The organism is Microbacterium sp., assembly GCF_047607225.1.
Taxonomy (GTDB): domain Bacteria; phylum Actinomycetota; class Actinomycetes; order Actinomycetales; family Microbacteriaceae; genus Microbacterium.
In genome coordinates, this window is the sequence record NZ_JASGDO010000049.1 from 1 (window position 1) to 49,261 (window position 49,261).

Below are 49,261 nucleotides of genomic sequence, written 5' to 3' on the forward strand. Positions count from 1 at the left end.
CGACGTGCCGGCGTGCGAACGGCGGACGTCGCCGACGCCGCCGCCGCCGCGCCGCTCCGGGACGGGGCGGCCTCACCGGCTTGATGAACTCGGTACATGAAGTTGCTGTAACAATGCGACGGCCGGGCAGCCACCCCTCGCGACCACGCGGGATGATGGGATTCGGCACCGACTCGCATCGCGAGGACGGGTGCCCCGTCGACATCGTCACCCGAGCCCGGAGGCACCCCATGCCGCGTCCTGCCCTGCGCACCGTCCTCGTCGCGTCCTTCGCGGCATCGATCCTGCTGGCCACGGGCTGCACCGCCTCCACGACGCCGTCGGACTCACCGAGTGCCACGGACGAAGGGTATGTGACACCGGGCAAGCTCACGATCGCCACCGGCGAGACCGCATACTTCCCCTACGTGATCGACGACGACCCGGCTTCGGGCGAGGGATTCGAGGCCGCCGTCGCCTACGCCGTCGCCGACCGGCTCGGCTTCTCGCACGACGATGTGGAATGGGTGCGCACGAGCTTCGAGTCGGCCATCGCCCCCGGTCCGAAGAGCTTCGACTTCAACATCCAGCAGTACACGATCACCGACGAGCGCAAGCAGGCCGTCGACTTCTCCTCCCCCTACTACGCCGCCAGCCAGGCAGTCGTCGCGATCAAGGGCGGCGCCGCCGACGACGTCACCGACATCGCCTCCCTGAAGGGACTGACCCTGGGGGCGATGAGCGGGTCGACGAGCGCCACGACGATCGCCGAGTCGGTGGCCCCCACGACCGAGCCGCTCCTGTACGCCTCGAACGAAGACGCCGTCGCCGCGCTGAAGGCCGGCCAGATCGACGCGATCGTGCTCGACCTGCCTACCGCGTACTACGCGACCGCGGAGTACATCGAGAACTCCTTCATCGTCGGCGAGCTGCCGGGGGCCGGGGTCCCCGACGAGTGGGGTCTCCTGCTCGCGAAGGACTCCCCGCTGACCGCGCGGGTCACCGAGGCCGTCGACGCGCTCCGCGAGGACGGCACGCTCGAAGAGATCACCGACGAGTGGCTGGGCTCCGGTCAGGGCGTCACGCTGCTGCAGTGACCGGCTCCTCTCCGTCTCGCCGCGACCCGGCGCCCCCGCATCGCCCGAGCCCGCTCGAGCGGGAGCGTCGGGAGTACCGGCGGCGTCGGGAGGTGCGCTCGTTCCTCGTCGCGATCGCCTCGACAGTCGTCTTCGCGCTGGTCATCTGGCTGACCGTCATCAACACGTCGGGCTGGGCCGAGGTCCAGCAGACGTTCTTCGATCCCGAGATCGCGCTGCGCTCGCTGCCGAAGGTGTGGGACGGATTCCTCATCAACCTGCAGGTGCTCGCCTACTCGCTCGTGACGGTGTCGGTGGTCGCCCTCGTGATCGCGACGGCGCGGACGCTCCGCGGTGCGGTGTTCTTCCCGCTGCGCGTCCTGGCCGCCGGCTACACCGACCTCTTCCGCGGGCTGCCCTTCATCATCGTGCTCTACCTGGTCGGCTACGGGCTTCCGACCATCGCCGGCGTGCGGATCCCCGTGGTGGCCCTCGGTGTCCTCGCCGTGACCCTCACCTACTCGTCGTACGTCGCGGAGGTCATCCGGGCCGGTATCGAAGCCGTACATCCCTCTCAGCGGCTGGCCGCACGCGCCCTGGGGCTCGGGCACCTGCAGACGCTCCGCCGGATCGTCCTCCCCCAGGCGCTGCGGAAGATCACGCCGCCGCTCATGAACGACTTCGTCTCGATGCAGAAGGACGTCGGCCTCATCTCGATCCTCGGCGCGATCGATGCGATCGCCGCCGCGCGTTCGGTCACGGCGCAGACGTACAACTTCACGCCGTACGTCGTGGCCGGGATCCTCTTCATCCTTCTGGCGATCCCCACCATCCGTCTGACCGACTGGTACACCGCAAAGCTCCGCGACCGCGAGCAGGCAGGGGCGATCCTGTGACCGCGTCTCCCCTCGTCGGGGCCCCCGTGCTGTCGGCGACCGACCTCTGGAAGGCATTCGGGCCGCGCGAGGTCCTCCGCGGCGTCGATGTGACCCTCGCCCGCCACGAGGTCGTGGCCCTCATCGGGCCGAGTGGCTCCGGCAAATCGACGCTGCTGCGGTGCCTGGGACTCCTGGAGTCGATCGACGACGGGCAGATCTTCCTCGGCGAGGAGGACATCTCGGACCCCCGCGTCGATGCCAACCGCGTGAGGGCACGGTTCGGCGCGGTGTTCCAGAGCTACAACCTCTTCCCGCACCTGTCGGTGATCGACAACGTCACCCTCGCCTCGCGCGTGGTCCACCGGTTGTCACGGCGGGACGCCGAGGCGCGCGCGCTCCCGCTGCTGGAACGCATCGGTCTGGCCGACAAGGCCTCAGAGCACCCCGACCGGTTGTCGGGAGGCCAGCAGCAACGGGCCGCGATCGTCCGGGCCGTCGTCACCGACCCGGAGGTCCTTCTCCTCGACGAGATCACCTCGGCCCTGGACCCGGAGCTCGTGGGCGAGGTCCTGGAGCTCGTCCGCGACCTCGCCGGCGACGGCGCCACGATCCTCATGGCCACCCACGAGATGGCCTTCGCCCGGGAAGTCGCTCACCGGGTGCTGTTCCTCGACGACGGCATGATCGTCGAGGAGGGGCCGCCCGCGCAGATCTTCGCCGCGGCACGACACCCCCGCACGCGGGAGTTCCTCGCGCGCGTGGCTCCCTGAGCCTCTCGCCGACCTTTTCGCTTCCGCTCAGCGCGACGTCGCAGCGGCCCGCGCGGCGCGGATGAGCTCGGTCGAGTGCCGTAGATGTGCGTGCACGCAGGCACTGCCGTCCCGCGGGAGGGCGGCGAGGTAGGCGCGGTGCTCCGCGGCCAGCTCTCCCCGGGAGTAGTGCGGTCGCACGTGCGCGAGGAGCAGCAGCACCTCGGATTCGAGGGAGGCGTGCGCCTCGATGATCCGCGGACTGCCCGACGCCGCCACGATCCGCCGATGCACGTCGGCGTGCGCGCGAATGATCTCCATCCAGTCGTCGGCGGCCTCGGCGATCCCCAGACGCTCGATCGCGTCGAGGATCGGACCCTCGACCGTCGTCGGCCACACCGCGCCGTGCCGCTCGGTGATGAGCCGGACCGCTTCGGACTCCAGCGCCGCACGGAGCTCCTGCAGCCCCGCCACCGCCGCGTCGTCGAAGGTCGCGACCCGCGCCCCGGCGTACGGGACGATCTGCACGAGCCGTTCGGCGTGAAGCGTCGCGAGGGCGGCCCGCACCGTGTGCCGGGACACCTCGTGACTGCCGGCGAGCTCCTCTTCACGCAGAGCGGTGCCGGGCGCGAGAGCGCCGGTCACGATGGCGTCGCGCAGGGCGGCCGCCAGCAGGCTGTCCGCCGTGGGGCGCGGCGTGCCCTCACGACGCCGCGGCGACACGTACCCCTCCTCGGCCCGCCGGAAGGGCCACGAGCACGAGACCGAGCGCGATGACGCCGACGCCGACCGCCGAGGCGGGAGAGAGCTCCTCCCCGAGCACGGCGAGACCGAGGAGGGTGGCACCCAGCGGCTCGGCCAGCGTCAGAGTCGACACGGTCGTGGGGCTGAGGCGACGCAGTCCCCAGCCGAACAGCAGGTAGGCCACCGCAACCGTCACGACGCCGAGCCAGAGCGCCAGTGACGCCCCGGCCGGGGCCCCGAGCCACGACGTGTCGGTGAGAAGGAGGACGGGAAGACTCAGCGCCGCAGCGACGCCGAAGATCCCGCCCATCGCACTACCCGCCGTCCACCCGCGCTCCAGCAGCTCTTTGGCCGCCACCGCATAGAGGGCGTATGACGCCCCGGCGGCAAGCGACGCGAGGATCCCCGCGGGGCGGACCGCGACGTCACCGGCGCCGAACACTCCCGAGACGATCGCCACACCGGCGATCGCGATCCCGGTCGCCACGATCCACCGCGCGTCCGGCAGCCGCCGTCGCAGGGCACTGACGAGCAGCCCGGTCGCGATGGGCGCCGATCCCAGGGCGACCACCGTCCCCACCGCGACGCCGTTCGCCGCGGCGCCCGTGAAGAACGTGGGCTGATAGGCGAGCACTCCTGCCGCCCCCACGAGCACCACGACGGGGGTGGAAACGCGCGGCGCCAGGGGTTCGCGCTCCGGCATCGCGCTCCTGGCTCCCCCGAGGACGCCGGCTCCCGCCGCGTCGCCACGGCGCCCGCGAACCGATCCCGCGACCGCGATGAGGGCGAGGAGCCCGCCTCCGATCAGGACCCGCGCCGCACCGATCGAGACGGCATCGGCGTCGACGTCCGCGAGAGCACGCGAGGTACCGGTCGTGGCGAAGCACAGCGCGGCCGCCAGCACGGCCGCGATGGCCAGGAGTCGATTCACGGGACGATTGTTACACAATCCTCCCCATCGCCACTATGACGTGCCAACCGGGCTTCCGCTCGGTCGGGCCCGATCAGCCGGCCAGACGCTCGGCGGTCTCCACGACGTTGGCCACCAGCATCGCCCGCGTCATCGGTCCGACACCTCCGGGGTTCGGCGACAGCCAGCCGGCGACCTCGGCGACACCCGGGTCGACATCGCCCGCCAGCTTCGCCCGACCCGACTCGGTGGTGCCCACGCGGGTCACTCCGACATCGAGCACGGCGGCGCCCGGCTTGATCCACTCCGGCTGCACGAGGTGGGGCTGGCCGACCGCGGCGACGACGATGTCGGCGCGCGCGACCTCCGCGGCAAGATCCGCGGTGCGCGAATGCGTCAGCGTGACTGTCGCATCCGTGCCCTTGCGGGTCAGGAGCAGCCCCAGGGGGCGCCCGACGGTGATGCCGCGACCGATCACCACCACGTGGGCGCCGGCGATCCGCACGTCGTGCCGCTCCAGCAGCTCGACGATGCCGGCGGGCGTGCACGGAAGGGGCGCGGCGACGGCCGTCGCCAGGTCGACCCCGAGCACGAGGCGCCCGAGGTTCGTGGGATGGAGGCCGTCGGCATCCTTGGCCGGGTCGATGAGCTCGAGCACCGCGTTCTCGTCGATTCCCGCCGGCAGCGGGAGCTGGACGATGAAGCCGGTGACCGCGGGATCGGCGTTGAGCCCGCGCACGGCGGCCGCGATCTCGTCCTGCGTCGCCGTGGCGGGCAGCTCCACCGAGATCGAGGCGACACCCACCTCGGCGCAGTCGCGATGCTTGCCCGTCACGTAGGAGCGGGAGGCGGGGTCATCGCCCACCAGCAGCGTTCCCAAACCGGGAACGATGCCGCGAGCGGCCAGCGCCGCGACCCTCTCCGCTAGCTCGGTCTTGATCGCGGCCGCCGTGGCGACCCCGTCCAGTCGCCGAGCCGTCACTGCTGCAGGCCCGGGTAGAGCGGGAAGGCGGCCGTCAAGGCAGCCACACGCGCGCGCAGCGCCTCGACATCGGCACCCGGCTGGAGAGCGAGAGCGATGACGTCGGCGACCTCGGTGAACTCCGCGTCGCCGAAACCGCGAGTGGCGAGCGCAGGGGTGCCGATCCGCAGGCCCGAGGTCACCATCGGCGGGCGCGGGTCATTGGGGACGGCGTTGCGGTTGACCGTGATGTGGATCTCGTGCAGGAGGTCCTCGGCCTGCTTGCCGTCGATCGCCGCCTCGCGCAGGTCGACGAGCACGAGGTGGACATCGGTGCCGCCCGAGCGCACCGAGATGCCGGCATCCTTCACGTCCTGCTGGGCCAGGCGCTCCGCGAGGATCGCCGCGCCGCGCACGACGCGCTCCTGGCGCTCACGGAACTCCGCCGTGGCCGCGAGCTTGAATGCGGTCGCCTTGGCCGCGATGACGTGCATGAGCGGTCCACCCTGCTGCCCGGGGAAGACGGCGGTGTTGATCTTCTTGGCGATATCGGCGTCGTTGGTCAGGATGAAGCCCGAACGCGGACCACCGATCGTCTTGTGGACGGTCGAGGAGACGACGTGCGCGTGCGGCACGGGCGAGGGGTGGAGCCCTGCGGCGACCAGTCCCGCGAAGTGGGCCATGTCGACCCAGAGGAGAGCCCCGACCTCGTCGGCGATCGCGCGGAACGCGGCGAAGTCGAGCTGACGCGGGTAGGCCGACCAGCCCGCGATGATCACCTTCGGCTGGTGCTCCACCGCGAGGCGCCGCACCTCGTCCATGTCGATGATGCTGGTCTCGGGATCGACGCCGTACGCGACGATGTTGTAGAGGCGGCCGGAGAAGTTGATCTTCATGCCGTGCGTGAGGTGGCCACCCTGATCCAGCGACAGACCCAGCAATGTGTCGCCGGGGCGGGCGATGGCGTGGAGGACGGCGGCGTTCGCCGACGCGCCCGAGTGCGGCTGGACATTGGCGAACTCGGCGCCGAAGAGGTCCTTCGCCCGCTGGATCGCGAGCTCCTCGGCCACGTCGACCTCTTCACAGCCGCCGTAGTAGCGCCGCCCGGGGTAGCCCTCGGCGTACTTGTTGGTCAGCACCGAGCCCTGCGATTGCAGGACCGAGACGGGAACGAAGTTCTCGGAGGCGATCATCTCCAGGTAGCCGCGCTGGCGGTCGAGCTCGCGCTCGAGCACCTGCGCGATCTCCGGGTCGACCTCGGAGAGGGGAGCGTTGAAATAGGCATCGGTCATGACGATCTCCTGACGACGGCTTTCGGGATGGAATCTCGCATCGGCCCAGGCGTGCGGTCGAATGCCGTGTCGGTCGCTCCCCGGTGGTGTCCCACCTCAACGCCAGTCGCGACGATCCCGAGCATACCGGATTCCCTCCCCGCGCGGACCGGCGCTGGTAGGCTGACCTCGGCCTGTTTGTTAGGACTCCTTACATGAAGATCGCGGAGTCCGCGGAGAGAATCGAGCCCTCATGTCCGCACCCTCCGTCGTTCCGCTGCCGTCATCGATGACGGCGACGGGCGGCGCACCGTTCCGCCTCGACGGTGCCGTCCTCACGGGAGACCCGGCCGCCGTCACGGAACTGCGCCGCCTCCTCGGCCTCCGCACCGGACTGCACCTTCCCGTCGAATCGAGTCCCGGTTCCGGCTCCGCTCCGGCGGGACGGCGCATCGATCTTCGTATCGGGACCCTCCGGGACCCGGAGTCCGCCGTCGTCGTCATCGAGGGGGACGCCGTCACGGTCGAGGGCGCGGACGCGGCGGGCCTGTTCTACGCCGTGCAGACGCTCGCGCAGCTGGCGGTGCCCTCCGGCGCCGATTGGGAACTGCCGGCGCTGCGCATCCACGACATCCCCCGCTTCGCCTATCGCGGAGTGATGCTCGACGTGGCCCGCCACTTCCACGACGTGCAGACGGTCGAGGCCGTCATCGAGCGCGCCGCGGGACTGAAGTTCAACCACCTGCACCTCCACCTGTCCGATGACCAGGGCTGGCGGCTCGCGCTGGCGTCGCGACCGCTGCTGACCGAGCACGCCTCGGGAACCTCCATCGGAGGCGACCCGGGCGGCCACTTCACTCGCGACGACTATCAGCGCATCGTGGCGGCCGCCGCGGCGCGGCACATGGTCGTGGTGCCCGAGATCGACCTCCCCGGTCACACCCACGCCGTCGGCCTCGCCTACCCCGAGCTCTGCGAGGATCCGGTGATCTCCGACGAGGTGAAGGCCACGGTGCGCGACTTCGGCGGCGACCTGCCGCGTTCGGGCGAACTGTACACGGGGCTCGCCGTCGGGTTCTCCTCGCTGAGGATCCGCGATGAGCGGACATACGCGTTCGTCTCGGACGTGCTGGGAGAGCTCGCCGAGCTCACCCCTGGCCCCTACCTCCACGTCGGCGGAGACGAAGCGCTGGGAACCCCGGCCGACGACTTCGCCGTGTTCATGGAGCGGGTCACCGCCATGGTGGTCGCGCAGGGCAAGACACCGGTCACGTGGCACGAGGCGGGCGCCGCGCCCGGTCTGGCACCCGGGACCGTGGGACAGTATTGGGGCTTCGTCGAGCCGATCGAGGGAATGGACGACAAGACCCGCGCCTTCGTCGCGCGTGGCGGCCGCGTGATCCTCTCGCCCGCCGACGCCGTCTACCTCGACATGAAGTTCGCCGCCGACTCTCCTCTCGGTCTCACCTGGGCCCGAGGCGTGACGACGCTGGAACGCGCCTACGACTGGGAACCCGCCGAAGTGATCGCCGGCATCGGCGATGAGCAGATCCTCGGCGTCGAGGCAGCGCTGTGGACCGAGACCGTGCGGGATCTCGCCGACATCGACGCCCTCCTCTTCCCGCGGATCGCCGCTGCCGCCGAGGCGGCCTGGTCACCGCCGCGCGGCTCGACCCCGGAACGCTCGTGGGCGTCCTTCCGGGAACGCGTCGAGGCGCTACCGTCACTGTGGGCGGCACTCGGCTTCGGAGGCACGTCGCCAGAGAACGCCCTGGATCCCGAAGGAACGGCATGAGCACGATCATCCACTCGGTCACCCTGGTGGACGATGGCCACCTCGTCGAGGACGGCTGGGTCGCCCTGGACGGCGGCACGGTCTCCGCGCGCGGATCCGGCACGACGTGGCGGGAACGAAGCGCGGCCGAGGCCGTGGACGGAACCGGCGGCCTCCTCACGCCCGGCTTCATCGACATCCACGGTCACGGCGGCGGCGGGGCGTCTTTCGACGACGGCCCCGACGCGATCGCCACCGCCCGCGCCCTCCACCGCGCTCACGGCACGACACGGGCCGTGGTGTCCCTCGTCACGGCTCCGGTGTCCGACCTGGCTCGCCGGGTGGCTATGGTCGCAGACCTGGCAGCCACCGACCCGACGATTCTCGGCAGCCACCTCGAGGGACCTTTCCTCGACGCCGGGCACAAGGGAGCGCACACCGAGGCGCTCCTGCGCGCGCCCGATCCGGCATCGCTCGACCTGCTCGTGGAGGCGGGCCGGGGAACGATCCGACAGATCACCCTGGCGCCGGAGCTCCCGGGCGGCCTCACGGCAGTCGAGCGGCTGGTGGAGTCCGGCGTGCGGGTGGCCGTGGGACACACCGGCGCCACGGAGGAGCAGACGCGCGCAGCGTTCGACGCGGGGGCGACGCTCCTGACGCACGCCTTCAACGCGATGCCGGGGATCCACCACCGGGCGCCGGGGCCGGTGGTCGCGGCGCTGTACGACTCCCGGGTGACGCTGGAGATCATCGCCGACGGCGTGCACGTGCACCCCGACGTCGTTGCCCTCGCCTTCACTGCCGCCCCGGGCCGCGTCGCCCTCATCACCGACGCGATGGCCGCCGCGGGCGCGGCGGATGGCCACTACGAGCTCGGGGGCCTGGCCGTCACCGTGGCCGACGGCACGGCGCGGCTCGACAGCAACGGCGCGATCGCGGGCTCGACCCTGACGCAGGATGCCGCATTGCGCAACGCCGTGACGGGCGGGATCGCGCTTCCGGCCGCGGTAGCCGCGCTGACCGCAGTGCCCGCGCGCGCGCTGGGCTGCGATGACCGCTTCGGGACGCTGCGCCCCGGTACAGCCGCCGATGCGGTGCTGCTGGATTCCGACCTGCGCGTACGCGCGGTGTGGGTCGACGGCGTGCGCGTCTGAGACGACGGCGCTCACGCCGGGCGCAACGGTGGGCGGGGCGGGTGCGCCCCCCAGCACACTCCGCCCCGCCTGCCCCGTTCCGGGGTCCGGAACCCTCCCCCCAGATCGTTCCGGTCTCCCACGGACGGCGTCGATCTCTCGATCCCCCAGATCTCGATCGATCTCTCGATCCCCCAGACCGTCCTTGGTTGCCGTCGCCGCGTCGGAGCAAGCCCCGGTCGCGTCGGGTCGACGGCTTCCACAGAATGAGATGCACCCATCTCGGATCTATTACGCGGTTCGGCGAAAAAGTTCGCTCGATCTTCTGAGCGCCCCCGAGACCCACCCGCCGAGGGGGGGGGGAGGAAGCCGGTCACCGTGGGAACGGAAGCGGATTCACAGATCCGCGTCATAACATGCCTCTCGGTGCGTCTCTTGTGTGAGAACACCATGACTATGAACGACGAATCCCCCGCCACCACATCCGACCTCGCCGACGCCGACCTCGTGCTGCGCACCCGCTCGGGCGACAGCGAGGCCTTTGGCGAGCTCTGGCGACGCCATTACCGCTCGGGCATCACCGTCGCCCAGTCCATCACGTCGAGCCTCGACCCCGACGATCTCGTGCAAGAGGCCTACACGCGGATCTACCGATCGATCCAGAAGGGCGGCGGTCCCACCGGGTCCTTCCGCGCCTACCTCTTCACGAGCATCCGCAACACGGCGGCGGGGTGGGGTCGCTCGCGCAAGGAGACGGCGATCGACGAACTCGACGCCGTCGAGGATCCCGATGCCAGCACCCACGAGACCGACGAGGCACTCGACCGGGGCCTGACGCATCAGGCGTTCCGCAGCCTGCCCACGCGGTGGCAGGAGGTGCTGTGGTACTCCGAGATCGAGCAGATGAAGCCCGCGGAGATCGCTCCGCTCCTGGGTATGAAGCCCACCGCCGTCGCCCAGCTCGCCTTCCGGGCCCGCGAAGGGCTGCGGGAAGCGTGGATCCAGGCGCACCTGCGCTCGGTGAGCGATGACTCCCCCTGCGCATGGACCATCAATCGTCTCGGCGCCTATGCACGGGGCAACCTGGCCAAGCGCGACCAGACCAAGGTCGAGGCGCATCTCACCGAGTGCGCCCGCTGCACGATCGTCGCATCGGAGGCCAAGGAGGTCTCCCACCGGCTCGCCATGATCCTTCTTCCCCTCGCGATCGGCGCGGGTGCGGCCACCACGTACGCCGCCACGGTCCAGGGCGGTTCGGTTCCGCTTGCCGCGCTCGCGGCCGGGGCATCCCACTCCATGCCCGGCGCGGTCGTCGCGGGTGCATCCGCCTCAACGACCGCCGCCGCCGGCGGCTCCGCCGGTTCTGGTGGGGTCGGCGGATCCGCAGGTGCGTTCGCCGCCGCAGGCGCGGGCGGTGGTGGCGTCCTCAGCGGAGCCGGGGGCATCGTCGCGCTCGTGACCCTCGTCGCCGCCGGCGGAGCGGTGGCCGCGGCGATCGTCGTACCTCAGCTCGTCTCCGCGAACCCGCCGTCCGCGGGCGGGCCCGTGCTCCCCGGCGCGCCGATCGACGACGGCTCGAACCCGGTGGTCGATCCCATCGCGCTGCCGACGCCGGGGCCGACGCCGAGTGATCTTCCGACCTTCGCCCCTACGCCCGATCCCACGGCGCCTGCCGCGCCGGAAGACGACCCGCAGGTGGATCCCGCGCCGACGCCGTCGACCGAGCCGACGCCCACGGTTGAGCCGCAGCCGGCCCCGACGCCGTCTCCCGAGCCCACTCCGACGCCCGAGCCGACGCCGACGCCGACACCCACTCCGACACCGACGCCCGAGCCCACTCCGACGCCGACACCCACTCCGACACCGACACCGACACCGACACCGACACCGACGCCGACGCCGACGCCGACGATCCCGGCCTACATGGAGTCCGCTCCGACGTATTCCATGGCGGAGTTCGACGGGCTGCCGACGCTGACGGAGGCGAGGTTCCGCATCAGTCTGGAGGGAGAGCCCGGGGCATCCGTCGAGATTCTCGCCGACGGGGTGTACGTGAAGTCCGCCGTCATCGGAGCAGATGGCACGGTGATCGTCCCGCTCCGCTCGAACCCGGCACCGAACCCGCTGTGGAATCCCGAGATCAGTTTCCGGTATGCCTGGAACGAGATCCGCAGCCCCGCCACGACACGTTCTCTCCTCGAGCTCGCCTACGACGCGGGCGGCCTGGGGATCCCCGGCACGGGCGAGGGAACGGAAGGCGAGGGTGATCCCGGCGAGGCGCCGGTGGTCACGAACCCCTCGGACGACGCGGGAGACGATGCGTACGGGTCGGCGTCATCTCCGGAGCCACCCGTACCCGGCGACGGCGCAGCGCTCGCGGAAGAGAGCACCGACGAGCAGGAACCGTCCCCCGATGCTGCGGACACGTCTGAGTCCACGACGGGAGACCCTGAAGCCTCCCCGGACTCGGCGACTGATGCCGCGCCGAGCGGGGAGTCGACTGACGGCACCACCGCCGCCGGATCATCGGCCGAGGGTGGCCCGTAGACTCGAGGCATGGCCGATCTTCCCGCCGTGCGCCCCGAGGCGCCGGCAGAACCACTCCCCGCCGGAACCCGGCCGCGTCTAAACGCCCTCGATCTCGTTGCCTTCCTGTGCGAGATGTTCGCGATCGTGACACTCGCGCTGTGGGGATTCGCCGGCTTCGATCTGCCCTGGAACATCGTCGCCGGAATCGGCGCGCCGCTCCTGGCCATCCTGATCTGGGCACTGTTCGTGTCGCCGCGCGCCGTCGTTCCGGTGCACCCCTTCGTCCGTGCCCTCGTCGAGCTCCTCGTCTACGCGGCCGCCACCATCGCGTGGTGGAGCATGGGCTATGCCTGGATCGGGCTCGCGTTCGCGGTTGTCGCCATCACCGTTGGTCTCATCACGGGGCGCCGCCGCCTCGCATGACCGGTGGCGACGTCGTCGACCTGCTGCGGTCCCGGCTCGGTGACCGCGTCGACACACGCCCCGACATCCTGAGAGAGGCCCGCGCCGACCGGTCGGGCCACGCCTCGACGGGAGCCCCCCTCGTCGTCGTCCACGCGGAGAGCGTCGAGGACGTCCAGCACACCCTTCGCATCGCCCACGCCCACCGCGTTCCCGTGGTCACTCGCGGTGCCGGCACGGGGCTCGCCGGCGGCGCGAACGCCGGACCGGGGCAGATCGCCCTGTCGACCCTGCGGATGGATCGGATCCTCGAAGTCCGCCCCGACGATCTCCTCGCTGTCGTCGAACCGGGAATCCTCAACGCCGCCCTCAATGAGGCTCTCTCGGTCCACGATCTGTGGTGGGCACCCGACCCCGCCAGCCGGGAGATCTCGACCGTCGGCGGCAACATCGCCACGGGGGCCGGAGGCCTGCTCTGCGCGAAGTACGGCGTCGTGCGCGATGCCGTCCTCGGTATCGACCTGGTGCTCGCCGACGGGCGACTCCTGCGCCTCGGGCGGCGCACGGTGAAAGGCGTCACGGGGCTGGACCTCACCTCCCTCATCATCGGATCCGAGGGCGTGCTCGGCGTGATCGTGGGCGCGACGCTGAAGCTGCGGCGCCGTACCCCCGGCGAGCCACGCACGCTCAGCGCCGAGTTCGCCGACGTCCGCGCCGGGGCCGTCGCCGCCGCCGCCATTACGGCGTCGGGCGTACAGCCTTCGATCATGGAGCTCATGGACGCGCCGTCCCTCGCGGCCGTGCACCGTCTCCTCGGCCTTCCCGCCCCCGCAACGGGCACCGCGCAGCTCACGGTGCAGACCGACGGCACCGGTGCCGAGGCCGACATCGAGGCCATCGCGCGCCTTCTGCGCCCCCTCGGCGCCACCGTCACGATGGCCGCCGATGCGGCCGAGGGTGAACGTCTGTGGACGATCCGACGGAGCATGCACGCCGCGATGGCGAGCCTCGGAACGACGCTGATCGAAGACGTGGCGGTTCCGCGCAGCGCGCTGCCGGCGATGTACGACGAGATCGCGCGTATCGAGGAGACCTACGGGCTGCAGATCCCGACCGTGTGCCACGCGGGAGATGGAAACCTGCACCCCAACTTCGTGTTCGACGGCCCCGAGGTTCCCGATCGCATCTGGGCGGCGGCCGACGACCTCTTCCGCGCCGCCCTGCGCCTGGGCGGAACACTCACGGGCGAACACGGCGTGGGGGTCCTCAAGCGCCGCTGGCTCGCCGAGGAGCTCGGAGAGGATCAGTGGGAGTTGCAGCACCAGATCGCGCGCGTGTTCGACCCCACGGGCACCCTGAATCCGGGGAAGGTGTTCGACCTTCGCGATCAGGCGGCCGGCGGGAATACCTGAACCGTCGGCGGAGGCGTCCGGCGCAGCCCCAGGACGATCGCGGAGACTCCGAGCGCCACCGGCACCACAAACATCGCGAGGCTCGACAACTGCCACAGCGTGATGAGGGTCAGTTGATCGCCGGCGCCGCCGGTGACCAGCGACACCGAGACGACCTGGGTGATCGCGCCGACGCCGACGACGACGAGCAGGCCCCACGCCGGTACGCGGTTCCAGGGGCGTGGCACGACCCCGGCGCGCCAGATCTCCGCGGCGGCGAGCGCTGCAGCGCCGATCCAGACGACCTGATACACGGTCCCCCACCAGGACCGACCATCGTCGGCGGTCGTCTGCGGGCCGAAGGCGAGGTCGGCCAGCCCGGAGGCGAGCCACATCGCGAGCGGGAAGACCGCGAGGACGGCGAGGGCGACCACGCCGGTGCGGCGCCCGGCCACGACCGATCCCCGGCCGCGCCATCCCCACGCGAACAGCGCCATGGACGCGGCGAAGGAGAACTGGCCGAGGATTCCCACGGTGCTCCGCAGCACCGGTGCATCGACACCGACGCCGAGCGCGAGGGGGAGCACGGCGCTCGCGACGAGCAGGGCACCGGCCCAGACCCAGACGTTGAGGGCGGGGGGCTCCGTCGGCGCAGACATGCCCTCAGCCTACGGCCGTCCGTCCCGCGGGTGCCCCCGTCGCCAGGGCGCGCCCGTATCGGTCAGAGCCCCTGCCAGGCCGGCTTGTGCGCGTACGTGTAGCGGTAGTAGTCGGCGTGGCGGAGCCGGGACGCCGCCGCCTCGTCGACGACGACCGTCACGTGCTCGTGCAGCTGGATCGCCGACCCCGGCAGCGACGCGGTCACCGGGCCCTCCACGGCACCGGCGATCGCTTCGGCCTTGGCCTCCCCGAAAGCGAGGAGGAACAGGTGCCGCGCCCGCAGGATCGTGCCGAGCCCCTGCGTGATGCAATGCATCGGCACGTCGTCGATGGAGTCGAAGAAGCGCGCGTTGTCCACGCGGGTCTGCTCGATGAGGGTCTTCACGCGGGTGCGGGAAGCGAAGGACGACCCGGGCTCGTTGAAGCCGATGTGGCCCGAGGTGCCGATGCCGAGGATCTGCAGATCGACACCGCCCGCCTCGGCGATCGCTGCCTCGTAGTCCTCGCCGGCGTGGGCGATCGTCTCCAGCGCGCCGTTGGGGGTGTGGATCAAGCGGGGGTCGAGACCGAGCGGCTCCACGACCTCGCGGGTGATCACGGAGCGGTAGCTCTCGGGGTGCTGCGGATCGATGCCGACGTACTCGTCCAGAGCGAACCCGCGGACCCGCGAGACGTCGACGCCGTCCAGCCGCGGCCGCAGCGCCTCGTAGACGGGCAGCGGTGTGGATCCCGTCGCGAGTCCCAGGACGGCGTCCGGCCGGGCCTGGACGAGGCGCACGATCTCGTCGGCGACGAGGGCGCCGCCGTCGGCGGGAGTGGGGACGATGACGACTTCAGCCACGGGTGAGGGTCTCCTGTTCATGGGTGGACGCGCCGACCAGGGCGGCGCCGAGTGCTGCGGCCGGCGAGCCGGGCGCGAGGACGTCGACACGATCGGGCAAGTGCAACGAGCGGAGGAAGGGGGATGCCACGGCGCGGGTCTCGAGCTCCGAGAGCACCGGTCTCAGCATACGATCCCCGAGCGCGGTGAGCCCGCCGCCGAGGACGACCGTGTCCACGTCGGCAGAAAGCACCAGCACGCGGACGGCAGCCGCCACGCCGAACGCGAGCCCGTCGCGCAGTTCGATGGCTCGCGCATCGCCTCGCTCCGCCGCGTCGAAGACGTCGCGCACCGGCAGGTCGCCCGAGACCCCCCATCGACGCGCGATGGACCCCCCGCCGGCATACGCCTCGATGCACCCCCGCTGTCCGCACGGGCACTCGGGACCGTGCGGATCGATCGAGATGTGTCCGATCTCACCGGCCGCTCCCCGCGCCCCGCGCCAGACATCTCCGTCGATGGCGATGCCCGCCGCCACGCCGGTGCCGAGGTTCAAGTACGCAAGGCTCCCCCGCCCGCTCCCCCGGAGGGCCAACGCCCCCCGGGTCGCCGCCTTCACGTCGTTCTCGACCGTCGTGGGAACACCCAGGGCGGTGCCGACGACCGCTCCGAGATCGAGGTCGTCGATGCCGAGATTGACGGCGTGGGTCACGCGGCCCGTTCCGGGAACGATCTGCCCGGGCACCCCGATGCCGATCGAGGCGAGTGAGGAAGAGGCGATGCCCGACTTGGCGGCCAGTTCCCGGACGGCCGCGATCACCGTCGTGACGACGGCCTCGGCCCCCCATCCGCTCGGCCTGCGGGCGCGAGCGAGGATCTCGCCGGCGGGCGTGACGGCGACGACGTCGGTCTTGGTTCCTCCGACGTCCAGTCCGATGCGCATGTCAGCCCTTCACCGCTCCCGATACGAGACCGCTGGTCATCCGGCCCTGCACGATCAAGAAGAACACGATGACGGGGATCGCCATCAGAGTCGACCCTGCCATGACGACCGCCCAGTCGGTGGCCTTGGTGGCCTGGACGAAGCTGCGGAGCCAGATCGGAAGCGTCTGGGCCTCGGGGCGCGTCATGATGACGAGGGCGAAGACGAACTCGTTCCACGCCTGAATGAACGCGAAGATGCCGGTGGAGACGAGGCCCGGCGCCAACAGCGGGAACGTCACCCGCCAGAAGGCCTGGTTGCGACTGCAGCCGTCGATCATCGCCGCCTCTTCGAGGTCGGCGGGGACGCCGTTGACGAATCCGCGGAGCGTCCAGATCGTGAACGGCAGCACCATCGCGATGTACACCGCGGCGAGTCCGATGACGGTGTTGAGCAGTTGCCAGCCGTCGAGCACACGGAAGGTCGAGATGATCATCGCCTCGGCCGGGATCATCTGGATGACGAGGATCGCGATGATGAACGTCTTGCGCGAGCGGAAGCGGTAGCGGGCCACCGCGATCGACGCGAGGAAGGCGAACAGCAGCGCCGCCACCACCGTCAGGACCGTCACCGCCAGGGAGATCCCGAGGGCGGGAAGGAACCCGCCGTCATTCCACGCGGCCTCGAAGCTGCGGAGCGTGAACTGATCGGGCCAGAGGTGCGGCACGTCGCTCTTGACGGCCGAGCCCGGGAGGAAGGCCGTGTTGACCATCCAGTAGACCGGGAACACCGAGCAGACGAAGACGACGATCGCCGCCGCGTTGAGGGCGACCCGGCCGGTCCGCCGGCGCGTGCGGGCGCTCACAGGTCCTCCTCCGTCTTGAGCATGGTGCGGATGTACGAGGCGGAGATGAGGAGGAGGATGACGACGAGGATCACCGCGATCGCCCCTCCCGCGCCGAGGTCGCCCGTGGCCATCGACACGCTGTAGATGTACACGCCGATCGTGTTGGTGTCGGCGCGGACGCCGCCCACGGTCTGCAGCGCGTAGATCTGGGCGAACACGCGCAGGTCCCAGATGATCTGGAGGATGAGCAGGACGATCAGGATCGAGCGCACGTACGGCACGACGATGAGCCGGAAGCGCTGCCAGGCACTCGCCCCGTCGAGGGAGGCGGCTTCCATGACCTCGTCGGGCACCTGCGTCAGGCCCGCATAGGTCGAGAAGGCCACGAACGGCACGGCGCCCCACGTGATGATGATGGCGGCGACCGAGAAGAAGCTCAGCGGATCGCTCAGCCAGCTGTGACCGGTCCAGTCGGTGCCGGTGACCTGGGTGAGGAAGTAGTTGACGAGCCCGTAGTCGGTGTCGAAGATCCAGCCCCAGACGATCGTGGCCGTCAGCGCAGGCATCGCCCAGGCCAGGAGCAGACCCACCGAGACGACCGTCCGCATGACGCGGCCCAGCGCCCGCATCATGAGGGCGATGGAGATCCCCAGCACCATGGTCGCCACGACGCTCACGACGCACAGCACGATGCTGCGTGCCAGCACGATCCAGAACTCGCTGTCGCCGAGGACGCGCAGGTAGTTGTCGAGCCCGATGAAGGGGGCCGGAGCGCCGAAGATCTGCGCGCGTCCGTACTCCTGGAACGACATGACGACCAGCTGCACGAGCGGCCAGCCGATGAAGACGAGGAGCATCACGAGCGAGGGCAGGAGCAGCGCCAGCGGCATCCCGGTGAAGCGGCGACGCCGTGGCACGGCGCCGGGAGGCGGCGCCGTCGGCGCCTGCGCGGGCGCGAGTGTGGTGGGGACGGTCACCGTCCTCCTCCTTCTGTCGAGGGAGCCGTTCCCCCGGGGTCGGGCACGCCCGGGGGAACGGCGGATCGAGATCAGCCGTTGAGGATCGACTCGATCTGGGTGTCGAGCTCGGCCGCGAGGGAGGCGATGTCGCCTCCGTTCGCGATCTTGACGAAGAAGTCCTGCAGCAGGCCCTTCGCCTCGACGTCTGCCCACTTGGGCGAGGCCGGGGTGAGCTTCGCGTTCGCGGCCGCCTCGGCGATCACCTTGGCGAGCTCGGGGGTCGCGGCGGCGACCTTGTCGCCGAGCGACTTCTTGGCCGGCACCAGGCCGTTCTCGGCGAGGATCGTCTGGTACTCATCGCTCAGGATGATCTCCAGCGCGCTCTTGGCGAGCTCCGGGTGGGCGGAGCGGGCCGCGATGCCGATGTTCGAGCCTCCGGCGAACACCTGGGCGGCGCCGCCGTCCTTGCCGGGGAGCGCGAAGTAGCCGAGGTTGTCGGTGAGGGCGGTGTCCTTCTTGTCCTCGTCCGCGACGATCGACCAGTAGGCCCAGCTCGGCGCCGACAGGGTCGCCGCCTTCTCCGTGCGGAACGGGACCCAGGCCTCGGTCTCGTCGCCGTCCTTCGCGGCGAGCGACGCCTTGGTCATCAGCTCCTGCACTTGGGCGAGACCGGCCAGCGACGCCTCGGAGGACAGCTGCGCCTCCCACGTACCATCGCTGTTCTTCACGGCGACCTCGCCACCGTTCTCCCAGATGAACGGCAGAGCGTTGTACCAGTCCTTGCCGGGGAAGTAGACGCCCGAGACGCCCGAGAGCTTGTCGGCGAGAGTGACGCCGTTCGCCACGTAGTCGGCCAGGGTGCTGGGGGCCGAGACGCCCGCCTCCTCGTACTGCGCCGTGTTGTAGAACACCACGCGGGCGCCGGAGTAGTACGGCGCGGCGTACAGCTTGCCGTCCCACGTGCCCGCCTCGACGAACCCGTCCAGCAGATCGGAGCCGCCCAGCTTGTCAGAGATGTCGCTGAGGTCCAGCAGCGCGCCGGCCGACGTGAAGGCAGCCGCCTGCGTGTTGCCCATCTCGACGATGTCGGGGCTGTCACTGGAGGAGAGGCTCGTGGTGAGCTTGTCCACGAGGCCGGTCCACTGCTGTTCCTCGATCACGATCTTGCTGCCAGGGTTCGCGTCGGCGAACGTCTTGGTCAGGTAGTCGCGCGCCGCTTGGGGCGTGTCGGTCCCGACGAGCCAGACGCGCAGCTCGGCGGGTTCCGGGGTGCCATTGCCGGTGGGCGTCGTCGCACCGCCGGTCGAGCATCCCGCGAGGATGACGGCCGAAGCGCCGACGAGCGCGAGGGCTCCGAGCTTCTTGTTCATGTTGTCTTCCTTCTTGTTTCTCTTGGTGTGTCGGACGGGATCGGGCGATTCCGTCCGGAAGGACGGGTCGTCGACCCATCCGGGGGTGATGGAGCGCGTCAGGACACCCCGAGCCGTCCTGACAGGACCATGACGGCCGCACCGCGAAGGACGATGTCCTCCCCGTGCTCCGTCATCCGCACGCGCACGCCGTCGTGGAACTCGGCCAGGGTGCGCGAACGCAGGGTCTCGACGGTCGCCTCGGCCAGCGGCCCGTCAAGCAGTTCAGCGGGGCCGGACAGCACGATCTCCGAGAGATCGAGCGCGCCCACGATGGGAGCCAGCGCGATACCGAGCCGTTCGCCGGCGTCCTGGAGGATCGCCGTGCGGTCGGCACCCGCCGTGGCGAGCCGCTCCTCGATCGCGGGCACCGACAACCACGCCTCGAGACAGCCGACCTTGCCGCAGACGCACCGGGGGCCTCCGTCGGTGCCGACCGTGACGTGTCCGATCTCGCCGGCCGCGTGTCGGCTTCCGGCCATGGGCTGCCCGCCGGAGAGGAGACCCGAACCCACACCACGACCGACGCGGACGAGCATGACGTCGTCGGCGGCGCCTCCGAAGGTGTACTCGGCGAGGACGGCGGCGTTCGCATCGTTGGCGACGAGCACGGGGAGGGCGAGCGCCGAGGTGAGAGCACCCGCCAGATCCACGTCCCGCCAGCCGAAGTTCGGAGCGGTCAGCACCACGCCCCGCTCGTCGACGACACCGGGGCTTCCGACGCCGATGCCGAGAACCGGAGCGTGCGCGTCCGCGACGAGGGTCCGGGCCAACGAGACGACCGCGTCGACGATGTCGAGCGGGTCGCTGGGCGCGGCGACGCCGTGGCGCGCGACGATGTCGCCGTCGAGCGTGAGGACGGCCCCCAGGAATCGATCCGTTCCCGACAGGTCGAGGCCGACGATGCGGTGCCCTTCGCGATCGAGGTCGACGAGGATGGCCGGCTTGCCCGGTCCCGAGGCCTCGCGCACGCCGCGCTCGGCCACATATCCGTCGGAGATGAGCTCGGCGACGAGGTCGGAGATCGTCACGCGGGTCAGTCCCGTCTCCCGGGAGAGGTCGGCGCGGCTCATGGCGCCGTGGTGGAAGAGGTTCTGCAGAACGAGGGAACGGTTGTGCGCGCGTGCGTGCTCGGGCAGGACCTTCACGGCGTGGCGGAGACTGCGCCCGGCGCCGAAGGCGCGCGCGCCGCCGGCGAGGCCTGCAGGCTGACGCGCGGAGTCCGTTCTCGACATGTTTGTTAGTAGACCTTACGAACTAGGCCTCCGCAAGGGAGATCCGCAATTCGGAAGGATCGTTTACAAAACCGTTACATTGACCCCGGGCCGGCGGGTGCCGCCCCTGCCGGTTCACGAGAGCCCCGTCGCGTACCATGGAGAGGCGCCCGTGCGCCGATTTTCCGGACTCTGGGCCGACCTCCCTGGGAGTGACACCGTGAGCGAACCGACAACCCCCGCCGATGGCGCCTCGGTGCCGACCGTGCAGTGGGCGCCTGCGACGGCGGCTCCGCGCCGGAAGCGGTGGGGCCTGCGCCTCGGGATCCCGGCGGGCGTGGCCGCGGTGGGACTGGTCGCCGCCTCACTGGTCCTCATCGCTCCCGGAACGGCAGTGGCCGGAGTTCCCGTCGGCTTCCTCACCGCAGGAGGGGCCTCCGACGCCATCTCCCAGCGACTGGCCACGACGACGGTGACCCTCGGCGAGGGCGGGCCCCGCCTGACCGCCGCGGAGCTCGGGGCGGAAGTCGACGCCGGCACCCTCGCCGGACGCGCGTTCGACTCCCACCCCATGTGGAACCTCGCCCAGTGGTTCGGAGAGACGACCGAGGCCGAGATCACCCTCGACCCGACGATTGCCGCTTCCGCACTGCAGAAGGCCCTGCCCGACCTGTACACCTCCCCCACCGCGGCGACGGTCACGTTCGACGGGAAGAAATACGTCGCCGAGCCCGCGGTCGTCGGCCAGGGGATCGATCTCGAGCCCCTCCAGACCGCCCTCGACACGGCCTTCGCCGAAGGACGGACCTCCGTGGTGGTCGAGCCGGTCATCGTCCCGGTGGACGCGGCCGCCACGACCGCCAAGGCCGAGGCCGCCGCCGACCGGCTCAACGCGCTCCTGGCCGAGATCGGCTTCTACGTGGGCGATGAGCGCACGGTTCCGGTCTCGGCGAAGACAGCCGCTTCGTGGCTCACCGTCCAGGTCTCCGACGAGGGCGACTTCACCATCAGCGCTGACGCCGGCCGGATCGAGGCCGCCGTGGCGGACCTCCGCGACGCGATCGATCAGGACGTCGCCGACGCGACCGTCGTCACCAACAGCGCGGGAGACATCCTCCGGACCGTCGAGGAGGGCAAGGACGGTCGGGTCCTCGGCGACACCGCTGGTGTCGCCGAGGCCTTCGCCGCACAGCTGGCCGCGGGCGAGGGCGCCTTCGCTCTCCCCGTCGAGGTCACACCGCACAAGACGACCGAGCTCGCGCGCCTGCTCGAAGTCGACCTCGGCGCCCAGCGCCTCTACCTCAAGGAGAACGGGAAGGTCGTCGACACCTGGCTGATCTCCAGCGGCCGTCCGGGGGCGGTGACCTACCCCGGTCACTTCCGCATCGGGTGGAAGACCTCCTCTCAGGACATGAAGGGCACGGCGCGCGACTCCGGCAAGGCGTACACCCAGAAGGACGTGCCGTGGGTCATGTACTTCAACGGGAACCAGGCGTTCCACGGCGCGTACTGGCACAACAACTTCGGCAACGTGATGAGCGCCGGCTGCGTCAACATGCCGCCCGCGAAGGCGAAGAGGATCTACGACTGGTCGCCGGAGGGAACCGACGTCTGGATCCACGGGTGAGTGTCGATCGGACATTGTCCGAGACACGCCGGAGGCTTCGACGGGGCTGAGATCCCCCCGAAGACCGGAACCGCCGCGGCTCGTCGGTCAGCGGGCCTGCGGACAAGCGCGGACATGGCCCGCGACTCCGGTTTGGCGAGGATTCTCACGCGGGTCTAGTGTGGCGCTGACCCGCCACCCGAAGGATCCCTCGTGCCACGATTCGACCTCCGCCTCGCCGAACTGCAGAACTACCGACCGACCGTCCGCGAACCCGCGGATTTCGACTCCTTCTGGGCAGACACACTGGCCGAGTCGCGCGCCGCGGCGCGAGAGCCCCGCCTCTCGGCCGTGACCACGCCGTTCACGACACTGGACGTGTACGACGTCACTTTCACAGGCTACGGCGGCGATGACGTCAAAGCCTGGCTCACGCTCCCCCGCAACTCCGACGCCCCGCTTCCCGCCGTGGTCGAGTACAACGGCTACAACGGCGGCCGCGGCATCCCGGTGGAGCGCATCGGGTGGGCATCCGCGGGATACGCGCATCTCCTCATGGACACCCGGGGACAGGGCTCGACGTGGGGATCCGGTGGCCACACCCCGGACCCGCACCCGACCGGGCCGGCCGCGCCCGGCTTCATGACGCGCGGCATCGAGGACCCCTCCACGTACTACTACCGCCGCGTGTACACCGATGCCGCACTGGCCATCGACGCCGTCCGCTCGCTCCCGCACGTGGACCCTCAGCGCGTCGCAGTCGCGGGCGGGAGCCAGGGCGGCGGCATCGCGATCGCCGCGGCAGGCCTGTCGCGCGGACTCACCGCCGCGATGCCCGACGTCCCGTTCCTGTGCCATTTCGAGCGAGCCGTGGGCATGACCGATACCGATCCCTATCAGGAGATCGTCCGCTACCTGTCGGTGTACCGTCATGCTGAAGAGCGCGTGTTCGACACGCTGTCGTACTTCGACGCCGTCAACCACGCGGCGCGTGCCGATGCGCCGGGACTGTTCTCGGTCGGGCTCCTCGACCCGATCTGTCCGCCGTCGACGGTCTTCGCGGCGTACAACCGCTATGGCGCCGTCGACAAGGCGATCGAGGTGTATGCGCACAACCAGCACGAGGGCGGACAGAGCTACCAATGGGTGGCGCAGACCGAGTTCCTCGCGGGCCGGGTCTGACGCGCCTCACACGCGGGGAGGACGCTCGCCCGTTCCTCGCTCGATGATCCACGTGGGCAGCGTCTCCTGACGGATGAAGCCCGTCGGATCCGCGATCCGCTCCATCGCGAGCTCTGCTGCGCGGCGCCCCAGCTCCTCCGGCTCGTAGCTGATGACGCTCACTCCGAGCACGTCGGCCGTGTCGAAGTCGTCGAAGCCGACCAGCGCAACCGATTCGGCTTCGGGCGTCCCGGCGAGCGCCCTGAGGACTCCCACCGTCATCCGGTTGTTGCCCGCGATGATCGCAGTCGGGGGTTCGTCGCGGTTCATGAGTTTCCTGATGAGGTCGACGGACCGCAGGTGGAGGTCGTCCTCGAGCATCTCCCACCGGCTCGTATCCGACACCCCTGCCGTTCGCATCGCCTCTCGATACCCTTTCAGCCGCTCGGACTGGGTGTAGACCGAGACCGGATTGCAGGCGTAGGCGATGCGCCGATGTCCGCGCGAGAGGAGCCTCTCCGTCGCCTCGCGAACGGTGCCTCGGTTGTCCAGGACGACGGCGTCGGCGGCGAGGTTCCGCGCCGGGCGATCGATCGTGATCACGGGAGTGCCCAACTGCCTCTCGCCCTCGAGATACGACTGGTCATCGCCGACCGGGATCAACAACAGCGCGGCGATGCGCTGTGAGAGAAGTGCATCGGCGACGCGTTCCTCGCCCTCGGCGCTGTCGTCGGTGGTCGCCACCACGAGACTGTAGCCGTGAGTGGCCAGCTGCTTCTCGATGCCGGACGCGACCTTGTAGTAGAACGGGTTGCTCAGCTCACCCATGATGAAGCCGACCGAGTTCGTCCCGCCGCCCCTGCGCAGCCCTCGCGCCAACGTGTTCGGACGGAACCGCAAGCGCTTGGCCGCACTCAACACGCGTTCGACCGTCTCGGCTGCCACCAGCTCCCGTTGGGAGAACACCCGGGAGACGGTCTTGCCGCTCACGCCCGCGAGCCGTGCGACATCTTCGACCGTCGCGCGTTGCTGAATGGCCATCGTCCACCTCTCCTGGCTCAATGACGACGATAGACATTGCGGCGACATCACGCAAGACAGGATGGGAGAGAACCCGGAAAATATTCCTGATCAAAGCGCTTTGGGCCCGCTACATCTGATGTGAGACAGCAATGGACATCGTTGACATTCGGTGCTTGCGAAGCCTGTTGTTGCGCTCTAGCGTGAGCGGTGCAATCCACCCCGCGATGCGGCGGCGACCGTTCAAGGGCGAACACACAGAGAGAGAAGGACCCGATGTCAAAGAAGGCACTCACCGGGATCGCGATGCTCGCGCTCACCGGCGTGGCGCTCGCCGGCTGCTCCGGCGGGGCCACCCCCGCACCCAGCGGCGACTCCGACGCCGTCTCCGGCGAAGTCACGTTCGTCACCTGGCGCACCGACCTCGTGCAGGACGGCACGTTCGACGAGTACGCGAAAGAGTTCACCGCGAAGTATCCCGACGCCAGCGTGAAGTTCGAGGGCATCACCGACTACGAGGGCGAGCTCACCACGCGACTGAGCACCAAGAACTACGGCGACGTCCTCGGCATCCCGAACAGCGTCCTGCCCGACCAGTTCGGCGACTACTTCGAGCCCCTGGGCAAGACCGCCGACTTCGAGGCGGACTACCGCTTCCTGGCACCGAAGAGCTACGACGGCACTCAGTACGGCCTCGCGCTCGGCGGCAACGCCAACGGGATCGTCTACAACACCAAGGTCTTCGAAGAGGCGGGCATCACGGCGCTCCCCAAGACCGAGGCCGAGTGGATCACGGCGCTCACCGCGATCAAGGACAAGACCGACGCCATCCCGATGTACACCAACTACAAGGACGGCTGGCCGCTGAGTCAGTGGTCGGGCAACCTGGGCGCCGTGACCGGCGATGCCGACGCGGTGAACGAGATGGCGGAGAACTCCGCGCCGTGGACCGAAGGCAACGACATCTACGCCATCGACTCGCTGATCTACGAGACCGTCGCCGCCGGCCTGACGGAGACCGACCCGCTGACCACGAACTGGGAGCAGTCGAAGGTCGACTTTGCCACCGGCAAGATCGCCACCATGGCGCTGGGCTCCTGGGCCATCTCCCAGCTCCAGGCGGCCGCGAGCGACAACGGCGTCGACCCGTCCACGGTCGGCTACATGACCTTCCCCGCCACGGCCGCGGACGGCACGCAGTACGCCGTCGTCGGTGGCGACTACAACCTCGGCATCAACGTGAACTCGAACGTCAAGGCTGCTGCGCGCGCGTGGATCGACTTCCTGATCGAGGACTCCGGCTTCACCGACACGCAGGGCATGGTCTCGGCGCTGCTGAGCAAGGACCTCCCCGACAACCTCGCCGGTCTGAGCGACAACGGCGTGGAGCTGCTCGAGCTCAACGCTGCGCCCGCCGGTAAGGAAGCGCTGTTCAACACGATCGCCGAGAAGTCGCAGATCGACATCTGGGCGAACATCTACCGCCAGAAGCTCATCGACATCGCTCGCGGAGCGGCCGACGGCGACAAGCAGTCGTACTTCGACGAACTCAACAAGCGCTGGGCCGACACGATCACCCAGGTCGGCTGATCGGATCACCTGTCTCCTGGGCCGGGGCACCCGCCTCGGCCCAGGAGAACCCGAGGAGTATGACATGACCACACCCACCACCAGCGCGCCAGTCGCGCAGGCCTCCCCCGCGGTGCACCCGACGGCGGGTCGGCGTCGCGCCGCGCGTGCTCGGCGATCCGCCTCGGGTGCGCCGACCGGCCGCGGCTTCCTGCGGAAGCTGACGCCCTACCTGTTCCTGCTCGCCGCGGTCGGTCTACTGCTCCTACTGACCTACCTGCCCGCCGCCAACATGATCTGGTACAGCTTCCACGAGTGGCGCGGCATCGGCCCGATGGACGACTTCGTGGGCGCCGACAACTACGTGCAGGTGTTCACCAACCCGCAGATCTTCGGCGTCTTCTTCGTCAGCATCTACTACTTCGCGGGCGCGTTCGTGCAGATGGCGATCGCCCTGTACTTCGCTGCGCTGCTGTCGACGCGTACCTGGTTCTCCAACTTCTTCCGCGGCGTGCTCTTCTTCCCCTACCTCATCAACGGCGTGGCGATCGGGTTCGTCTTCCTCTACCTGTTCCAGCCCGGAGGAACGCTCGACACCGTTCTGGGATGGTTCGGGGTGGCGGACACGCCGCTGTGGCTGGGAGACCCCGACATCGCCAACTACTCCCTGGCCGCCACGAGTGTGTGGCGCTACACGGGGCTGAACTTCGTACTGTTCCTCGGCGCCATCCAATCCATACCGGGTGAGCTCTACGAAGCAGCCGAGATCGACGGCGCCAGCAAATGGCAGCAGTTCTGGGCGCTCACCTTCCCTGGAATCCGCCGCATCATCGGACTCAGCTTCATCCTCGCCATCTCGGGCAGCCTGTCGGTCTTCGAGATCCCGTTCATCATGACCGGCGGAGCCAACGGCACCTCGACCTTCGTGATTCAGACCCTGCAGACCGCCTTCACCTTCCGGCAGGTGGGACTCGCCTCCGCCATGGCGGTCGTGCTTCTGGTGATCGTGCTGGTGGTCACGTGGGTGCAACGCAAAGTCTTCCCCGACGAGAAGGTCGACCTGACATGACCACCACAGCACCACGCCCGACGGGGCGCGCCACCAAGAGCGACGCTCGTATCCGCCTCGGCCGCGCCGCGGCCGGCACCACCAAGTACGGCTCCTTGCTCCTGGGCGTCGTCGTCGCCGTCATTCCGCTGAGCGTGCTGTTCATCGCCAGCTTCAAGGACTCCGTGGAGTTCGGTCAGTCAGGTCCCTTCGACCTTCCGGCGAACTGGCTCAACCTCGACAACTACGTCGAGGCGTTCGAGAAGGGAGGAATGGTCGAGGGATTCATCAACACGACCATCATCCTCATCATCTCCCTCGCCGGAACGATCCTCGTCGGGACGATGGCCGCCTACGCCATCGACCGATTCCAGTTCCGCGGTCGCACCCTCGTCGTGGGACTGTTCCTGGTCGCGACTCTCGTGCCCGGCGTCACGACTCAGGTCGCGACGTTCCAGATCATCAACGGGCTCGGTCTGTACAACTCGATGGCAGCCTTGATCCTGCTGTTCCTCGGCACCGACATCATCTCGATCTACATCTTCATCCAGTTCATGCAGTCGATCCCGACGTCGCTTGACGAAGCGGCGATGATCGACGGAGCCAATCGCTGGACGATCTACTGGCGCATCATCCTGCCGCTGCTGCGCCCGGCGATCGCCACGGTCGTGATCATCAAGGGCATCGCGATCTACAACGAGTTCTACCTCCCGTTCCTCTACTGGCCGTCGGAGGGCACGATCTCCACCTCGCTGTTCCGCTTCAAGGGGCCCTTCGGCGCCCATTGGGAGATCATCGCGGCGGGAACCATCCTCGTCATCATCCCCACCCTCATCGCGTTCGTTTTCCTGCAGCGGTTCATCTACCGCGGAATGACCTCCGGAGCCGTCAAGTGATCTCCCTCCCCCTCCACGAAGGCTGGACCTTCCACGCCGCCGCGGGCCCCGTCCCCTCCCATCTCGCGAACACGTCCGTCCGTGCGACCGTCCCCGGGACGGTGCACGTCGACCTGATCGAGCAGGGCCTCATCCCCGATCCGTATCGCGGCGAGAACGAAGCGCTCGTGGCTTGGATCGGCCAAGTGGACTGGACCTACCGCACCCGCTTCGACTGGGCCCCCGACGATGAGCAACGCCATGATCTCGTCTTCGATGGGATCGATACCGTCGCCGAGATCGTCCTGAACGGGGCCTCCATCGGCGCCGTCGCGAACCAGCATCGCTCCTACCGATACGCCGTGGACGATCTCCTGCACGAGGGCGCGAACACTCTCGAAGTGCGCTTCCGATCGCCCGTCCGATACGCCAACGCGCAGAGTCTCGCTCTCGGAGTGCGGCCGCGGCCGTATCCGCTGCCCTACGAGGCCATCCGCAAGTCCGCGTGCAACTTCGGGTGGGACTGGGGTGTGGCCACCTTCACCTCGGGCCTGTGGAAAGGCGTGCGGCTGGAGTCGTGGTCGACAGCACGACTCGACGAGGTGCGGATCACCGCGTCCCCCGACGGCGACGGAGGCCAGGTCCGGGTCGACGCCCGGATCGAGCGCGCGCCGGGCGCCGAAGACACCGGACTGCTCGTGCACCTCGCGGTGAACGGGCTCGAGACGGGCGCCGGCACGCCGTCAGAGGTCGTCGCCGCGGTCGACGACGGCCGTGCCGGCGCCCTCCTCTCGCTGCCTCGCGTGGATCGGTGGTGGCCGGTCGGCTACGGCGCACAGCCGCGGTACGACGTGGACGTCTCGCTGTCAGCCGAGGGGGCGACGTTGGATCGCACCGGCCGGCGCATCGGCTTCCGGGACGTGCGTTGGAGCGTCGATCCCGACGATGCGGGCACGCCGTTCACCTTGGTCGTCAACGATCAACCCGTCTATGTGAAGGGCGTCAACTGGATCCCCGATGACGCGCTCCCGGTGCGCGTCGACCGGGAGCGACTCTCCCGCAGACTGCATCAGGCCCTGGACGCGAACCTGAACCTCATCCGCGTCTGGGGAGGGGGCCTGTACGAGTCCGACGACTTCTACGATCTCTGCGACGAGCTCGGCCTGTTGGTCTGGCAGGACTTCCTCTTCGCCTGCGCGGCGTATCCCGAGGAGGAGCCGCTGCGCTCCGAGGTCGAGGCCGAGGCGCGGGAGAATGTGGTCCGTCTCGCATCCCACCCCTCACTCGTCCTCCTCACGGGAAACAACGAGAACCTCTGGGGCTTCGAGGACTGGGCGTGGAAGGAACGCCTCGACGGCAAGACATGGGGGGCCTACTACTACTACGACCTCTTCCCGCGCGTGCTCGCCGAACTCGCACCGCAGGTGCCGTACTCCCCCGGCAGCCCTTTCTCGCCGGGCGGCGACTGGGAGGGCCCTTACGTCACCGGACCCGGTGGTGGTCGCCAGACCGGCCAGCACCCGAACGCCGAAGAGCACGGGACGATGCACCTGTGGGAGCAGTGGAACCGGCAGGACTACCCGACCTACCGCGACCACCGCCCCCGGTTCGTCGCGGAGTTCGGGTGGCAGGCTCCTCCCACCTGGACCACGCTCACACGATGGCTCGACGACGACCCGCTGACCCCCGAGTCGCCGGGCATGGTCGTCCACCAGAAGGCGATGGAGGGCAACGTCAAGCTGACGTCGGGTCTCGTGTCACACTTCCGCGTCCCCGAGGACATGGAGACGTGGCACTGGGCGATGCAGCTCAACCAGGCGCACGCCGTCCGCTTCGCCCTCGACTGGTTCCGCGCCCTGGCACCGCACAACAGCGGCGCCGTCGTGTGGCAGCTCAACGACTGCTGGCCGGTCACCTCGTGGGCGGCGATCGACGGCGACGAACGCGTCAAGCCGCTCTACCATGCACTCGCCGCCGCCTTCGCACCGAGAGTGGTGACGGTGCAGCCCCTCGGCGATGGGGATGCACTGGCCGCCGTCGTGGGCAACGACACCTCGACATCCTGGCAGGGCGTCCTCCAGGCACGTCGCGTGCGGTTCGACGGCACCAGTGAACAGCGCGTGGAGATCCCCTTCACGGTCCCGGCCCGCTCGACGTCCCGCGTGGAGCTTCCCGCCGAGATCCGCACGCCGACAGAGGCGGCCGCCGAGGTACTGGTCGTGGACGCCGACGACGCCCGGGGAACGTGGTACTTCACGGAACCACGCGACAGCACGCTGCCGTCCCATGATCTGGATGTGGCGACGGCCCCCCACCCCGACGGCACCGAAGTGACGATCACCGCACGCGCATTCGCCCGGGACGTCACGGTCTTGGTCGACAAAGTGTCGCCGGATGCCCAGGCAGACAGCGGGCTGCACACGCTGCTGCCGGGAGAGAGCGTCGTGATTCGCGTGCGACACGACGGCGCGACCATCGATGCGGCGGCCTTGGCCGATCCTCGCGTCGTGCGTTCGGCGAACCAGCTGGTGACCGCATGACCGGGCTCGGCGGACCCGTGTGCGGCATGACGTGGGGATGGGTCGGCGTGCGCGGGACATGGGCCACCCCGGCCGCCGCGCAGTCGATGCGGGCGATGGCCGATCACGCCGTCACTTGGACGGCTATCGCGTATGCCTCGGAGCAGGAGCATGTCTTCTCGACGAGCATCGACCGCGACCTGCAGCCCACGGTGACCGACGATGAGATCGTCTGGGCCATCCGCGAAGCCCGCTCTCTCGGCATGAAGGTGTGCCTGAAGCCCGTCGTCAACGTGCACGACGGCACGTGGCGCGCGCACATCGGGTTCTTCGACTGGGACGTTCCGAATGAGCCGAGCTGGAGCGACTGGTTCGCCTCGTACTCGGAGTTCATCCTGGCCGCTGCTCGGCTGGCCGAAGCCGAATCCTGCGAGATGCTGTGCATCGGATGCGAGATGGTCCGCGCGGACGCTCAGGAGACGCACTGGCGGCGCCTCATCGCCGCCGTCCGGGAGGTCTACTCCGGGCTCGTGACCTACAACTGCGACAAATACCAGGAGGACCACGTCACCTGGTGGGACGCGGTCGATGTGATCTCGTCCAGCGGCTACTACCCGATCGACCAGTGGGAGGCGCAGCTGGACCGCATCGAACCGGTCGTCGCCACGGCGGGAAAGCCGTTCTTCTTCATGGAGGCGGGGTGTCCGTCTCGGACGGGATCGTCTCGTCTGCCCAACGACTGGGCGCTCCCTGGTGAGCCCTCGGGACAGGAGCAGCTCGACTACTATCGGGCGATGTTCGAGGCCAGCCGGAGACGCGAGTGGGTCGGGGGGCACATGCTGTGGGACTGGCCCGCCGAACTCTACTCGGAAGCCGACGCGGCCTCCAACGACGACTACTGCCCGTTCGGCAAGCCCGCGGGAGCATGGCTTCGCGAGCACTACCGCGCCGTGAGCACGGAGTCGGCCCGATGAGCGGGATCCTGGCCATCGATGCCGGACAGACCAGCATGAAAGTACGGCTCACGGCCGGCGGGTCGCTCTTCGAAGAGGACCTGCCGGGCATCCGCACCAGCGAGCCGTTACTGCCCCAGGTCGCCGATGTCGCTCGCACGGCACTCGCGCTGTCCGGCATCGACGCCGACGTCCTGTCTGCCGGGGTGTCGGGGCTGACCGAGCGCGACGCGGACGCTCACGCCCTCGCGCTCCTCCTCGATGACACCCCGATCCGCCGGGTGCTGCTCGCCCACGACTCGACCACCGCCTTCCTGGGGGCCCTCGGCGACAGTCGCGGGGCCGTGGTCGCAGCGGGCACGGGGGTCGTCACTCTCGCGGTCGGACGCACCGAGGTGGCGCGCGTGGATGGATGGGGGCACACGATGGGCGATGCCGGCAGCGGGTTCTGGATCGGTCGCGAGGTGCTCGGCGCCGTCATGCGCGCCTACGACGGGCGGGGTCCCCACACCTCCCTCAGCGAGGCAGTCCTCGCGGTCTGGCCCACACTGCCCGACGCGTACATCGCACTGCAGGCCGAGCGGGACTGGGTGCGGCGCGTGGCTTCCTTCGCGCGCGCCGCCGGCGAGCACGCAGAGGCCGGCGATGCGGTCGCAGGGTCGATCATCGAACGCGCCGCGCACGAGCTGGCTCTGAGCGTGGTGACGGGGTTGCGCCGTGTGGAGGTAGACGACGACACGACCGCGCGCGTCTGCGCCGTCGGCGGGGTCTTCCGCTCTCCGCTGTTGCGCGCGGCCTTCGCGAGCGAGCTCCTTCGCTCCGGCGTCGAGGCCACGCTCGAACCCTCGCACGGCGACGGCGTGGACGGCGCGCAGACACTCGCTTCGCTCAGCGCCGGCCATCCGTTCGCGCGACAGATCGCGACCAGTGGCTAGGGACGACCCCCGGCGCGGCGACCCCGAGTCGCAGGTGATCGAGAGCGTCCGGCGGGCGCAGCCGCTGCGATCGCTCCTGCGACTGCTCCGGCCACACCGTGCCGGGATGATCGGCGCCGTCTTCGCGTTCGTCGTGAAGGACAGTCCCGTCTGGGTGCTGCCTCCGGTGACCGCGGCGATCATCGACATCGTGGTGCTCGGTGGGCCGATCGAGCGGGTGTGGATCTGGGGAGGCGTCGCGGCTATCCTCGTCGCCCTCAACTATCCCTTCCAGATGCTCGTCGTTCGACTGACGAGCACGGCGACTCGCACACTCGCGTACACCGTCCGCACCGGCTTGGCCGCACGCCTGCAGCGGCTGTCGATCGGTTTCCACAACCGTCAGAGCGCGTCGCTGGTCCAGACCAAGATCGTGCGGGACGTGGAGAACATCGAGCTCATGCTCGCCCAGCTGTTCCCGACGATCGTGTCCGCGTGCGCCACCCTGGTGGGCGCGTTCGTCATCACCGCCCTGAACGTTCCCCCGTTCGTCGCCGTGTTCGCGGTGACGATCCCCGTCGCCGCCGCCCTCATCGTCTACATCCGACGGCGCGCGACGTCGCGCAACGAAGCGTTTCGACGCGAAGTGGAGCTTCTGTCCGCCCAGGTCTCGGAGATGGCCGCGCTCCTGCCCATCACTCGCGGTCACGGCCTCGAAGAGATCGCCACCGCCCGTGTGGCAGAGCGCGCGGACTCGGTGCGCCGGGCGGGGCGGGATCTCGACGTCCTCAACGGCAGGTTCGGCGCGCTGTCCTGGATCTCGTACCAGGCACTGGGATTGATGTGCCTGGTCGGGTCGGCATCATTGGCGATCAGCGGCCTGCTGCCGATCACTCCGGGACAGGTCGTGCTTCTCAGCACGTACTTCGGCATGCTCACCAACTCGATCGTCATGCTGATGAACGCCGCTCCGATACTGAGCCGCGGGCTCGATGCCCTGCGTTCGATCGCGGAGGTCGCCGAGGAGCTCGATGTCGAGGACAACGACGGCAAGCGGATCGTGCAGACCGTTGCGGGCGACATCGCTCTGGAGGGCGTGGTCGTGAAGTACGACGGCGGACCGAACGCTCTCGACGGCGTCGACCTCACCATCGCGGCCGGGGACACCGTGGCCTTCGTGGGCCGCTCGGGCTCGGGAAAGTCGACGATTCTCAACACCATCCTGGGTTTCGTCCGCCCGATCGAGGGTCGTGTGCTGATCGATGGGGCCGACATCGCTGACCTCGATCTCCGATCGCTGCGACGCTTCGTGTCGATCGTGCCTCAGGAGACGGTGCTGCTGGCAGGAACGATACGCGACAACGTGGCGTATGGCGCATCGGGGGTGACGGATCTCGATGTGGTCGCCGCCCTGACCGAGGCACAGGCACTCGACCTCCTCCAGCCCCACGATGTCGGGCTGGACGCCCGTGTCGGCGAGCGCGGCTCGGGGCTCTCCGGCGGGCAGCGACAGCGACTCGCCATCGCACGCGCGCTCTTGCGCGATCCGCGGATCCTCGTGCTCGATGAGGCGACCAGCGCACTGGACGCCGAGTCCGAGGCGCGCGTCACGGAAGCGCTCGATCGGGCCAGGCGTGGCCGGACGACGCTGATCGTCGCCCACCGCCTGTCGACCGTACAGCGAGCCGACCTCATCGTGGTCGTGGACGAGGGCCGCGTCGTGGAGTCGGGCCGCCACGCTCAACTCATCGCGGCAGGCGGTCCGTACTCCCGACTGGCCTTCGCGCAGGCGTGAGCCGCGGGAGGCGACCTGCCGAGGTCACATCCCGTCGACGATGGCGTTGAGCGTCGCTGACGGACGCATCACCGCGTCGACCTTCGCGGTGTCGGGGTGGTAGTAGCCGCCGATGTCGGCGGGCTTGCCCTGCACCGCGATGAGCTCGTCGACGATCGTCTTCTCCTGGGCGGCCAGCTCCTGGGCCACCGGAGCGAAGGCAGCGGCGAGCTCGGCGTCCTCGGTCTGAGCCGCCAGCTCCTGCGCCCAGTAGAGCGCGAGGTAGAAGTGGCTCCCCCGGTTGTCGATCGTGCCGAGAGCGCGACCGGGCGACTTGTCCTCCTCGAGGAAGGTGCCGGTGGCCGCGTCGAGGGTGTCGGCCAGCACCTTCGCGCGGGCGTTGCCGGTGTAGTCGGCCAGGTGCTCGAACGACGCGGCGAGCGCGAAGAACTCGCCGAGCGAGTCCCACCGCAGGTAGTCCTCCTCCACGAGCTGCTGGACGTGCTTGGGCGCGGAGCCTCCGGCACCGGTCTCGAACAACCCGCCCCCGGCCAGGAGCGGCACGATCGAGAGCATCTTGGCGCTGGTGCCGACCTCCAGGATCGGGAACAGGTCGGTGAGGTAGTCGCGCAGCACGTTGCCGGTGACCGAGATCGTGTCGAGGCCATGCCGCATGCGGGCCAGGGTGTATCGCGTGGCCTCGGCGGGGGCGAGGATCGAGATCTGGACGTCGTGGGTGTCCATCGTCGCCAGCGCCTGGTAGACCTTGGCGATCAGCTGCGCATCGTGCGACCGGTTGACGTCGAGCCAGAACACCGCCGGCGCACCCGTCGCACGCGCGCGGCTGACGGCGAGGCGCACCCAGTCGACGACCGGGAGGTACTTGGTCTGGGTGGCACGCCAGATGTCCCCGGCCTGCACCTCGTGCTCGATGACGACCTCGCCCTGGCCGTCAAGGATCTGTACGACTCCGGCCGCGGCGATCTCGAACGTCTTGTCGTGGCTGCCGTACTCCTCGGCCGCCTGCGCCATGAGCCCGACGTTGGGAACCGTGCCGATCGTCGCAGGATCGAGCGGGCCGTTCGCGATGACGTCGTCGATGACCGCCTGATAGACGCCGGCGTAGGAGGAGTCGGGGATCACGGCGAGGGTGTCGTCCTCACTGCCGTCCGCACCCCAGAGCTTGCCGCCGTTGCGAACGAGCGCCGGCATCGAGGCGTCGACGATCACGTCGGAGGGGACGTGGAGGTTGGTGATGCCCTTGTCGCTGTTGACGTAGGACAGACGGGCTCCCTGCTCGAGCGCGTCCGTGAAGGCGGCGATGATCTCGTCCCCGCCGTCGACGTCGGCGAGGCCCGCGAGGATCGAGCCGAGGCCGTTGTTGGGCGTGAGGCCCGCCGCAGCGATGCGGTCGCCGTAGCGCGCGAAGACGTCGGCGAAGTAGGCCTTGACGACGTGGCCGAAGATGATCGGGTCGCTGACCTTCATCATGGTCGCCTTCAGGTGCACGGAGTACAGCACGCCCTCCTGCTGGGCCTCGCGCAGGGTCTCGGCGAGGAACGCGTCGAGGGCGGCGGCCGAGAGGAAGGTGGCGTCGATGATCTCGCGCGGCAGGACCTTGAGTTCCGGCTTCAGCACCGTCACCGTGCCGTCCTCGGCGACGTGGCGCACGCTCAGGACGTCGTCGTGGGCGGCGACCCAGGACTTCTCGTTGCTCTTGAAGTCGTCGTGGCCCATCGTGGCGACGCGCGTGCGCGAGCCCGCCGCGAACGGCTTGTTGCGGTGGGGGTGCTTGCGGGCATAGTTCTTCACCGACAGGGGCGCGCGGCGGTCGCTGTTGCCCTCGCGCAGCACAGGGTTGACGGCCGAGCCCTTGATGCGGTCGTACCGCGCGCGGACGTCCTTCTCCTCGACGGTGGTCGGATCATCGGGATAGTCGGGGATGTCGTAACCCTGGCCCTGCAGCTCGGCGATGGCGGCCTTCAGCTGCGGGATCGACGCGGAGATGTTGGGGAGCTTGATGATGTTCGCCTCGGGAAGCGTCGCGAGGCCGCCGAGCTCGGCGAGCGCGTCGCCGACCTGCTGGTCGGGGGTGAGACGCTGCGGGAACGCCGCGAGGATGCGCCCCGAGAGCGAGATGTCGCGCGTCTCGAGCTCGACGCCGGCCTGTCCGGCGAAGGCGCGGACGATCGGCAGGAAGGAGGCCGTGGCCAGCGCCGGAGCCTCGTCGGTGTGGGTGTAGATGATGGTGGACTCAGGCACGTCTGATCTCTCCTGGTGGGCGTCGCGGATCGGTGATCAGCCTATCGCACCGAGCCAAACTATCTTGACGTCGAGATATCTGCCGGCGCTCGCACAATGTCCCTCCGGAGACGGATGCGCGGGCTCGGCCCGGCGAGTAGCCTGGGGCCATGACGGAGCTTCGCCTGGTGGAACTGTCGGCTGCGACGATCGTCGCGGTCAACGCGATGTCCCTCAAGCCGGGCCAGGAGCAGTTCTTGGCGCCGACCAGCTATGCCGTGGCCGCTGCCGTCGTCAACCCCGCCACCGCGTGGCAGCGCGTCGTCCTCGACGACAACGAGGTCGTCGGCTTCGTGAGCGCCAACTTCGACCCCGAGGCGCCGCACGAGCAGTTCCGCTCGGTGCTGTGGCGGATCAACGTCGATGCCGACGACCAGGGTCGCGGGGTCGGGCGCTTCGCCGTTGAGAAGCTCCTGGAAGAGGCGCGCTCGCGGGGCGTCGACCACGTCAACGTCATCTACGAAGCCGGAGAGGAGGGCCCCGAGGCGTTCTTCCGGCGCGTCGGGTTCACGCCGGTGGGTGAGACCGAGTTCGGCGAGGTCGTCGCCGAGGTCAGGCTCTGATCCCCCGCCGTCGTCTCGTCGCCTCCTCCCTCGCCCGCGCGGGATTGACCGCGGGCCCGTGACCGGCGGCGAGGTCTCGTATCTCCCTCCCCCATCGAGGCCTCGTCGCCCTCCTCCCGGCGCGGCCAGAAGGCCCACGTGACGAGGATCGCCGCTCCGATCGTCACGGCCGCCAGCACCAGGGGCTGCTGCAGCCAGGCGACGCCGGCGGCCACCCCCGGAATCGCCCACCACACGTGGCGCACGGTGGTGGCGGTGTACGGGACGGGGTCCTCCGCCGCGTTCGCGTCCCCCTTCATCCGGAAGGTGACCCGCTCCCCGTCGACCGACTCGATCTCCACGACGCGATGGGTGATCGGAAGCTCCGGATCGCGCGAGACGGTCACGACGTCGCCGACGGTCATCTCGGTGGCCGGGATCTCGCGGACGAAGGCGATCGACCCGGCCGGGATCGCCGGCGACATCGATCCGGTCGCGAACATGATGATCGTGACGCGGAACACGACGGCGGCGACGACGAGGGCGAGGCAGACGAGCCCGCCGAGGGCGAGGAGGCTGAGGAGCGTCTCGCCGACGAGGCGGAGCCCGCGCCGTGGCGACACGGTCACCACGTGCAACCCGTGATGAGCCCGGCGAGCGTCGTGGAGAAGGTCCCGGTGACGGCCGGAGAACTCCACGAGCTCGATACCGCGCGCACCCGCACGTCGTAGATGACACCGCCCAGAAGAGTCGACAGCAGCCCCGATGTCGAGGCCGAGGTCGCTCCGGCCGAGATGGTGGTGGAGGCCTGGACGACCCCCTGACGGAGGATCTCCAGGACATACCCGGTGCGCGGCGCACCCGTCGTGGGATTGATCCACGAGTAGGTCACCGAGAGCCCGAGAACGATCGAGCACCCGTTCTTGGTCGGGGCCACCACCCCGGTGGAGGCGACGGTCGCCACGGCGAGTTCCCGATCGGTCCATGCGGCCGACACCGCCTGCGGAACGGCGGCCGTGTACGACAGGCCCAGGATGCACACGAGCGCCGCCGCTCCCCAGCCGGCTCTCCGCCGAGCGGCTCGGCGAGTCACGGCGCGGCCTCCCGGCGCGCGCGGGCGCTGCGCGCCAACAACAGGCCCGCACCGACGGCCCCCAGCGCCGGCAGGAACATCATCCCGACGCGGCCGCCGCTCTGCGCCAGGCCTTCTTCGTCCCCGCGCCCCTGGCCCCGCGCGTGCACGGTGAGCCGCGCAACGCGATCGCCAGTCACACCGCCGGTGTCCGCCAGCCGGATCCGCAGTCGATACCACCGGGTCTCGCGGGAGGACATGGTCGCGATGGCAGCCGCGCCGTCGGCGGACACGGTCGGGTGAGCACGCTCCCCCGTCCGGCATCCCGCAGCCGTCCACGCGACGGCGCACTCCCGGACCTCGACCGAGAAGGACCCGGTGGGATCGTCGCCTGCCCACCGCACGTCGATGACCCCGTCGTCTCGGGAGGCGGAGACGGCGATATCCCACGTGACGGGGACGCCGGGCTCCATCCGCCGCGCCGCGTCGCGGTCGAGCGCCGCCTCGAGATGGACGACGTCGGGGTCGTCGGGAGGCGCTGCGCTCGCCAAGAGCTCCCCTGCGGACACGCCGGGGAGCCCCGCCACGAGGAGTCCCGACAGGACGAGCGCGGCAAGCGCAGTCATGGTGTGGACCCCGCGAAGCGCCACGTCACCGTCGTGGTCTGGTTCTGGACACCGTCGACCGCGGTCGAGGGGAGGGCGATGCGGATGCAGTACGTCACGGTGTTCGCCCCCGCCGCCTGCAGGTCCTGCGGGGCGTCGGGCGTCGTGGCGACGTCGGTCGAGAGCGCCGTGCCATTGGGAACGATGACCGGCGCCGAGGCGTTCGAGAAGAGCGCTTCGGCGCACGACGCCCCCGACGGCACGACACGTACGGCGTAGACGAGGGCCGCGGCCAGGGCCCCCGACGCCGAGGTCGCCGTCTGCATCCGCACGACACCCGGCACCGAGTCGAAGCCGCCAGTGGCCGCCGTCGCCGTGCGAATGCGCACCGTGGTGAATCCGGCGGGAGACCCGGGATAGACCCCGCTCAGGGTCGGCGTGAACGTGACCGTGCCGCCGGGACTGGTCGCGTGGTCGGTGAAGGCCCCGTCGCTGATGCTCCCCACGATCCCGAACCGCCCCGAGCCGACGGTGGCGGTGGCGAACTCGTTGTCCGTCCAGGCGGCGAGGGTGGCCACCGCACCGACCCCCAGCACGATCGCCCCCGCCAGCACCGCACGCGCACGCAGGAACAGACGTCCGCGTCGGGGGACGCGGCGCCGCCCGACATCGACGTCGGAGGACACGACCGCTCCTAGGACGACTCGGCCGTGAACTGCCAGACGCCGGTCGCCGAGGTGCCCTGCTCCAGCCCGGCGCTGGAGGTGACGGCGAAGCACAGTTGCTGGGCCGCCCCGGCGGCGGGCGCGACGGGAGCGGACAACGCGACGCTCGTGCTGGTGACCGCCGTGTCGTCGAGAGAGCCGGCCGCCAGCGGCGTGCCGGTCGCGGTGGCCGCGCCACACGTGGCGCCCGCGGCGATGGGATAGATCGCGTAGTCGAGCTCGGCGACAGCGGTGCCGGTTCCCGTGAGCTCGACCAGGGAGAGGTCGGCCGGGTTGGTGGTCCCCGCGGCGAGCCGCACCCAGAAACCCGCATAGACGGTCTCTTCCGGGGCCAGTTCCTCGACCGGCAGGGAGAAGCTCAGCGTCGCCGCGCTTCCCGTCGAGTCGTGGTCGGCATACGTCGTGCCGTCGACCGAGCCCTCGAGGTTGAACTGTCCCGCCGAGAAGAGCCCGGTGACGAACTCGTTGTCCGTCCACGCCGCGAGGACCACCGCCCCGCCGACTCCCAAGACCAGTCCGCCCGCCAGCAGCGCGCGCACCTTGCGGCGGCGCCTGCGGATCGCGATCGCTTGCTGTGTTTCCGTGCTCCGTACTTCCGTGCTCACTGCCACACCTCGCATCCAGGGGGTGCGTCGTCGCCGACGCGAATGTGCCTGCATCGTAGCGTGGCACCGCTCCCATGGATAGGGCCCCTGCGCGAAGCGCACGTGCCGGTGCGTCGGCGGACCCCTCGCCCCGTGCGGGCGCGCCGCGTAGCGTGGCGACATGACACTCACACTCGGATTCATCGGCATCGTCACGCGCGACATGGCGGCCTCACTCGCCGTCTACCGCGCCCTGGGTGTCGACATCGCCGACGGCCAGGACGCCAGCCCCCACGTGGATGCGACCCTTCCCGGCGGGGTCGCCCTCGCTGGGGACACCGTCGAGACGATCCTCAGCTTCGACCCGTCCTACGTTCCCGCGGACGGCGGCCACCGCATCGCTCTGGCCTTCGACCAGGGAAGCCCCACCGCGGTCGACGCCGCCGTGACGGCTCTGGCTGCCGCCGGCCATCCCGCCCACGTCGCCCCGTTCGATGCACCGTGGGGTCAGCGCTACGCCACCGTACTGGATCCGGATGGGAACTCGATCGACCTGTACGCCGCGCTCCCCCAGAGCTGACCCGGAGACGACGAAGCGCCCCGGGAGGAGGGGCCCGGGGCGCGTAGAGGCTCGTCAGACCAGCGACTCACGCCAGGCCGCGTGCAGCTGGGCGAACTTTCCGGTGCCGGAGATGAGCGTCTCGGGGGTGTCGTCCTCGATGATCCGTCCGTGCTCCATCACGAGCACCCGATCGGCGATCGCGACGGTCGACAGGCGGTGCGCGATGATGATGGCCGTGCGATCGGCGAGCAGGGTCTGCAGCGCGTCCTGGATCTGGCGTTCCGACGGGATGTCGAGCGACGCCGTCGCCTCGTCGAGGATCAGCACCGCCGGGTCGGCGAGGAAGGCGCGAGCGAAGGAGATCAGCTGCCGCTGCCCCGCCGAGACGCGCCCACCGCGCTTGTTGACGTCGGTCGCGTAGCCATCGGGAAGGCGCTCGATGAAGTCGTGCGCCCCCACCGCGCGCGCGGCGGCACGGATCTCGTCCATCGTCGCGTCGGGCTTGCCGAGCGCGATGTTGTCGGCCACCGTGCCACTGAACAGGTAGGCCTCCTGAGTGACCATGACGATCGCACGCCGGAGATCCTTCGGATGCAGGTCTCGGAGGTCGACGCCATCGAGGGCGACGACGCCGCGCGACGGATCGTAGAACCGCGAGACGAGCTTGGCGAGCGTCGACTTCCCTGCACCTGTCGTCCCCACGAGCGCAATGGTCTGTCCGGCCGGGATGTCGAGGGAGAAGTGCGGCAGGATCGTGCGGTCGTCGCTGTACCCGAAGGTGACGTCGCGGAACTCGACGTGCCCGCGCGCCGACCAGAGGTCGATCGGGTTGACCGGGTCGGGTACGGTCGGCTCCTCCTCCAGCACTCCCGAGACCTTCTCCAGGGCGGCGGTGGCCGACTGGTAGGAGTTGAGGAAGAACGCGATCTCCTGCAACGGCGAGAAGAAGTTCCGGACGTACAGCACGGCCGCCAGAAGCGTGCCGACGAGAATCGAGCCGTCGGCCACGCGCAAGCCGCCCCACAGCACGACCAGCGCCACCGACACCGCGGCGACGGCCATCATGCCGGGCTCGAAGACCCCGAACAGGCGGATCGAGCGCAGGTTCACGTCTCGGTACTGGCTGGAGAGGTCTCCGAACTCGTCGTCGTTGCGCTCCTCCTTGCGGAACGCCTTGACGGCCCGGATGCCGGTCATCGACTCAACGAACTTCACGATCACCTTCGCGCTGATCACGCGGGACTCCCGGTACACCTTCTGCGAGCTCAGGTAGAACCAGCGCATGATGAACCACAGCGGGATGCCCATGGCCAGAAGGATGATGCCCGACTGCCAGTCCAGGAGCACGAGCGCGATGAGCGTGAACCCGCCGTAGAGGACGCCCGAGACGAGCTCGTTCAGACCACCGTCGAGCAGTTCGCGGATCGAGTCGAGGTCGCTCGTCTGGCGCGAGATGATCCGGCCGGACGTGTACGACTCGTGGAACTCCAGGCTCAGCCGCTGCGTGTGCAGGAAGATCCGCTTGCGGAGATCGAGCATCACCGCCTGCGTGAGCCGCGCGGCGACGACCGCGTACCAGCCGATCAGCGCCGCGCCTCCGAATCCCGCGACGAGGTAGATCGCGACCACCAGGATGGTCGGCATCCAGTCGCCGTCGGCGAGGACGGTCTCCAGCGCGTTGTTGATCCCGAACGCGATCAACGCAGGCCCGGCCACCCGCAGAGCTGTCGAGATGACGAGGACGGTCGCGGCCAGGATGATCTGCCGGCGAAGCGGCCCCACCAGCGAGCCGAGCAGGCGCAGCGAGCGCTGGCGGATGGCGCGGGACTCGTCGCGCGTATAGTCGGAGCGGTCTTCGCCGCTGGTTCCGGTGACCGTGGTGCTCACAGGTTCACCTCCCTCTCCCGCATGCGGGTTTGTTCGTCTTCCAGACTCGAGATCACGTGCCGGTAGTGGGCACTCGTGCGCAGCAGCTCCGAGTGCGTGCCGACCGCGGTGATCCGACCCTCCTCGAGAAGCGCCACCCGGTCGGCCAGCGTGACCGTCGAGGGACGATGCGCCACGATCAGCGCGGTGGTCGCGTGGAGCACCTCTCGGAGGGCATCCTCGACGAGCGCCTCGGTGTCGACGTCGAGCGCCGACAGCGGATCGTCGAGGACCAGGACGGCCGGCCGTGCCGCGACCGCGCGCGCGAGCGCGAGTCGCTGCCGCTGACCGCCGGACAGCGACATCCCCTCTTCGCCGATGACGGTGTCGGCACCCGACGGAAGCTGATCGACGAATCCGGCCTGAGCCACCTGCAAGGCTTCGCGCAGGACCGCGTCGGCCTCGGGGCTGCCCGGCACGAGGTCTTCACGACCGAGGAGCACGTTCTCGCGAACCGTCTGCGAGAAGAGCGTCGCATCTTCGAACGCCATGCCCACGTGTGTGCGCAGTTCGGCCAGGGTCAGGTCGCGCACGTCGACGCCGTCGAGGGTGACCCGCCCGGCCGTCACGTCGTAGAGACGCGCGGGGAGGGTCGTCAGGGTCGTCTTGCCCGATCCCGTCAGGCCCACGAGGGCCATCGTCTCGCCGGGCTGGAGCTCGAGGTCGATGCCGTTCAGCAGGTCGCGCTCGCTCTCCGCCGCATCCTGATAGCGGAAGTGCACGCCCTCGAAGCGCAAGGCTCCTCGGGGTTCTGCCAGCCGGACCGGGTTCTCGGGGTCGACGATCGAGTTGCCTTCGTCGAAGACCTCGAAGATGCGGTCGGTGGCCGTGCGCGCATCCAGCAGGAAGGAGAACAGGAAGCCGATGGACTCCATCGGCCACCGCAGCACCGTGGCCATCGCGAAGAAGGCGATGAGCTCCGCGATCGTCAGCTGCTGCATCTGGGTGAGGACGATCCCCGCACCCAGGCACAGCGCGAAGGCGATGTCGGGCAGCAGTACGAGCCAGAACCAGATCCAGCCGACCGCTCGTGCCTTGCTCAGCTCCGTCTCCCGGAGGGTCTCCGCCTGCCGGGTGAACTTGTGCAGCGCGTGCTTGCCGCGCCCGAACGCCTTGAGGACGCGGATGCCGTGCACGGACTCCTCGACCGAGGTGGCAAGGTCACCGGCCTGGTCCTGGCTCTGCCGCGCGAGCGTGCCGTACGTCTTCTCGAAGCGGAAGCCGGCGATCCACAGCGGCGCACAGACGATCAGGAATGTGGCACCGAGGGCCCAGTGCCAGCGGAACAGCAGCGCCGCGCCGACGGCGATCGTGATCGCGTTGACGAGCAGCAGCACGAGACCGAAGGCGAGCCAGCGGCGCACCATGCTGATGTCCTGCATCATGCGGCTGAGCAGCTGACCCGACTGCCACCGATCGTGGAACGCGACGGGGAGACGCTGGAGGCGCTGGAAGAACCCGGTGCGGAGGTCGTACTCGACCTTGGTGGAAGGCGCGATCACGAAGAAGCGTCGGGCCCACACCATCAGGGCTTCCAGCAGGCCCAGGACGAGGATCGCCACGGCGCCCCAGACGAGCTGCCCGAGGTCTCTCGAAGCGATGGGCCCCTGCACGACGGCCTCGAGGACGAGCGGAATGGACAGCGCGAGAAGGCTGGCCACGAGCGCGCTGGCAGCTCCCAGGCCGAGGCGCGGCAGCACCGGCTTCGCGAACGGATAGAGGCGGGCGAGCGCCCGCGGAGTGGACAGATGGGGCGTGGGGCTCTCGATGGAAGAGGTCATGATCCTTGAGAAATGGGTGGAGCGGATGCCGAGGCGGCGAGGTCAAGAGAGCGACGGGCGCGAGAATCACCGGTCAGGCGTGGGCCCACCGATACCGAACGCGGGGAGCGGACGAACGCTTCCCCTCAGGCGAGGAGCGGTTCTACCCGCGGTACGAGCGCCCGGCGACGGCGAAGAGGACACGCGGCTTCGTGATGACGATGGCCTGGGACATGGCTTCCTCCTCGGGTCGGTGACAGGGACGCTGTCGCATCCAGCACCGGCGCGACAGCCCTCCAGACTATATCTGTGTGTTCCCTGAATGCAACGCCGATTTCGTCTCGACTGGTCGGGTTCGACTCAGGCCGCTTCGCGCGCGAGGAGGCTGCGCTTGACCTCGACTCCCCACGCGAACCCGCCGAGCGTCCCGTCACCGCGCAGCACCCGATGACAGGGGACGAACAGCGCGGGAGCGTTGCGGGCACAGATCGACGCCGCCGCTCGCACCGCGCTCGGCCGCCCGAGCAAGGTCGCGAACCCGGTGTAGGTCAGCGGCTCGCCGGGCGCGATGCGGCGGAGCGCACCCCACCCCTCCACCTGCAGCGCGGTGCCCGACTGCGCGACGACCACGTCGTCGATCGCACGCACATCGCCGTCGTAGTAGGCGACGACGGCCGCCGCGGCGTCAACGTCTCCCTCTCGCACCTCGACCGGCATCACGCGCAGCCGCGCGAGGATCGCGGACGGGTCGTCGGTCCACCCGGAGGCGAGGACGCGCTGCCGCTCATCGGCGAGGATCGTGAAGGGACCGTCGGGTGTGGCCAGAGTGTGCAGGAGGGCGGTCATGATGCTCCCAGGGATGAAGAGGGGTCGGTGACGAGGGCGGGGGCGGAAGCGGCGCGCGAGCGCGGTGCCCCGCGCCGAGGAGCGGGCGCTCGAGGCGGCACCGCCCGCCAGAAGTGGGCCGTGAGGTAGCTGCGCCACGGGGCCACGCGCGCCGACCACTCGGTCAGCGCCCGAGGCTCGGCGGGGAGGCCGAGTGCGGCAGCGCCCGCGCGGACCGCGACATCGCCGGGGAGGAAGACGTCGGGATCGTTCAGCACGCGCATCCGCACGTAGTCGGCCGTCCAGGCTCCGATGCCGGAGCGAGCCATCAGGGCCTCGCGCTGGGCGGCGCCGTCGTCACCGGATGAGAGGACGAGGTCGCCGTCTGCGAGGGCCGCCGCGGTGGAGGTGAGGGCACGGATCCGTGCAGCCGGACCCCGCAGCACCTCGTCGCCGTGCTCGGCGATCGCCCGCATGGTCGGAAAGAGCCGATCCGTCCCCTCGAAGGCCGCCACCGGCTCTCCCAGCGCCTGGGTGAGAGCGGTGAGGGCGGTGCGCGCGGCGGCGACAGTGATCTGCTGGCCGACCATGGCGCGGATCAGCATCTCGTGGGGATCGGCCGTGCCGGGGACGCGGATGCCGGGGACGGCGTCGATGCGCGGCGCCAGCGGGGGGAATGAACGGAGCGCGCCGTCGACGGCGACGGGATCGGCGTCGAGGTCGAACAGACGCCGGGCGCGGGCCACGACCGGGGTCAGGTCGCGCAGCTGCGCGAGCCGCGCGCGCAGACGCATCCGCCCCTCGCGGTCGCGACGCAGTTCGAACCAGGCCGGCCCTCCGTCCAGCCGCAGGGTGCGCGCGAAGGAGGTCGAGGTCGCCACTTCCATGCCCGGCACGGCACGCGCCGCCATCCAGGTGAACAGCCCGTCGGCGTCGAAGGGCTCCCGATGGGCCAGAGTGAGCTCGATCACCCCCGGAGAGGCGGCCTCGGCGCGCGCTCCCCGCCGGGCACGCAACGCCGAAGGGGTGAGCCCGAAGACTTCGCGCACCGTGTCGTTGAACTGGCGCACGCTGGCAAAGCCGGCCGAGAACGCGACGTCGGCGGCGGGCAGGTCCGTCCCGACGAGCAGCATGCGGGCGGTGTGCGCTCGATGCGCGCGGGCGAGGGCGAGGGGCCCGGCGCCGAGCTCCGCTGCGAGAAGCCGGCTGAGGTGGCGGGCGGAGTAACCGAGTCGTGCCGCGAGACCGGGGACCCCCTCCCGCTCCACCACCCCGTCAGCGATCAGCCGCATGGCGCGGGCGGCGGTGTCGCCGCGCAGGTTCCATTCCGGCGACCCCGGCGCCGCTTCCGGCAGGCAGCGCTTGCACGCGCGGTATCCCGCCTCGTGCGCGGCGGCCGAGGTCGGGTAGAAGGTGACGTTGGCCGGTTTGGGCGTCCGAGCCGGACACGACGGGCGGCAGTAGATCCCCGTCGAACGCACGGCCGTGACGAACTGTCCATCGAAGCGGGCATCACGTGCGTCGATGGCGCGATAACGCTCATCGAAGGTCATGCTCGTGACGGACATGACTCCACTGTGTCACGGAACGGCGGTGTCGACTCGCGGAAATCGGACATCGTGGTGCCGGTCCGATCCACGCGTCGGTCAGTGGAAGAAGTGACGCTCCCCCGTGAAGAACATCGTCACGTTCGCTGCCCGAGCCGCGTCGATGACCTCCTGGTCGCGCACCGAGCCGCCCGGCTGGATGATCGTCTTGATGCCGGCGTCGATGAGCACCTGCGGCCCGTCGGCGAACGGGAAGAAGGCATCGGAGGCCGCCACCGAACCGGCGGCGCGGTCGCCCGCCCGCTCGACGGCGAGGCGGCAGGAGTCGACACGGTTGACCTGTCCCATCCCGATCCCCACCGTGGCCGACCCCTGCGCCAGCACGATCGCGTTCGACTTCACGGCGCGGCATGCCTTCCACGCGAAGATCATTCCCTCGAGCTCTTCCGGGGCGGGGGCGTCGCCGGAGACCAACTGCCAATCGGTGGCGACCGACTCGATCTCGTCGGGGAACCGGTCGGCGTCCTGCAGCAGCAGACCGCCCGAGACCAGTCGCACGTCCATCCGCTCCTGCTTCCAGTCGGCGGGCAGCCGCAAGACGCGGAGGTTCTTCTTGAGCGCGAACACCTCGAGGGCCTCCGGCTCGAAGCCGGGGGCGACGATGACCTCGGTGAAGATGTCGCGGAGGTTCTCCGCCATCTTGAGCGTCACGGTGCGGTTGGCGGCGATGACCCCGCCGAAGGCCGACACCGGGTCGCACTCGTGGGCCCGCAGGTGCGCCGAGGCGATCGGGTCGAGGGCGTTCGGGGCGCCGATCGCGATGCCGCACGGGTTGGCGTGCTTGATGATCGCCACGGCGGGCTTGACCAGGTCGAACGCGGCGCGCAAGGCGGCGTCGGCGTCGACGTAGTTGTTGTACGACATCTCCTTGCCCTGCAGCTGCGTCGCCTGGGCGATGCCGTGACCGCCGGCGCGCGTGTAGATCGCCGCGCGCTGGTGCGCGTTCTCGCCGTAGCGCAGCGTCTCGAGCCGCTCGGCGGTGATGGTGAGGTGCTGCGGCAGCTCGTCCGTGGAGAGGGTCTGATCGGCGAACCACGTGGCCACGGCCCGGTCGTACTCGAACGTGTGGGCGAAGGCGCGCGCCGCGAGGTCGCGACGCTGCGCCAGGCTCGTGCCCCCGGCTGCGACCGCGTCGATGATCGCGGGGTAGGACTCCGGGGAGACGACGATGGCGACGTTGGCGAAGTTCTTCGCCGATGCACGTACCATCGCGGGGCCGCCGATGTCGATCTGCTCCACGACGGCGTCACCCACGGCACCCGAAGCGACCGTCTCCTTGAACGGGTAGAGATTGACCACGACGAGCTCGAACGGCAGGATGCCGAGCTCGCCCAGCTGGGTCTCGTGGTCCTCGAGACGGAGGTCGGCGAGCAGGCCCGCATGCACGCTCGGGTGGAGCGTCTTGACCCGCCCGCCGAGCGACTCGGGGAACCCCGTGATCTCAGACACGTCGGTGACGGCGATCCCCGACTCGCGGAGGAGGGAGGCCGATCCACCCGTGGAGAGGATCTCGACACCGGCATCGGCGAGGGCCCGTGCAAGCGGCAGGAGGTCGGTCTTGTCGCTGACCGAGATCAGGGCGCGGCGGATCGGGACGAGATCGCGCTCGCGGTAGAGGGCAGGGTCGATGGTCGGACCGGCCATGGGGGCTCCTGTCGTCAGGGGTGGTGAGCGTTCAGTGGGAGGAAGCGGTGGGGGCGGCCGCGGTCAGGTCGAGCTCGCCCTGGGCGATCCGGCGCACGACGTCGATGAGGAGGCGGCGTTCGACCGGCTTGATGCGATCGTGGAGCGTGTGCTCCGTGTCGCCGGGCAGCACCGCCACGCGCTCCTGCGCGAGGATCGGCCCCGTGTCGACCCCGCCGTCGACGACGATGACGCTCGCGCCGGTCTGGTCGACCCCCGCGGCCAGCGCGTCGCGGACACCGTGCGCACCGGGGAACTCCGGCAGATAGGCGGGGTGCGTGTTGATGATGCGCGGCGCCCAGGCATCGACGAATGGGGCAGGGAGCAGCCGCATGAGGCCGCTCAGCACGAGGAGATCGGGCTGCCACACCGACAGCTGCGCGTGGAGCTCCGCCCCCCACTCCTCGCGGGAGGCGAAGTCGTGGAAGGGCACCAGGAGCGTCGGGATGCCGAAGGCCTCGGCGTGGGCAAACCCGTCGGCCTCACGGTCGGCGCCCACGACGATCACGCGCGCGGGATAGTCGGCCTCGCGCGTCGCCTCCAGGAGGGCACGCAGGTTGGAGCCGGCGCCCGAGATCAGGACGGCGAGGGTGAGCACCCGCTCAGTCTACCGGCGGGGCCGGGCGCTGCTCGGCCGGGCGGAACAGGCCGAGGTCCGGCCCCAGGTCCTCGGTCTCCTGGTCCTCGGTCTCCTGCGCGGCATGCGCCGAGGCAGCGCGGGCATCGGCCCGGTGGTCCTCGGCGTCACGGTGCGCGCTCTCCCGCGTGACACGCGCCGCGGGATCGTCCTCGTTCCGAGGCGCCCAGAGGACGGCACCGGCACCGACCGCCACTTCGAGGCCGACCGCGAGCGCGAACGCACCGACCGAGGGACCGACCTGCTGCAACCGCTCCGGTCCGATACCCCCAGAGGCCAGCACGGCGAGGAGGGCGGCCGAGGCCGCCGACGCGAGGGCGATGACCCCCCACACGACCAGTCGCGCGCGCCACGCGTCGTCGGCG

44 protein-coding genes and 1 riboswitch are annotated in these 49,261 nt (G+C 69.9%); of the genes, 19 read left to right on the forward strand and 25 right to left on the reverse strand.

Annotated elements, in window-relative coordinates; genetic code table 11:
• Positions 1-230: 230 nt before the first annotated feature.
• From QM591_RS10190 to QM591_RS10200, 3 genes are read left to right on the forward strand one after another with little or no spacing between them, the layout of a single operon-like run.
• A complete protein-coding gene (locus QM591_RS10190) occupies positions 231-1,076 on the forward strand; it encodes a transporter substrate-binding domain-containing protein (RefSeq protein ID WP_415132190.1) in 846 nt (281 codons plus the stop codon).
• Complete coding sequence (locus QM591_RS10195) at positions 1,073-1,951, forward strand: amino acid ABC transporter permease (protein ID WP_415132192.1); 879 nt, start codon at positions 1,073-1,075, stop codon at positions 1,949-1,951. Before QM591_RS10190 ends, QM591_RS10195 begins: the two co-directional genes overlap by 4 nt.
• The gene (locus tag QM591_RS10200) at positions 1,948-2,703 is read left to right on the forward strand and encodes an amino acid ABC transporter ATP-binding protein (protein WP_415132194.1); all 756 of its coding nucleotides are present in this window, start codon (positions 1,948-1,950) and stop codon (positions 2,701-2,703) included. Before QM591_RS10195 ends, QM591_RS10200 begins: the two co-directional genes overlap by 4 nt.
• Positions 2,704-2,730: 27 nt before the next feature.
• Here QM591_RS10200 and QM591_RS10205 read toward each other — a convergent pair whose 3' ends face one another.
• The 4 genes from QM591_RS10205 to glyA all read right to left on the reverse strand — a co-directional run bounded on the left by QM591_RS10205 (position 2,731) and on the right by glyA (position 6,589).
• Positions 2,731-3,405, reverse strand: a complete 675-nt coding sequence (locus tag QM591_RS10205) for a GntR family transcriptional regulator (RefSeq protein ID WP_415132196.1) — start codon at positions 3,403-3,405, stop codon at positions 2,731-2,733.
• Positions 3,386-4,357: an EamA family transporter gene (locus tag QM591_RS10210; protein ID WP_415132198.1), complete on the reverse strand. Its 972-nt coding sequence runs from the start codon at positions 4,355-4,357 to the stop codon at positions 3,386-3,388. The genes QM591_RS10205 and QM591_RS10210 overlap by 20 nt, the downstream gene beginning before the upstream one ends.
• A 73-nt stretch (positions 4,358-4,430) precedes the next feature.
• Positions 4,431-5,318, reverse strand: a complete 888-nt coding sequence (locus tag QM591_RS10215) for a bifunctional methylenetetrahydrofolate dehydrogenase/methenyltetrahydrofolate cyclohydrolase (protein WP_415132200.1) — start codon at positions 5,316-5,318, stop codon at positions 4,431-4,433.
• The gene (gene glyA / locus QM591_RS10220; RefSeq protein WP_415132202.1) at positions 5,315-6,589 is read right to left on the reverse strand and encodes a serine hydroxymethyltransferase; all 1,275 of its coding nucleotides are present in this window, start codon (positions 6,587-6,589) and stop codon (positions 5,315-5,317) included. Before glyA ends, QM591_RS10215 begins: the two co-directional genes overlap by 4 nt.
• A gap of 36 nt (positions 6,590-6,625) precedes the next feature.
• Positions 6,626-6,709, reverse strand: a riboswitch (ZMP/ZTP riboswitch).
• 112 nt (positions 6,710-6,821) lie between these two features.
• On the opposite strand from glyA, the gene QM591_RS10225 reads away from it, so the two are divergent.
• From QM591_RS10225 to QM591_RS10245, 5 genes are all read left to right on the forward strand, one after another.
• Entirely contained in the window at positions 6,822-8,363 is a 1,542-nt protein-coding gene (locus QM591_RS10225) for a family 20 glycosylhydrolase (RefSeq protein ID WP_415132204.1), read from the forward strand.
• Positions 8,360-9,496: an N-acetylglucosamine-6-phosphate deacetylase gene (nagA, locus tag QM591_RS10230; protein ID WP_415132206.1), complete on the forward strand. Its 1,137-nt coding sequence runs from the start codon at positions 8,360-8,362 to the stop codon at positions 9,494-9,496. Before QM591_RS10225 ends, nagA begins: the two co-directional genes overlap by 4 nt.
• Before the next feature lie 435 nt (positions 9,497-9,931).
• Positions 9,932-12,022 (forward strand): sigma-70 family RNA polymerase sigma factor, encoded by a 2,091-nt coding sequence (locus QM591_RS10235; protein WP_415132208.1) that lies wholly within the window; start codon positions 9,932-9,934, stop codon positions 12,020-12,022.
• 9 nt (positions 12,023-12,031) lie between these two features.
• Positions 12,032-12,427 (forward strand): YrdB family protein, encoded by a 396-nt coding sequence (locus QM591_RS10240; protein ID WP_415132210.1) that lies wholly within the window; start codon positions 12,032-12,034, stop codon positions 12,425-12,427.
• Positions 12,424-13,818, forward strand: a complete 1,395-nt coding sequence (locus QM591_RS10245) for an FAD-binding oxidoreductase (RefSeq protein WP_415132212.1) — start codon at positions 12,424-12,426, stop codon at positions 13,816-13,818. The genes QM591_RS10240 and QM591_RS10245 overlap by 4 nt, the downstream gene beginning before the upstream one ends.
• On the opposite strand, the gene QM591_RS10250 is transcribed toward QM591_RS10245, so the two are convergent.
• The 7 genes from QM591_RS10250 to QM591_RS10280 all read right to left on the reverse strand — a co-directional run bounded on the left by QM591_RS10250 (position 13,794) and on the right by QM591_RS10280 (position 20,649).
• Positions 13,794-14,456, reverse strand: a complete 663-nt coding sequence (locus tag QM591_RS10250) for a hypothetical protein (protein ID WP_415132214.1) — start codon at positions 14,454-14,456, stop codon at positions 13,794-13,796. The genes QM591_RS10245 and QM591_RS10250 overlap by 25 nt on opposite strands.
• A 62-nt stretch (positions 14,457-14,518) precedes the next feature.
• Positions 14,519-15,298: a glucosamine-6-phosphate deaminase gene (locus QM591_RS10255; protein WP_415132216.1), complete on the reverse strand. Its 780-nt coding sequence runs from the start codon at positions 15,296-15,298 to the stop codon at positions 14,519-14,521.
• Positions 15,291-16,220 (reverse strand): ROK family protein, encoded by a 930-nt coding sequence (locus QM591_RS10260; protein WP_415132218.1) that lies wholly within the window; start codon positions 16,218-16,220, stop codon positions 15,291-15,293. The genes QM591_RS10255 and QM591_RS10260 overlap by 8 nt, the downstream gene beginning before the upstream one ends.
• A 1-nt stretch (position 16,221) precedes the next feature.
• Entirely contained in the window at positions 16,222-17,064 is an 843-nt protein-coding gene (locus tag QM591_RS10265; protein ID WP_415132220.1) for a carbohydrate ABC transporter permease, read from the reverse strand.
• Positions 17,061-17,936 carry a carbohydrate ABC transporter permease gene (locus tag QM591_RS10270; RefSeq protein WP_415132275.1) on the reverse strand — a complete coding sequence of 292 codons (876 nt, stop codon included), beginning with the start codon at positions 17,934-17,936 and terminating at the stop codon, positions 17,061-17,063. Before QM591_RS10270 ends, QM591_RS10265 begins: the two co-directional genes overlap by 4 nt.
• Positions 17,937-18,094: 158 nt before the next feature.
• On the reverse strand, positions 18,095-19,375 hold the full coding sequence (locus QM591_RS10275; protein ID WP_415132222.1) for an extracellular solute-binding protein: 1,281 nt from the start codon (positions 19,373-19,375) through the stop codon (positions 18,095-18,097).
• 98 nt (positions 19,376-19,473) lie between these two features.
• Entirely contained in the window at positions 19,474-20,649 is a 1,176-nt protein-coding gene (locus tag QM591_RS10280) for an ROK family transcriptional regulator (protein ID WP_415132224.1), read from the reverse strand.
• A 199-nt stretch (positions 20,650-20,848) separates the two neighbouring features.
• On the opposite strand from QM591_RS10280, the gene QM591_RS10285 reads away from it, so the two are divergent.
• Together QM591_RS10285 and QM591_RS10290 are read left to right on the forward strand one after the other, a co-directional pair.
• Complete coding sequence (locus QM591_RS10285; protein ID WP_415132226.1) at positions 20,849-22,255, forward strand: L,D-transpeptidase family protein; 1,407 nt, start codon at positions 20,849-20,851, stop codon at positions 22,253-22,255.
• Positions 22,256-22,447: 192 nt separating this feature from the next.
• Complete coding sequence (locus QM591_RS10290) at positions 22,448-23,416, forward strand: acetylxylan esterase (protein WP_415132228.1); 969 nt, start codon at positions 22,448-22,450, stop codon at positions 23,414-23,416.
• A 6-nt stretch (positions 23,417-23,422) separates the two neighbouring features.
• On the opposite strand, the gene QM591_RS10295 is transcribed toward QM591_RS10290, so the two are convergent.
• Positions 23,423-24,436, reverse strand: coding sequence for a LacI family DNA-binding transcriptional regulator (locus tag QM591_RS10295; protein ID WP_415132230.1), 1,014 nt, complete (start codon positions 24,434-24,436; stop codon positions 23,423-23,425).
• Positions 24,437-24,691: 255 nt separating this feature from the next.
• Here QM591_RS10295 and QM591_RS10300 point away from each other — a divergent pair, with 255 nt between their 5' ends.
• From QM591_RS10300 to QM591_RS10330, 7 genes are all read left to right on the forward strand, one after another.
• Complete coding sequence (locus tag QM591_RS10300) at positions 24,692-26,005, forward strand: ABC transporter substrate-binding protein (RefSeq protein WP_415132232.1); 1,314 nt, start codon at positions 24,692-24,694, stop codon at positions 26,003-26,005.
• Between the two features lie 64 nt (positions 26,006-26,069).
• On the forward strand, positions 26,070-27,053 hold the full coding sequence (locus QM591_RS10305; protein ID WP_415132233.1) for a carbohydrate ABC transporter permease: 984 nt from the start codon (positions 26,070-26,072) through the stop codon (positions 27,051-27,053).
• Positions 27,050-27,928 carry a carbohydrate ABC transporter permease gene (locus QM591_RS10310; protein WP_415132235.1) on the forward strand — a complete coding sequence of 293 codons (879 nt, stop codon included), beginning with the start codon at positions 27,050-27,052 and terminating at the stop codon, positions 27,926-27,928. Before QM591_RS10305 ends, QM591_RS10310 begins: the two co-directional genes overlap by 4 nt.
• A complete protein-coding gene (locus tag QM591_RS10315; protein ID WP_415132237.1) occupies positions 27,925-30,447 on the forward strand; it encodes a glycoside hydrolase family 2 protein in 2,523 nt (840 codons plus the stop codon). The genes QM591_RS10310 and QM591_RS10315 overlap by 4 nt, the downstream gene beginning before the upstream one ends.
• Positions 30,444-31,400 carry a glycoside hydrolase family 113 gene (locus tag QM591_RS10320; RefSeq protein WP_415132239.1) on the forward strand — a complete coding sequence of 319 codons (957 nt, stop codon included), beginning with the start codon at positions 30,444-30,446 and terminating at the stop codon, positions 31,398-31,400. Before QM591_RS10315 ends, QM591_RS10320 begins: the two co-directional genes overlap by 4 nt.
• Positions 31,397-32,314: an N-acetylglucosamine kinase gene (locus QM591_RS10325; protein ID WP_415132241.1), complete on the forward strand. Its 918-nt coding sequence runs from the start codon at positions 31,397-31,399 to the stop codon at positions 32,312-32,314. The genes QM591_RS10320 and QM591_RS10325 overlap by 4 nt, the downstream gene beginning before the upstream one ends.
• Positions 32,307-34,088 carry an ABC transporter ATP-binding protein gene (locus tag QM591_RS10330; RefSeq protein ID WP_415132243.1) on the forward strand — a complete coding sequence of 594 codons (1,782 nt, stop codon included), beginning with the start codon at positions 32,307-32,309 and terminating at the stop codon, positions 34,086-34,088. Before QM591_RS10325 ends, QM591_RS10330 begins: the two co-directional genes overlap by 8 nt.
• Before the next feature lie 24 nt (positions 34,089-34,112).
• Here QM591_RS10330 and QM591_RS10335 read toward each other — a convergent pair whose 3' ends face one another.
• Positions 34,113-36,329, reverse strand: a complete 2,217-nt coding sequence (locus QM591_RS10335; protein ID WP_415132245.1) for an NADP-dependent isocitrate dehydrogenase — start codon at positions 36,327-36,329, stop codon at positions 34,113-34,115.
• Between the two features lie 149 nt (positions 36,330-36,478).
• Between QM591_RS10335 and QM591_RS10340 the strand changes: the two genes are divergently transcribed.
• A complete protein-coding gene (locus tag QM591_RS10340; RefSeq protein ID WP_415132247.1) occupies positions 36,479-36,931 on the forward strand; it encodes a GNAT family N-acetyltransferase in 453 nt (150 codons plus the stop codon).
• On the opposite strand, the gene QM591_RS10345 is transcribed toward QM591_RS10340, so the two are convergent.
• The 5 genes from QM591_RS10345 to QM591_RS10365 are packed head-to-tail and all read right to left on the reverse strand — an operon-like array spanning position 36,826 to position 39,917.
• Positions 36,826-37,542: a signal peptidase I gene (locus QM591_RS10345; RefSeq protein WP_415132249.1), complete on the reverse strand. Its 717-nt coding sequence runs from the start codon at positions 37,540-37,542 to the stop codon at positions 36,826-36,828. The two genes, QM591_RS10340 and QM591_RS10345, sit on opposite strands and share 106 nt — an antisense overlap.
• Entirely contained in the window at positions 37,536-38,003 is a 468-nt protein-coding gene (locus tag QM591_RS10350) for a hypothetical protein (protein WP_415132251.1), read from the reverse strand. Before QM591_RS10350 ends, QM591_RS10345 begins: the two co-directional genes overlap by 7 nt.
• Positions 38,000-38,608 (reverse strand): hypothetical protein, encoded by a 609-nt coding sequence (locus QM591_RS10355; protein ID WP_415132253.1) that lies wholly within the window; start codon positions 38,606-38,608, stop codon positions 38,000-38,002. The genes QM591_RS10350 and QM591_RS10355 overlap by 4 nt, the downstream gene beginning before the upstream one ends.
• On the reverse strand, positions 38,605-39,273 hold the full coding sequence (locus QM591_RS10360; protein WP_415132255.1) for a SipW-dependent-type signal peptide-containing protein: 669 nt from the start codon (positions 39,271-39,273) through the stop codon (positions 38,605-38,607). Before QM591_RS10360 ends, QM591_RS10355 begins: the two co-directional genes overlap by 4 nt.
• 8 nt (positions 39,274-39,281) lie before the next feature.
• Positions 39,282-39,917, reverse strand: a complete 636-nt coding sequence (locus tag QM591_RS10365; RefSeq protein ID WP_415132257.1) for a SipW-dependent-type signal peptide-containing protein — start codon at positions 39,915-39,917, stop codon at positions 39,282-39,284.
• Between the two features lie 160 nt (positions 39,918-40,077).
• Between QM591_RS10365 and QM591_RS10370 the strand changes: the two genes are divergently transcribed.
• A complete protein-coding gene (locus tag QM591_RS10370) occupies positions 40,078-40,476 on the forward strand; it encodes a VOC family protein (RefSeq protein WP_415132259.1) in 399 nt (132 codons plus the stop codon).
• A 54-nt stretch (positions 40,477-40,530) separates the two neighbouring features.
• Here QM591_RS10370 and QM591_RS10375 read toward each other — a convergent pair whose 3' ends face one another.
• The 7 genes from QM591_RS10375 to QM591_RS10405 form a co-directional block, all read right to left on the reverse strand.
• On the reverse strand, positions 40,531-42,345 hold the full coding sequence (locus QM591_RS10375; protein ID WP_415132261.1) for an ABC transporter ATP-binding protein: 1,815 nt from the start codon (positions 42,343-42,345) through the stop codon (positions 40,531-40,533).
• Positions 42,342-44,165: an ABC transporter ATP-binding protein gene (locus QM591_RS10380; protein WP_415132263.1), complete on the reverse strand. Its 1,824-nt coding sequence runs from the start codon at positions 44,163-44,165 to the stop codon at positions 42,342-42,344. Before QM591_RS10380 ends, QM591_RS10375 begins: the two co-directional genes overlap by 4 nt.
• Before the next feature lie 339 nt (positions 44,166-44,504).
• Positions 44,505-44,990, reverse strand: a complete 486-nt coding sequence (locus QM591_RS10385; protein ID WP_415132265.1) for a methylated-DNA--[protein]-cysteine S-methyltransferase — start codon at positions 44,988-44,990, stop codon at positions 44,505-44,507.
• Positions 44,987-46,537, reverse strand: a complete 1,551-nt coding sequence (locus QM591_RS10390) for a DNA-3-methyladenine glycosylase 2 family protein (RefSeq protein ID WP_415132267.1) — start codon at positions 46,535-46,537, stop codon at positions 44,987-44,989. Before QM591_RS10390 ends, QM591_RS10385 begins: the two co-directional genes overlap by 4 nt.
• Before the next feature lie 78 nt (positions 46,538-46,615).
• Entirely contained in the window at positions 46,616-48,220 is a 1,605-nt protein-coding gene (purH, locus tag QM591_RS10395; protein WP_415132269.1) for a bifunctional phosphoribosylaminoimidazolecarboxamide formyltransferase/IMP cyclohydrolase, read from the reverse strand.
• 31 nt (positions 48,221-48,251) lie between these two features.
• Positions 48,252-48,857 (reverse strand): phosphoribosylglycinamide formyltransferase, encoded by a 606-nt coding sequence (gene purN / locus QM591_RS10400; RefSeq protein ID WP_415132271.1) that lies wholly within the window; start codon positions 48,855-48,857, stop codon positions 48,252-48,254.
• Positions 48,858-48,861: 4 nt separating this feature from the next.
• A partial coding sequence (locus QM591_RS10405) for a DUF6350 family protein (protein WP_415132273.1) occupies positions 48,862-49,261 on the reverse strand: 400 nt, incomplete at its 5' end.

Excerpts from the sequence above, each read along its gene's own strand:
- QM591_RS10390 (WP_415132267.1), bottom strand. The coding sequence starts at position 46,537 with ATGTCCGTCACGAGCATGACCTTCGATGAGCGTTATCGCGCCATCGAC.
- purH (WP_415132269.1), bottom strand. The coding sequence starts at position 48,220 with ATGGCCGGTCCGACCATCGACCCTGCCCTCTACCGCGAGCGCGATCTC.
- QM591_RS10295 (WP_415132230.1), bottom strand. The coding sequence starts at position 24,436 with ATGGCCATTCAGCAACGCGCGACGGTCGAAGATGTCGCACGGCTCGCG.
- QM591_RS10275 (WP_415132222.1), bottom strand. The coding sequence starts at position 19,375 with ATGAACAAGAAGCTCGGAGCCCTCGCGCTCGTCGGCGCTTCGGCCGTC.
- QM591_RS10370 (WP_415132259.1), top strand. The coding sequence starts at position 40,078 with ATGACACTCACACTCGGATTCATCGGCATCGTCACGCGCGACATGGCG.
- QM591_RS10270 (WP_415132275.1), bottom strand. The coding sequence starts at position 17,936 with ATGCCGCTGGCGCTGCTCCTGCCCTCGCTCGTGATGCTCCTCGTCTTC.
- QM591_RS10240 (WP_415132210.1), top strand. The coding sequence starts at position 12,032 with ATGGCCGATCTTCCCGCCGTGCGCCCCGAGGCGCCGGCAGAACCACTC.
- QM591_RS10385 (WP_415132265.1), bottom strand. The coding sequence starts at position 44,990 with ATGACCGCCCTCCTGCACACTCTGGCCACACCCGACGGTCCCTTCACG.
- QM591_RS10325 (WP_415132241.1), top strand. The coding sequence starts at position 31,397 with ATGAGCGGGATCCTGGCCATCGATGCCGGACAGACCAGCATGAAAGTA.
- QM591_RS10280 (WP_415132224.1), bottom strand. The coding sequence starts at position 20,649 with ATGTCGAGAACGGACTCCGCGCGTCAGCCTGCAGGCCTCGCCGGCGGC.
- QM591_RS10225 (WP_415132204.1), top strand. The coding sequence starts at position 6,822 with ATGTCCGCACCCTCCGTCGTTCCGCTGCCGTCATCGATGACGGCGACG.
- QM591_RS10245 (WP_415132212.1), top strand. The coding sequence starts at position 12,424 with ATGACCGGTGGCGACGTCGTCGACCTGCTGCGGTCCCGGCTCGGTGAC.
- QM591_RS10305 (WP_415132233.1), top strand. The coding sequence starts at position 26,070 with ATGACCACACCCACCACCAGCGCGCCAGTCGCGCAGGCCTCCCCCGCG.
- glyA (WP_415132202.1), bottom strand. The coding sequence starts at position 6,589 with ATGACCGATGCCTATTTCAACGCTCCCCTCTCCGAGGTCGACCCGGAG.
- QM591_RS10310 (WP_415132235.1), top strand. The coding sequence starts at position 27,050 with ATGACCACCACAGCACCACGCCCGACGGGGCGCGCCACCAAGAGCGAC.
- QM591_RS10320 (WP_415132239.1), top strand. The coding sequence starts at position 30,444 with ATGACCGGGCTCGGCGGACCCGTGTGCGGCATGACGTGGGGATGGGTC.
- QM591_RS10300 (WP_415132232.1), top strand. The coding sequence starts at position 24,692 with ATGTCAAAGAAGGCACTCACCGGGATCGCGATGCTCGCGCTCACCGGC.
- QM591_RS10355 (WP_415132253.1), bottom strand. The coding sequence starts at position 38,608 with ATGACTGCGCTTGCCGCGCTCGTCCTGTCGGGACTCCTCGTGGCGGGG.
- QM591_RS10235 (WP_415132208.1), top strand. The coding sequence starts at position 9,932 with ATGAACGACGAATCCCCCGCCACCACATCCGACCTCGCCGACGCCGAC.
- QM591_RS10250 (WP_415132214.1), bottom strand. The coding sequence starts at position 14,456 with ATGTCTGCGCCGACGGAGCCCCCCGCCCTCAACGTCTGGGTCTGGGCC.
- QM591_RS10260 (WP_415132218.1), bottom strand. The coding sequence starts at position 16,220 with ATGCGCATCGGACTGGACGTCGGAGGAACCAAGACCGACGTCGTCGCC.
- QM591_RS10340 (WP_415132247.1), top strand. The coding sequence starts at position 36,479 with ATGACGGAGCTTCGCCTGGTGGAACTGTCGGCTGCGACGATCGTCGCG.
- nagA (WP_415132206.1), top strand. The coding sequence starts at position 8,360 with ATGAGCACGATCATCCACTCGGTCACCCTGGTGGACGATGGCCACCTC.
- QM591_RS10190 (WP_415132190.1), top strand. The coding sequence starts at position 231 with ATGCCGCGTCCTGCCCTGCGCACCGTCCTCGTCGCGTCCTTCGCGGCA.
- QM591_RS10380 (WP_415132263.1), bottom strand. The coding sequence starts at position 44,165 with ATGACCTCTTCCATCGAGAGCCCCACGCCCCATCTGTCCACTCCGCGG.